51 protein-coding genes and 1 other annotated feature (2 of these 52 running past the window's edge) are annotated in these 57671 nt (G+C 44.8%); of the genes, 42 read left to right on the top strand and 9 right to left on the bottom strand.

Translation table 11 applies throughout. The features are described 5' to 3' along the window. The 3 genes from SporoP37_RS02805 to SporoP37_RS02795 form a co-directional block, all read left to right on the top strand. Nucleotides 1–310, top strand: partial view of a zinc-binding dehydrogenase gene (locus tag SporoP37_RS02805; RefSeq protein WP_085431667.1) — the final stretch only. Its footprint begins 674 nt before the window's first position; the window shows 310 of its 984 coding nt (coding positions 675–984); its start codon lies off the left edge, out of view; it ends in the stop codon at nucleotides 308–310. Between the two features lie 88 nt (nucleotides 311–398). Continuing rightward, nucleotides 399–2024, top strand: coding sequence for a formate--tetrahydrofolate ligase (locus SporoP37_RS02800; RefSeq protein WP_232329834.1), 1626 nt, complete (start codon nucleotides 399–401; stop codon nucleotides 2022–2024). Between the two features lie 203 nt (nucleotides 2025–2227). Further along, a complete protein-coding gene (locus tag SporoP37_RS02795) occupies nucleotides 2228–3709 on the top strand; it encodes a GGDEF domain-containing protein (protein ID WP_085430205.1) in 1482 nt (493 codons plus the stop codon). Nucleotides 3710–3774: 65 nt separating this feature from the next. On the opposite strand, the gene SporoP37_RS02790 is transcribed toward SporoP37_RS02795, so the two are convergent. Then, nucleotides 3775–5466: a M3 family oligoendopeptidase gene (locus tag SporoP37_RS02790; protein ID WP_085430204.1), complete on the bottom strand. Its 1692-nt coding sequence runs from the start codon at nucleotides 5464–5466 to the stop codon at nucleotides 3775–3777. 170 nt (nucleotides 5467–5636) lie between these two features. Here SporoP37_RS02790 and SporoP37_RS02785 point away from each other — a divergent pair, with 170 nt between their 5' ends. Together SporoP37_RS02785 and SporoP37_RS02780 are read left to right on the top strand one after the other, a co-directional pair. After that, nucleotides 5637–5924 (top strand): DUF6509 family protein, encoded by a 288-nt coding sequence (locus SporoP37_RS02785; protein WP_085430203.1) that lies wholly within the window; start codon nucleotides 5637–5639, stop codon nucleotides 5922–5924. A gap of 108 nt (nucleotides 5925–6032) precedes the next feature. Beyond that, nucleotides 6033–7016: an NAD(P)/FAD-dependent oxidoreductase gene (locus SporoP37_RS02780; RefSeq protein WP_081242214.1), complete on the top strand. Its 984-nt coding sequence runs from the start codon at nucleotides 6033–6035 to the stop codon at nucleotides 7014–7016. A gap of 60 nt (nucleotides 7017–7076) precedes the next feature. Here the strand turns inward: SporoP37_RS02780 and SporoP37_RS02775 are convergent, their stop codons facing one another. Then, complete coding sequence (locus SporoP37_RS02775; RefSeq protein WP_085430202.1) at nucleotides 7077–8096, bottom strand: NADP-dependent oxidoreductase; 1020 nt, start codon at nucleotides 8094–8096, stop codon at nucleotides 7077–7079. A 257-nt stretch (nucleotides 8097–8353) separates the two neighbouring features. Between SporoP37_RS02775 and SporoP37_RS02770 the strand changes: the two genes are divergently transcribed. The 6 genes from SporoP37_RS02770 to pstB (SporoP37_RS02745) all read left to right on the top strand — a co-directional run bounded on the left by SporoP37_RS02770 (nucleotide 8354) and on the right by pstB (SporoP37_RS02745) (nucleotide 13633). Beyond that, nucleotides 8354–9058: a response regulator transcription factor gene (locus tag SporoP37_RS02770; RefSeq protein ID WP_085430201.1), complete on the top strand. Its 705-nt coding sequence runs from the start codon at nucleotides 8354–8356 to the stop codon at nucleotides 9056–9058. Nucleotides 9059–9246: 188 nt separating this feature from the next. Then, entirely contained in the window at nucleotides 9247–10143 is an 897-nt protein-coding gene (locus tag SporoP37_RS02765; protein ID WP_085430200.1) for a phosphate ABC transporter substrate-binding protein PstS family protein, read from the top strand. Between the two features lie 40 nt (nucleotides 10144–10183). Next, the gene (gene pstC / locus SporoP37_RS02760; RefSeq protein WP_369922502.1) at nucleotides 10184–11116 is read left to right on the top strand and encodes a phosphate ABC transporter permease subunit PstC; all 933 of its coding nucleotides are present in this window, start codon (nucleotides 10184–10186) and stop codon (nucleotides 11114–11116) included. Continuing rightward, the gene (pstA, locus tag SporoP37_RS02755; RefSeq protein ID WP_085430199.1) at nucleotides 11116–12000 is read left to right on the top strand and encodes a phosphate ABC transporter permease PstA; all 885 of its coding nucleotides are present in this window, start codon (nucleotides 11116–11118) and stop codon (nucleotides 11998–12000) included. The genes pstC and pstA overlap by 1 nt, the downstream gene beginning before the upstream one ends. 43 nt (nucleotides 12001–12043) lie before the next feature. Next, nucleotides 12044–12844: a phosphate ABC transporter ATP-binding protein PstB gene (gene pstB / locus SporoP37_RS02750; protein WP_099662730.1), complete on the top strand. Its 801-nt coding sequence runs from the start codon at nucleotides 12044–12046 to the stop codon at nucleotides 12842–12844. 9 nt (nucleotides 12845–12853) lie between these two features. Further along, nucleotides 12854–13633 carry a phosphate ABC transporter ATP-binding protein PstB gene (gene pstB, locus SporoP37_RS02745; RefSeq protein ID WP_085430197.1) on the top strand — a complete coding sequence of 260 codons (780 nt, stop codon included), beginning with the start codon at nucleotides 12854–12856 and terminating at the stop codon, nucleotides 13631–13633. A gap of 89 nt (nucleotides 13634–13722) precedes the next feature. Here pstB (SporoP37_RS02745) and trhO read toward each other — a convergent pair whose 3' ends face one another. Continuing rightward, nucleotides 13723–14700 carry an oxygen-dependent tRNA uridine(34) hydroxylase TrhO gene (gene trhO / locus SporoP37_RS02740; protein WP_085430196.1) on the bottom strand — a complete coding sequence of 326 codons (978 nt, stop codon included), beginning with the start codon at nucleotides 14698–14700 and terminating at the stop codon, nucleotides 13723–13725. 386 nt (nucleotides 14701–15086) lie between these two features. Between trhO and SporoP37_RS02735 the strand changes: the two genes are divergently transcribed. Next, nucleotides 15087–16469 carry a polysaccharide deacetylase family protein gene (locus tag SporoP37_RS02735; RefSeq protein WP_081242206.1) on the top strand — a complete coding sequence of 461 codons (1383 nt, stop codon included), beginning with the start codon at nucleotides 15087–15089 and terminating at the stop codon, nucleotides 16467–16469. A 190-nt stretch (nucleotides 16470–16659) separates the two neighbouring features. After that, on the top strand, nucleotides 16660–17475 hold the full coding sequence (locus SporoP37_RS02730) for a DUF368 domain-containing protein (protein WP_081242205.1): 816 nt from the start codon (nucleotides 16660–16662) through the stop codon (nucleotides 17473–17475). A 41-nt stretch (nucleotides 17476–17516) separates the two neighbouring features. Here SporoP37_RS02730 and SporoP37_RS02725 read toward each other — a convergent pair whose 3' ends face one another. After that, a complete protein-coding gene (locus SporoP37_RS02725) occupies nucleotides 17517–19019 on the bottom strand; it encodes a catalase (protein ID WP_081242204.1) in 1503 nt (500 codons plus the stop codon). Nucleotides 19020–19273: 254 nt separating this feature from the next. Between SporoP37_RS02725 and SporoP37_RS02720 the strand changes: the two genes are divergently transcribed. The 5 genes from SporoP37_RS02720 (at nucleotide 19274) to cydC (ending at nucleotide 26102) form a co-directional block, all read left to right on the top strand. Beyond that, nucleotides 19274–19768, top strand: coding sequence for a hypothetical protein (locus SporoP37_RS02720; RefSeq protein ID WP_081242203.1), 495 nt, complete (start codon nucleotides 19274–19276; stop codon nucleotides 19766–19768). A gap of 482 nt (nucleotides 19769–20250) precedes the next feature. After that, entirely contained in the window at nucleotides 20251–21654 is a 1404-nt protein-coding gene (locus SporoP37_RS02715) for a cytochrome ubiquinol oxidase subunit I (RefSeq protein ID WP_085431663.1), read from the top strand. Next, on the top strand, nucleotides 21641–22657 hold the full coding sequence (gene cydB, locus SporoP37_RS02710) for a cytochrome d ubiquinol oxidase subunit II (protein WP_085430195.1): 1017 nt from the start codon (nucleotides 21641–21643) through the stop codon (nucleotides 22655–22657). Before SporoP37_RS02715 ends, cydB begins: the two co-directional genes overlap by 14 nt. Beyond that, the gene (gene cydD / locus SporoP37_RS02705; protein ID WP_085430194.1) at nucleotides 22657–24378 is read left to right on the top strand and encodes a thiol reductant ABC exporter subunit CydD; all 1722 of its coding nucleotides are present in this window, start codon (nucleotides 22657–22659) and stop codon (nucleotides 24376–24378) included. The genes cydB and cydD overlap by 1 nt, the downstream gene beginning before the upstream one ends. Next, nucleotides 24375–26102: a thiol reductant ABC exporter subunit CydC gene (gene cydC / locus SporoP37_RS02700; RefSeq protein WP_085430193.1), complete on the top strand. Its 1728-nt coding sequence runs from the start codon at nucleotides 24375–24377 to the stop codon at nucleotides 26100–26102. The genes cydD and cydC overlap by 4 nt, the downstream gene beginning before the upstream one ends. A 321-nt stretch (nucleotides 26103–26423) precedes the next feature. On the opposite strand, the gene SporoP37_RS02695 is transcribed toward cydC, so the two are convergent. Next, nucleotides 26424–26912: a DedA family protein gene (locus tag SporoP37_RS02695; RefSeq protein ID WP_085430192.1), complete on the bottom strand. Its 489-nt coding sequence runs from the start codon at nucleotides 26910–26912 to the stop codon at nucleotides 26424–26426. Between the two features lie 18 nt (nucleotides 26913–26930). Next, a complete protein-coding gene (gene asd, locus SporoP37_RS02690) occupies nucleotides 26931–27710 on the bottom strand; it encodes an archaetidylserine decarboxylase (RefSeq protein WP_158233659.1) in 780 nt (259 codons plus the stop codon). Nucleotides 27711–27766: 56 nt separating this feature from the next. Between asd and pssA the strand changes: the two genes are divergently transcribed. The 3 genes from pssA (at nucleotide 27767) to recQ (ending at nucleotide 30629) form a co-directional block, all read left to right on the top strand. After that, entirely contained in the window at nucleotides 27767–28300 is a 534-nt protein-coding gene (pssA, locus tag SporoP37_RS02685) for a CDP-diacylglycerol--serine O-phosphatidyltransferase (protein ID WP_085430190.1), read from the top strand. Between the two features lie 108 nt (nucleotides 28301–28408). After that, the gene (locus SporoP37_RS02680) at nucleotides 28409–28828 is read left to right on the top strand and encodes a hemerythrin domain-containing protein (RefSeq protein ID WP_081242196.1); all 420 of its coding nucleotides are present in this window, start codon (nucleotides 28409–28411) and stop codon (nucleotides 28826–28828) included. A 43-nt stretch (nucleotides 28829–28871) separates the two neighbouring features. Further along, nucleotides 28872–30629 carry a DNA helicase RecQ gene (gene recQ, locus SporoP37_RS02675; protein WP_335698141.1) on the top strand — a complete coding sequence of 586 codons (1758 nt, stop codon included), beginning with the start codon at nucleotides 28872–28874 and terminating at the stop codon, nucleotides 30627–30629. A gap of 50 nt (nucleotides 30630–30679) precedes the next feature. Here recQ and SporoP37_RS02670 read toward each other — a convergent pair whose 3' ends face one another. Beyond that, nucleotides 30680–31849 (bottom strand): MFS transporter, encoded by a 1170-nt coding sequence (locus SporoP37_RS02670; RefSeq protein ID WP_085430188.1) that lies wholly within the window; start codon nucleotides 31847–31849, stop codon nucleotides 30680–30682. 156 nt (nucleotides 31850–32005) lie between these two features. Here SporoP37_RS02670 and SporoP37_RS02665 point away from each other — a divergent pair, with 156 nt between their 5' ends. From SporoP37_RS02665 to SporoP37_RS02645, 5 genes are all read left to right on the top strand, one after another. Then, nucleotides 32006–32992, top strand: coding sequence for a diaminopimelate dehydrogenase (locus tag SporoP37_RS02665; protein ID WP_081242193.1), 987 nt, complete (start codon nucleotides 32006–32008; stop codon nucleotides 32990–32992). A gap of 46 nt (nucleotides 32993–33038) precedes the next feature. Continuing rightward, on the top strand, nucleotides 33039–34124 hold the full coding sequence (locus tag SporoP37_RS02660) for a M42 family metallopeptidase (protein ID WP_085430187.1): 1086 nt from the start codon (nucleotides 33039–33041) through the stop codon (nucleotides 34122–34124). A gap of 147 nt (nucleotides 34125–34271) precedes the next feature. Further along, a complete protein-coding gene (argF, locus tag SporoP37_RS02655; RefSeq protein ID WP_085430186.1) occupies nucleotides 34272–35237 on the top strand; it encodes an ornithine carbamoyltransferase in 966 nt (321 codons plus the stop codon). Nucleotides 35238–35339: 102 nt separating this feature from the next. Continuing rightward, the gene (locus SporoP37_RS02650; RefSeq protein ID WP_081242190.1) at nucleotides 35340–35798 is read left to right on the top strand and encodes a small multi-drug export protein; all 459 of its coding nucleotides are present in this window, start codon (nucleotides 35340–35342) and stop codon (nucleotides 35796–35798) included. Nucleotides 35799–36012: 214 nt separating this feature from the next. Further along, nucleotides 36013–37635 carry a long-chain fatty acid--CoA ligase gene (locus SporoP37_RS02645; RefSeq protein WP_085430185.1) on the top strand — a complete coding sequence of 541 codons (1623 nt, stop codon included), beginning with the start codon at nucleotides 36013–36015 and terminating at the stop codon, nucleotides 37633–37635. 110 nt (nucleotides 37636–37745) lie between these two features. Here SporoP37_RS02645 and sspI read toward each other — a convergent pair whose 3' ends face one another. Further along, a complete protein-coding gene (sspI, locus tag SporoP37_RS02640; protein WP_081242188.1) occupies nucleotides 37746–37961 on the bottom strand; it encodes a small acid-soluble spore protein SspI in 216 nt (71 codons plus the stop codon). An 83-nt stretch (nucleotides 37962–38044) separates the two neighbouring features. Here sspI and SporoP37_RS02635 point away from each other — a divergent pair, with 83 nt between their 5' ends. From SporoP37_RS02635 to pheT, 3 genes are all read left to right on the top strand, one after another. After that, nucleotides 38045–38812, top strand: a complete 768-nt coding sequence (locus tag SporoP37_RS02635; RefSeq protein WP_081242187.1) for a TrmH family RNA methyltransferase — start codon at nucleotides 38045–38047, stop codon at nucleotides 38810–38812. A gap of 55 nt (nucleotides 38813–38867) precedes the next feature. Further along, nucleotides 38868–39105, top strand: a binding site (T-box leader). Between the two features lie 81 nt (nucleotides 39106–39186). After that, nucleotides 39187–40224: a phenylalanine--tRNA ligase subunit alpha gene (gene pheS, locus SporoP37_RS02630; protein WP_081244722.1), complete on the top strand. Its 1038-nt coding sequence runs from the start codon at nucleotides 39187–39189 to the stop codon at nucleotides 40222–40224. A 12-nt stretch (nucleotides 40225–40236) separates the two neighbouring features. Next, a complete protein-coding gene (gene pheT, locus SporoP37_RS02625; protein ID WP_085430184.1) occupies nucleotides 40237–42648 on the top strand; it encodes a phenylalanine--tRNA ligase subunit beta in 2412 nt (803 codons plus the stop codon). A gap of 71 nt (nucleotides 42649–42719) precedes the next feature. Here the strand turns inward: pheT and rnhC are convergent, their stop codons facing one another. After that, nucleotides 42720–43649, bottom strand: a complete 930-nt coding sequence (gene rnhC / locus SporoP37_RS02620) for a ribonuclease HIII (RefSeq protein WP_085430183.1) — start codon at nucleotides 43647–43649, stop codon at nucleotides 42720–42722. Nucleotides 43650–43821: 172 nt separating this feature from the next. On the opposite strand from rnhC, the gene zapA reads away from it, so the two are divergent. The 13 genes from zapA to SporoP37_RS02555 form a co-directional block, all read left to right on the top strand. After that, the gene (gene zapA / locus SporoP37_RS02615) at nucleotides 43822–44082 is read left to right on the top strand and encodes a cell division protein ZapA (RefSeq protein WP_081242184.1); all 261 of its coding nucleotides are present in this window, start codon (nucleotides 43822–43824) and stop codon (nucleotides 44080–44082) included. A 10-nt stretch (nucleotides 44083–44092) separates the two neighbouring features. Continuing rightward, nucleotides 44093–44632 (top strand): CvpA family protein, encoded by a 540-nt coding sequence (locus tag SporoP37_RS02610; RefSeq protein ID WP_085430182.1) that lies wholly within the window; start codon nucleotides 44093–44095, stop codon nucleotides 44630–44632. Nucleotides 44633–44718: 86 nt separating this feature from the next. Beyond that, nucleotides 44719–46425, top strand: coding sequence for a DNA polymerase/3'-5' exonuclease PolX (gene polX, locus SporoP37_RS02605; protein ID WP_085430181.1), 1707 nt, complete (start codon nucleotides 44719–44721; stop codon nucleotides 46423–46425). A gap of 16 nt (nucleotides 46426–46441) precedes the next feature. Continuing rightward, the gene (locus SporoP37_RS02600) at nucleotides 46442–48799 is read left to right on the top strand and encodes an endonuclease MutS2 (RefSeq protein WP_085430180.1); all 2358 of its coding nucleotides are present in this window, start codon (nucleotides 46442–46444) and stop codon (nucleotides 48797–48799) included. Nucleotides 48800–48862: 63 nt separating this feature from the next. Continuing rightward, nucleotides 48863–49276, top strand: a complete 414-nt coding sequence (locus SporoP37_RS02595; protein WP_081242180.1) for a DUF350 domain-containing protein — start codon at nucleotides 48863–48865, stop codon at nucleotides 49274–49276. A 355-nt stretch (nucleotides 49277–49631) separates the two neighbouring features. Then, nucleotides 49632–51335: a long-chain-fatty-acid--CoA ligase gene (locus SporoP37_RS02590; RefSeq protein WP_085430179.1), complete on the top strand. Its 1704-nt coding sequence runs from the start codon at nucleotides 49632–49634 to the stop codon at nucleotides 51333–51335. An 89-nt stretch (nucleotides 51336–51424) separates the two neighbouring features. After that, nucleotides 51425–52009 carry a fatty acid metabolism transcriptional regulator FadR gene (locus SporoP37_RS02585; protein ID WP_081242178.1) on the top strand — a complete coding sequence of 195 codons (585 nt, stop codon included), beginning with the start codon at nucleotides 51425–51427 and terminating at the stop codon, nucleotides 52007–52009. Nucleotides 52010–52035: 26 nt separating this feature from the next. Next, nucleotides 52036–52809 (top strand): enoyl-CoA hydratase, encoded by a 774-nt coding sequence (locus SporoP37_RS02580; protein ID WP_081242177.1) that lies wholly within the window; start codon nucleotides 52036–52038, stop codon nucleotides 52807–52809. Between the two features lie 23 nt (nucleotides 52810–52832). After that, nucleotides 52833–53606 carry an electron transfer flavoprotein subunit beta/FixA family protein gene (locus SporoP37_RS02575; protein WP_081242176.1) on the top strand — a complete coding sequence of 258 codons (774 nt, stop codon included), beginning with the start codon at nucleotides 52833–52835 and terminating at the stop codon, nucleotides 53604–53606. Between the two features lie 34 nt (nucleotides 53607–53640). After that, nucleotides 53641–54615, top strand: a complete 975-nt coding sequence (locus SporoP37_RS02570; RefSeq protein ID WP_081242175.1) for an electron transfer flavoprotein subunit alpha/FixB family protein — start codon at nucleotides 53641–53643, stop codon at nucleotides 54613–54615. An 86-nt stretch (nucleotides 54616–54701) separates the two neighbouring features. Next, nucleotides 54702–55016, top strand: coding sequence for a thioredoxin (gene trxA / locus SporoP37_RS02565; RefSeq protein WP_081242174.1), 315 nt, complete (start codon nucleotides 54702–54704; stop codon nucleotides 55014–55016). 67 nt (nucleotides 55017–55083) lie between these two features. Beyond that, nucleotides 55084–56886, top strand: a complete 1803-nt coding sequence (gene uvrC / locus SporoP37_RS02560) for an excinuclease ABC subunit UvrC (RefSeq protein WP_085430178.1) — start codon at nucleotides 55084–55086, stop codon at nucleotides 56884–56886. Nucleotides 56887–57299: 413 nt separating this feature from the next. Beyond that, nucleotides 57300–57671, top strand: the 5' portion of a protein-coding gene (locus tag SporoP37_RS02555; protein ID WP_081242172.1) for a succinate dehydrogenase cytochrome b558 subunit. 237 nt of this gene lie beyond the right edge of the window; only the first 372 of its 609 coding nucleotides appear in the window; it begins with the start codon at nucleotides 57300–57302; its stop codon lies beyond the right edge, outside the window.

The raw sequence follows: 57671 nt of genomic DNA, 5'->3' as shown, positions 1-57671 counted from the left end.
CGTGGGAAGAGCCACGTTTAATCGCTCGCTCGAAATTCTGAAGCAAGGCGGCCGCATAGTCGTCTTCGGCGCAACAACAGACGATACTGTTGAACTGAATTTACGGAAATTTTTCTATGGCCAATATACAATGCTCGGCACAACGATGGGAAGCCGTGAAGAATTACGGGATATGCTGGCTTTTATGGATAAACATCAGATTCATCCTGTGATTGATTCTGTGATTCCACTGGAGCAGGCGGACAAAGCATTCGCTAAATTGGGCGACAGTATGCAATTTGGAAAAATCATTTTGAACATTATGAAATAAATAATAGATCCGGAACAGAAAGGCAGTGGGAGCAGTGACAGAACGGGTAAAAACACTGACAGATTTAGAAATTGCTTCAAAAGCGACAATGCAGCCAATCGAGAAAATAGCAGAAAAAGCGGGAATCCCATTGGATGCACTGGAGTTATACGGAAAATATAAAGCAAAAATTAATGTGAATCTCATTCCCAAGCAGTCTGTGCAGGCAAAAGTAATTCTCGTTACCGCGACAAGCCCTACACCGGCTGGAGAAGGGAAATCAACGGTAACTGTAGGTCTTGGAGATGCACTTTCCCGTTTAGGAAAGAAAACGATGGTGGCATTGCGCGAGCCTTCACTCGGGCCGGTAATGGGTATTAAAGGCGGAGCGACAGGCGGCGGATTCTCACAAGTTTTGCCGATGGAAGATATCAATCTGCATTTCACAGGCGATCTGCATGCGATCACTACAGTTAACAACGCGCTGAGTGCGTTAATTGACAATCATCTTCATCAGGGAAATCTATTGAATATTGATCCGCGCAGAATTACATGGAAACGTGTCATGGATATGAATGACCGTGCACTGCGTCATGTAACGGTCGGTTTAGGCGGTCCGTCACAGGGGGTTCCCCGTGAAGACGGTTTCGATATTACCGTAGCGTCAGAGATCATGGCGGTGTTCTGTCTCGCAACCAGTCTGCAAGATTTGAAAGAGCGTCTGTCTGATATTGTGATTGGCTATACGTATGACAAAGAAGCAGTCACTGTCCGTGAGCTTGGCGTAGAAGGCGCGTTAACTCTGTTATTAAAAGATGCATTTATGCCAAACATTGTCCAAACTATTGAAGGCACTCCTGCTTTAATTCATGGCGGTCCCTTTGCGAATATTGCCCACGGCTGCAACTCGCTGATTGCAACAAATACTGCGCGTAATCTGGCAGACTTTGTTGTGACGGAGGCCGGCTTCGGTTCCGATCTGGGCGCTGAGAAGTTTATGGACATTAAAGCGCGCAAAGGCAATTTCAAGCCTGATGCAGTGGTTCTCGTGACGACAATCCGTGCGCTGAAAATGCATGGCGGCGTGGCCAAACAAGATTTGAAAGCAGAGAACAGTGAGGCAACAGAAAAAGGCTTAGTTAATTTGGAGAAACATGTGGAAACGATTCGGGCATTCGGCGTGCAGCCTGTCGTCGCGCTCAATCATTTCGTGGGGGATTCTGAAGCGGAATTGCAGAAAGTCCAAAAATGGTGCGAAGACAATGGAATTAAAATGGCTATGACAGATGTCTGGCAAAACGGCGGTGCAGGCGGGGAAGCGCTGGCTAAAGAAGTATTGAAAGTCATCGATGAGCCGAATAATTTTGCACCGATCTATGAAGTGGAACAATCTGTGGAAGAAAAAGTGACTGCCATTGTTCAAAAAGTATACGGCGGGTCAGGTGTGGTGTTTACTGATCAGGCGAAGAAAGATTTGGCGGAGATCAAAAAGAATGGCTGGGATTTACTTCCCGTCTGTATGGCTAAGACACAATACTCATTCTCGGATGATCCGAAAAAGCTGGGCCGTCCGACAGACTTTTTCATTACAGTCCGAAGCATTCTGCCGAAATTAGGGGCTGGCTTCCTCGTCTGTTTAACCGGAGACATCATGACGATGCCGGGTCTGCCAAAGCAGCCTGCTGCTTTGAAAATGGATGTGGATCAGGATGGGAATGCTCAAGGGCTAATGTGATTTTTCCCGTGACATAACAAGTTGATCAAAAATGAAAATAAAACCAAAAGCAAAGAGTCTTTGAGACTTTTTGCTTTTTCTTATCGGAAAAAGGCATGCGAAAAAGTAAAATATTATCTATAAAACAGGTTCCAATGAACTACTATGTGATATACTTTTAACAGACGTTTTCAATTGATGAAAAGAAGAAGGGGTGCCGTAAAGTGGGCAAAAATTTTCGTATAAAGTTAACTGGCATCCTCATAGGCTTTACGCTCCTTTTATCGCTGATTATCATTACAGCGGATTATGTACGACTAAAAAAGAATGTGGAAACCAATTTAGAAATACAGGTTCAGATGGCAGAAGCCGAGATCATCACCAGTCTGGCCACCATTGATAAAGTATATAATGTCCTTGACGTTGAACGCGCAGCGAGTATGGAAGAATACTCCGAGACATTGATTGCGCTCTACGAAAGACAGCCTGACTTCTCCACATGGGACTTTGCTGCATTGAAAGAGCAAAGCGGCATGGATGTATTTATTATCGATGAAAATAATGAAGTGATCGAAAGCAGCTATACACCGGATATCGGGTTGAATTTTAATGAATGCTGCCGTAAATTCAGCTCGCTGTTGACAGAACGCAGAAAACTAGGCATTTTTTCTCATGATGCACTGGACATTCATCAAGATACCGGGAGCTTTAAGAAATTCAGTTATATGCCGACGCCTGACAAAAAATATCTTATAGAGCTTGGCTACTATCTGGAAGACAAACTAGTATATAAAGAGTTCAACTTCATTGACACGATGCATCGTCTGGAAGAAGAAAACGAGCAGATTAAATCGGTGAATGTATATAACTATTTAGGATTATTGCTTGGAGACAGAGGTGCAGATAAAGAAGAAACGATTAATCCATCAAGAAAACCCATTTTTACGGAAGCATATAAGAAGTTTGAAATTAAAGAAATTACAGCAAAAGAAAACGGCCAAACATTAACATACCGGTACATACCGTATAAAGCAGATGCAGTGCCCGGTCTGTCTGCGAATCGCGTAGTGGAAATTGCGTATTATGATATACCGGTTTCTGATCTGCTGAAATCTTATCGCAGCCAGTTCATTTTTCAAACGGTAAGTATCGTTATTTTCACAATCATTCTGTCTGTCGTCTTGGCAAGAATGATCGCTAGGCCCGTCCATCTGGCTTTCCATGATGTATTGACCGGTTTGAAGAACCGGGCGGCTTTTGAAGATACGGCTGTGCAATGGCTGCGGCAGAAAAAAGGGCCGCTGCAATTCATGATCATTGATTTGGATAATTTCAAATCCGTCAATGATTCATTGGGGCATGGAGAAGGCGATAAATTATTGGTGAAAGCTGCCAAAATTATCGATAAAGAAAGCGGGAAAGATCACCTGGCTGCCAGAATCGGCGGCGATGAATTTGTTGTGCTGTTCTCACGTGTAACTGAAGAACAAGTAATGAAGTGTGCTGACAGTATGCTTGAATCGATGCGAAAGTCTTTTGCCTATTTACAAAAGGAAGAGATTCATTTATCTATCAGTATCGGGATAGCCACTGCAGAAAAGAAAGATACGATTCATACACTGTATCGTAAAGCCGATGTAGCATTGTATCAGTCAAAGAAGAAAGGGAAGGATCAGTATTCTTTCTACGAACCAGTTGAAAGATAAAAAAGGATGTGCAGAAAGTCATGTGATCATGACGATCGTGCACATCCTTTTTTTATTAAATGAAGTCAAAAAATCTTGTTGTCAATCATCCAGTCATGTATAAAGTCTGTAATGGATTCAACTGTGCCTTCTTCAAAAGGGGATTTCAAGTGAGCGGTTTTGATAAGCTCCAAGAATGATTTAGAGCCGCCTAATGCACAAAGCTCTAAGTAATCTTTCCATGCACCTTCTAAATCCTCCAATGAACGCTGCCAAAATTGGAAGGCGCAAATTTGTGCCAATGCATAATCAATATAGTAAAACGGCACTTCATAAATATGACCCTGTCTCTGCCAAAAGCCGCCTTGTTCCAAATACGGGTGGCCATCGTAATCCCGCAGCGGTAAATAAGTAGTCTCAAGCTCTTTCCAGACCGCTTTTCGCTCAGCTGGTGTTAGCTCCGGCTGATCATAAATACGCTGCTGGAACTCATCGACTGCTGTTCCGTACGGCAAAAACAATATTCCTCCCAGCAGGTGGGCGTAGCGGTACCGGTCGGCATCACTGCCGAAAAACAGGTCCATCCAGTGCCAGGTGAAAAATTCCATGCTCATGGAATGTATTTCCGCTGCTTCACTTGTCGGCCAAATATATTCGGGAATCCCGATGGAACGGCTGGAATACACTTGGAACGCGTGGCCCGCCTCATGTGTCAGGACATCGATGTCTCCGGAAGTGCCGTTGAAATTCGAGAAGATGAACGGGGAATCGTAATTCTCGATAAATGTGCAATACCCGCCTGCTTCCTTGCCTTTTTTCGCCACAAGATCCAACAGATTTTTGCGCTTCATATAATCAAAAAAGCGGCCGGTTTCCCGTGACAGTTCCTGATACATTTTCTGCCCGTTTTCTAGAATCCATTCAGGTGATCCTTTTGGCTTTGGATTACCTTCCGGATAATGCAGCGGTTCATCATAGAACTTCATCTGCGCTGCGCCGATTCTCCGGCTTTGCATCGCGCGGATATTCTCGGTCAGCGGAACGACAGACGTCCGGATTTGTCTGCGGAAATTTTCGACCATCTCTGCATCATAACCGATTCGGTTCATCCGCACGTATCCGAGTTCCGTAAAGTTTTTAAATCCAAGAGTCACAGCAATTTTATGGCGGACAGCTACAAGCTGATCGAATATACGGTCGAACTGTTCTTCGTTTGCCGCGAAAAAGTCAGCTGAAGCATTCATCGCTTCCTTTCTGACAGCACGGTTCAAGGATTCTTTATAGGGGCCAAGCTGTGCCAATGTCAGTGTCTCGCCGCGGAAATCAATTTGTGCAGAAGCGACGAGTTTAGCGTATTCGGATATGAGTTTATTCTCTTGCTGCAAGAGCGGCAGAACTTCATCTGAATAGGAACGGATCGCGTTCTCAGCCAGATGAAAGAGCTGCGAGCCCCATTTTTTTTCAAGCTGTGAACGGAATGGTGTGGCAATTAGCGCCTTATAATATGAACTTTGCAGCGCCTGGAATTGCGGGCCTATTTCATCAAAATAATCGCGTTCCTGCTGATAGAACGTATCATTTGTATCAATTGATGAACGGATATACATAATATTTTCCTGTGTGCTGTAATCACTCGTCAGACTATTTAGCTGCTGAATGGCAGCAGATTGTTGTTCATATGAATGTGCTTGTTCAAACTGTGCAAGTGCAGAGGTAAACTCGGCTGTCAGATCTTCGATATTCGGGCGAGTATACTCATAATCTTCAAAAGTAAGCATTGTCCTCCTCCTCGTTTGGATAGATGGTGTGTATTCCTTCATTTTCCGGCAACCTATACCGAAAAGCAAACTATTTACCGAAAATAGCGTTCATAAATTGCCACAATCTTATGAAATGATGTAGGATAGAGAGAGTAAACTCTTAGTGAGCGGGAAGAAGGAGAAGTTGAATGCAAATAGTAAATGGTACAGTAGAGGAGTTAATCGATCCAACAGGCATTATCGAAGGTCAGCGCTACGAAGTTCTTTTGACAGTGAAAGTAGATGAAGAAGATGAACTGTTTAATGAAGAGGGCACTGGCTTACGAATGCTGTATTCTGTGAAAGACGGTCAGCGCAAAATGCTTACATACCAATTTTATGAATTGGCTACGGGAAGTCCGTTTGATGTAGAATGGGACGAAGAAGAGCAGGCGGCCGCAGAGCAGTATTCCACAGGTCTTTTTCCTGCACTGTAAATACAAAATAGATGTAATTCCCTTTCAAATGGTGGATAATATACTAGAGGAACATAAGTGGTACACCCCATAGCTTTGTACTAAAGATTAATTATAGGAGTGTTTTAGATGAATCAAGAAATAGTGGATATTACGATTATCGGCGGAGGTCCAACAGGATTATTTTCTTCGTTCTATGCAGGTATGCGTGAGATGTCTGTAAAAATTATTGATAGCTTACCGCAGCTTGGCGGCCAATTAATCGAGCTATATCCTGATAAATACATTTATGATGTAGGCGGTTTTCCGAAGATTTTGGCGAAGGATTTAGTGGCAAACCTTGTGACGCAAGCACATTATGCAAAACCTGAAATTTGCCTGGGAGAAGCTGCACTTTCTGTTGAAAAGAAAGACGATCATTTCGTTCTGACAACGGACAAAGGACAGCATCTGACCCGCACAATTCTATTGACTGCCGGAATCGGCGCGTTCCAGCCCCGAAAAATTGGTTTGAAAGAAGAACCTGATTTTGAAGGGAAGACATTACACTATGGTATTAAAGACTTGTCACTGTTTAAAGATCAGAACATCCTAGTCTGCGGCGGAGGGGATTCTGCACTGGACTGGGCGCTGATGCTTGAGAATATTGCAAGCCAGGTAACACTTGTACACCGCAGGGAGCGTTTCACTGCACATGAAACAAGCGTCAATCAGTTACACGCTTCGACAGTGAATGTATTGACTTCTCATGCTGTAAGCGAGCTGCGCGGTGATGGAGATGCAATAGAAAAAGTGGTATTGAAAGAAAAAGACGGCAGCGTAAAAGAGCTGGAATTCGATCATGTAGTCGTTAACTATGGTAATATTTCTTCACTTGGACCGTTGAAAGAATGGGGCTTGGACATGGATCGTAATTCGATTGTTGTCAACTCCCGCATGGAAACGAATATTGAAGGAATATATGCAGCAGGCGATGTGACAACATACGACGGCAAAGTGAAGTTGATTGCAGTAGGTATGGGCGAAGCGCCGGTTGCGATCAGCCACGCAAAGGCATATCTTGATCCAAAAGCAAGAGTGCAGCCGCTGCACAGCACGAGTATATTCGGTTAATAGTATACAGAACACCCTGTATGGAATTGATTCTTCCATACAGGGTGTTTTTTGATCAGTTTATTGTTTTGTCGGATCTGCTACTTTTACCAGCAGCTTGCCAAGATTCTTTCCTTCAAACAGTCCGAGGAATGCTTCGGGAATATTTTCAAATCCTTCTACTATTGTCTCTTCATATGTCAGTTTTTCTTCTGCCAGCCATTTGCCCAGGTCAGCTGCGCCTTTCGCAAAGTCTGCAGAATAATCTCCTACTGTAAAGCCCTTCATCAATGCGCTCGTTTTGATCATCTGCGATTGAAGACGCGGGCCGCTGTCTTTCACTTTGTTATAAGAAGAAATAGCCCCGCACAGTGCGATGCGCGCATGTTTGTTCAACAGCGTAAACACCGCATCAGTAACCTCACCGCCTACATTATCAAAGTACACATCTACGCCGTCAGCTGCCGCTTTTTTCAGATCATCTTCAAAACTGTCCAGCTTGTAATTGACAGCTTCATCAAATCCCAGTTCATTTTTCAGATAATCAATTTTCTCCTGTGAGCCTGCAATTCCGATGACGGAGGCGCCTTTCATTTTAGCGATTTGTCCAACTGCTGAACCGACTGCACCCGCGGCACCGGAGACGACGACAGTTTCACCTTTTTGCGGTCTGCCAATATCCAGTAAACCAAAGTAAGCGGTCAGACCTGTCATACCTAAGATACCCAAATGTGCAGTGATTGGAGCAATATTCGGGTCGATTTTACGGACATCCTTTTCGGAAGCCGCAGTATACTCAGCCCAGTTAAGGTTGCCGACGACCAGGTCACCTGCCTGAAACGCCTCTGAATTTGACTCGGTAATTTCACCTACCACACCGCCAGTAATTGCTTCATGAAGTTTGAAAGGCGGAATATAAGACTTTGCGTCCATCATTCTGCCGCGCATATAAGGATCAACTGAAACGTAAAGCGTGCGTACAAGTACCTCATTTTCTTCAATAACAGGAATTGGTTTCTCAACAAAATCAAACGTTTCCATTGTCGGCAATCCTACAGGCCGGCTGGCTAAATGAATTTCTCTCTGTGTTTTTTCTGTCATGTAAATTCCTCCTGTTTTACTATAGTGCAAGACCTAGCGAACTAACTAAAAGTAAGCTTATGAATAAGAGTACTAGCAGGAAGTATTGATGTCAATTAATTGCACCGAAGGATACGTCATTTCACATGTAAAGGTATAACTGATCATAATAAAATTATTCAAAATATGATTTATGTGGACATTTTCTTTACATCACCGTACAGTAGATACGTAGACTTTCAGGAAATCAATAACTTATCCGTAAAGGAGCTAACCAGATGAAAAAGGTTTTGGTTGTGGAAGACGAACAGTCAATTGCTACTCTTTTGCAATACAACTTGGAGCAGGCAGGATATACCGTATACATAGCACGGGATGGTAATACTGCGGTTTCGATGACACGTTCTGAAAAACCGGATGTACTGCTCCTCGATATTATGCTGCCGGGGCTTGATGGTATGGATGTATGCAAGACACTGCGTCAAGAAAAAATCCATACGCCAATTTTAATGTTGACTGCGAAAGGTGATGAATTCGACAAAGTTCTTGGACTGGAACTTGGCGCGGATGATTATCTGACAAAGCCGTTTAGTCCAAGGGAAGTGCTTGCCCGAGTGAAAGCTCTCTTACGCAGGATGGAGCTGCAAGATTCCGTTTCAGAAATAGAACCAGAAACAGAATTGCGGGCTGGTAATCTAGTACTCCATCCCGATCGAATCGAAGCCTTTCTGGACGGAGAGCTTTTAGAACTGACACCGAAAGAGTTTGAGCTGCTGTTCTACCTGATGCGGCACTCGGGTAAAGTTCTTCACCGTGAGCAATTATTGAATGCGATATGGAATTATGACTACACAGGGGATTCACGTATTGTAGACGTTCATATCAGTCATTTGCGGGAAAAGATTGAACCCGACACAAAACGGCCTGTTTATATTAAGACGGTCAGAGGTTTCGGTTATAAATTTGAAGATGTGATCAACTGAATACATCGAATACATACTACGGCGGCAGACGAATCCAATAATGGATCCGATCGGCAGCCTTTTTTCTATACACCCTCTTTACATAACCTTTACGTTTCCTCTATCAGCCCTTAATATTCATTGATTATAGTAAAGGAGCAAGAGGACGAGAGTTACTACTAAAAATAGAAAACCTAGGGGGCGCAGTGATGAAAAAGCGTAAACGTATTACTTTATTGGCATTTGCTTTACTATCTGCAGGGGTGATTGCAGCTTGCAGCAGTACGAATGCAGATGAAAGTGAGAAAGAAGAAACGAGTCAGGCCGCAGAGCCGATCATGGCAGTAGGTTCAAGTGCAATGCAGCCATTGGTCGAAGCTGCTGCCCAACAATATACGAAAGAGAATCCAGGTTCAGTGATCAGCGTACAAGGCGGAGGCAGCGGCACTGGATTAAGTAAGATCAGCGAAGACGCAGTGGATATCGGGAACTCAGACATTTTCGCTGAAGAAAAAGAAGGTGTGGATGCCGGAAGTTTAGTGGACCACAAAGTTGCTGTTGTGGGTATGGGACCTGTAAGTCATCCGGAGACGGGAGTAGATGATATCACAACTGAAGAATTAATTGGTATCTTTACAGGAAAAATTAAAAACTGGAAAGAGCTTGGCGGAATTGATCAGGAAATCATTGTCATCAATCGTGCAAAAGGGTCCGGGACACGCGCAACTTTTGAAGCAATTGCTTTGCAGGGGAAAGAACCAATCGATGCGCAGGAGCAAGATTCATCTGGCACGGTACGCAAGATTGTCAGTGAGACGCCGGGGGCGATCAGCTACTTAGCATTCTCCTATTTCAACGATACCATAACCGCTTTACAAGTTAACGGTGTTGCACCGAACCGTAAAAATGTCGAAACGAACAAATGGGAAATATGGGCTTATCAGCATATGTATACCAACGGTGAAGCAACAGGTCTGGCTAAGGAATTAATTGACTATATGCTATCGGAAGAAATACAGGAAACATTGCTTGTTGAAATGGACTACTTGCCAGTAACAGGTATGAAGGTGGAACGGGACGCGGAAGGATCCATTACGAAAAAATGATGACATCCAACCAATTCCTGCGAATTCGGAAGGGGTGCAGATGATGGCCAAGATGATGAAAGAGATGGAACATCCATTGTATAAAAAAAGCGGTAAAATACGCATGGGACGAATAGGGAAATGGATAACATTCCTCTCTGTTGCCCTTACGGCAGCCATCACAGCAGCGATACTGTTTCTGGTGCTTTCAAAAGGATTGGCAACATTCCTTACGAATGACGGCAGTGTGACAGATTTTTTTACTGGCACAGCTTGGAACCCGGCGGAAGTAAATTCCCTCGGTAAGCCAATTATTGGGGCATTACCTTTTTTAATAGGTTCACTGGCCGTCACTGGGCTATCTGCTCTGATTGCCGGACCAATGGCAATCGGCGCTGCGATATTTATGAGCGAGATTGCACCGCGCGGCGGAAAAAGAATTATGCAGCCGGTGATTGAGCTGTTAGTAGGTATACCTTCTGTTGTCTATGGATTCATAGGATTAAGCGTGGTTGTTCCATTTTTACGTGAAATGTTTCCAGGCAGCGGCTTCGGAATTGCAGCGGGGACTATCGTATTGTCTGTCATGATTTTACCGACAGTCACCAGTCTAGCGCTGGATGCTATTCAATCGGTTCCCCGCTCGTTACGGGAAGCATCGTTGGCACTAGGTTCAACCAGATGGCAGATGATCTGCAAAGTCGTCTTGAAAACAGCGAAGCCTGGTCTGATGATGGCTGTAATTTTTGGAATGGCGCGCGCATTCGGTGAAGCACTGGCTGTACAGATGGTCATTGGGAACGCCTCTGTGATTCCGCATTCCCTGTTTGAACCGGCATCTACTGTAACCAGTATATTAACGATGGGAATGGGCTATACCGTGATGGGGCAAGTGGAAAATAATGCACTCTGGTCCTTAGCTCTCGTGCTGTTAATTATGTCCCTGCTCTTTACAATCACTGTCCGCGTGGCAGGAAAGGGGAGAGTGCGATAATGTCCGCCAAGATGAAAGATCGACTCGCAACGGCAGGGTTATATAGTATAGTGGGCATCATTATCATCATGTTAGCAGGGCTGCTCGGATTTGTTTTTGTAAGAGGGATTCCGCAGCTAAGCTGGCATTTCATTACCTCTCCTCCGCAAGTTTTTAAAGAGGGCGGCGGAGTGGGGCCTCAACTATTTAATTCCTTTTATTTACTTGTATTGACACTGATCATTTCTGTACCCATTGCGATCGGTGCGGGGATTTATCTAGCGGAATATGCGAAAGATCATTGGATAATCCGCTGTATTCGTGTACTGATTGAAGTACTATCATCACTGCCTTCCATAGTCGTGGGATTGTTCGGGTTTTTATTTTTCGTCTTGTATATGGGCTGGGGTTTTTCCATTTTATCAGGTGCCTTAACACTCTCGGTATTTAATCTGCCATTACTTGTACGGGTTGTGGAACAGTCGATCCAGAACGTGCCGAAATCACAACGTGAGGCAGGCTGGGCGCTCGGTTTTTCAAGATGGGAAACAATTACGACCATCGTACTTCCTGCCGCTCTGCCTGGCATCGTAACTGGCGTTATTCTGGCATCCGGCCGTGTATTTGGTGAGGCGGCTGCACTGATTTATACAGCTGGAATGAGTACACCGATTATAGACTTCACCAATTGGAACCCACTGTCGTCTACTTCTCCACTGAATCCATTCAGACCGGCCGAAACAATGGCTGTTCACATTTGGAAAATTAATGGAGAAGGTATTATGCCGGACGCAGCTGCTGTCTCTGATGGCGCAGCGGCCTTGCTGATCATTTCAATTTTATTTTTTAACATCACATCACGTATAATCGGTAAGTTATTGTTTAAAAAAATGAGTGCTAATTAAGAGGAGGATTCCTATGCAATCAGTTGCTTTGCAGCCAGCCGGAATGAAAACCAACTCGACGAAAACGGCGGACGGTCACACTATTCAACCCGGCTCTGTACTCCAAACAAATAAGCTGTCCGTCTATTATGGTAAACATCGGGCTGTAGATCAAGTGAGTCTGGCATTCCCTCAACAATCCGTCACTGCATTGATCGGTCCATCGGGATGTGGAAAATCAACGTTTTTGCGTTCTATTAATCGCATGAATGAGGGCATTGATGATTGCTGTACAGAAGGGGAAATTTATTATAAAGGCGCAGAACTTCATTCTCCATATGTCAACTTACTTGAAGTCCGCAAACAGATTGGCATGGTATTTCAGCGGCCGGTACCGTTCGCCAAATCCATATTTAAGAATGTGGCATCTGGACCTATGCGGCATGGTGTGAAAAAACAGACGGAACTGCAGGAGATTGTGGAAGACAGTTTGAAGAAAGCCGCTCTATGGGATGAAGTGAAAGATCATTTACATACATCCGCCTTGCGTTTATCAGGCGGTCAGCAACAGCGCCTTTGTATCGCAAGAGCGCTTGCAATGAAACCGAGCGTATTATTATTGGACGAACCTGCGTCCGCACTCGATCCAGTATCTACAGCGAAAATTGAGGAATTGATATCCCAATTGAAAAATGACTATACAATAATCATCGTGACGCATAATATGCAGCAGGCAGCAAGGATTTCGGATGAAACGGCGTTCTTTTATATGGGGCGTGTGATTGAACATGGACAGACCGAACAGATATTCAATCATCCGCGTTATGAACAAACCTCCCATTATATAAATGGACGAATCGGATAGGAGAGAGCGATGATGAAGCAAACGAAAACGATGAAGCGGTCAGTGATTCAAACGGAAGATCTGCAATTCTACTATGATTCCCATCATGCATTGAAAAATATTAACCTTCAGTTTGAAGAGAAACAAATCACAGCGCTCATTGGACCGTCTGGCTGCGGCAAATCGACCTTTTTACGGATCATCAACCGCATGAATGACCTAATTCCCGGAGTACGGGCAGAAGGAGCTGTTTGGATCGGAAAGGAAAATATATTGGATTCTTCTATTGATCCCGTGGAGCTGCGTAAGAAAGTAGGGATGGTCTTCCAGCATGCTTCCGTATTTCCGCTTTCGATTTATGAAAACATTGCCTACGGACCGCGAATTCAAGGTGAGAACAATAAAAAAGTGTTGGATGAGATGGTAGAAACGAATCTGCGTGCTGCAGCTCTATGGGATGAAGTGAAAGATCAGCTGGATAAACCTGCCGGAGGTCTATCAGGCGGACAGCAGCAGCGGCTGACCATTGCAAGAACACTTGCGACGAAACCCGAAATATTATTGATGGATGAACCTACCTCTGCATTAGACCCAATCTCTACCGGAAAAGTTGAAGAGTTGATCAAAAATCTTAAAGAACAGTACACAATTATTATTGTCACGCATAATATGCAGCAGGCAGCCAGAATTTCTGATTTCACCGCATTTTTCCTTAACGGAGAAGTAAAAGAATATGGTCCAACAGCTGCTTTTTTTACTTCACCGGCATTCCCTGAAACGAAAGATTATATTGCAGGGAAGTTTGGGTGAGCGGGTGTTAACAATACGATTCACTTAAAAACACAAGAAAAAGGATGCCCTTGAAGTATGATGTACACTTCAAAGAGCATCCTCTTGTTTTATTGTGAAATGGTTTCATTTTCACGCAACGCTTCAATTTTAGGAAGACGTTCATCATACTCAGCAACTGTCATATCGTGCTCAACGAAATAGCGGTTGCGGGGATGGGTGCGGCAATCGTCTGAACAGCTGCGCATATAGAGGTGCTCGTTCTCTTCAGAACATAAGATCTTCGCATTGCACTCCGGATTCGCGCAGTTTACATAACGCTCACAAGGTGTGCCGTCGAAATGATCACGGCCTACGATTACATGCTCCACCTGATTGATGGGAACCGCGATGCGCTCATCAAACACGTAGCACTGGCCATCCCATAACTGACCTTTTGCTTTTGGATCTTTACCGTACGAAACAATTCCGCCGTGTAAATGTGCCACATCTTCAAAACCTTCGCGCTTCAGCCAGCCTGTGAATTTTTCACAGCGAATACCGCCTGTGCAGTAAGCCAAAATTTTCTTGCCTTCGAGCTTATCTTTGTTTTCAGTTACCCATTGCGGAAGATCACGGAAGTTTTCAATATCCGGACGAATTGCCCCCCGGAAATGTCCTAAATCATATTCATAATCATTCCGTGCGTCTAATATGACAGTATTCTCCTCTTGCATTTGCTGTAAAAACTGTTCAGGCTCCAAATATTCGCCCGTCAGTTCCAAAGGATTCACGTCTTCAGCCAGGCTGAGGTTGACGATTTCCGGACGGTGACGAACGTGCATTTTTTTGAAGGCATGTCCATCTGTTTCGTCAATCTTAAACCAAATGTCAGCGAAGCGGGGATCTGCTTTCATATGTTCCATGTAGGCATCAGTTTGTTCAATCGTACCTGAACAAGTTCCGTTAATACCTTCTTCTCCCACAAGAATTCGTCCTTTTAATCCTGTTTCTTTACAAAATGCCAAGTGTGAAGCTGCGAACTCTTCGGGCTCCTCAATCGTGACATATTTGTAAAACAATAATACTCGATAGTTCTTCTGTTCCATGTAAATTACCGCCTTCTGTTTAATCTTTGCAGTAGACAACAGCCGAGATCGGTGTGTACAAAAGGAAAATGATTCCCTTCAGCTCGAAGTTGCAAAATTCGGGCCCAAAATAGTATAGCATATTTTCATTTTCCAGAAAAGGATAACTGTGCTGTATTGATTCATCTTAAAGAAAAAAAGAAGAAGGAAGAATTGGCCATATTGTTGTGAAAGCTTGATTTTGTTGTATACTAGTAGATAGAAAAATGTCCATTGTTTGGGAAGCCATGCATTGTATGGATAGATATGCACCATAAAAACTGCATATCATAAACAAGGCAAAAGGACATAAGAATGGTAAAACGTGCAGAGCTTATTCGAGCGGTGTGCACTAAAGGAGTCTTTCCATGAACGTTAAAGATAAAAAACGCCGTTCACAATGGATTGATCGCGCATTGTTAATTACAATCATCACGATGACCGCGGTCACTCTATTCTTAATCGTGAACGTCATGAAAAATAATGCAAGTACCGAAACTGAGCAGCACGCAACAGAGGAAATCATACCTGCACCAACACAGGAAGTGTCAGTGGAATCCAGTACATCTGCATTTCCTGGCATTAAAATCGTAACCGAAAAACAAAATGATTCAGCAGGTCCGTTTATTATCGAATATCCTGAGACAGAGTATGAAACATTCAATAAGCGTGTAATGGATCATATTGAAAAAGTAAAAACGCGTTATTCGGACGAAGTGCAGAACAGCGAACACAAAGTCACTAAATTGGCTGTTTCTTTTGAGACACTTCAGCATCTGTCCGGAAATTATTCATTTGTCATGCAGGCCACCACCTATTTTGCAGACAAAGAAAGCCATACAGAGATCAAAACATTCCACATTAATCCGGAAACAGGGAAGGAACTAATGATGCGTGATATAGCGGATCAGAACTTGGAGAAATTGAAGCGGATAGCCCATGTAGTGCGCGAAGAAATTTATCACAGTCCTGCACTTAAAGACGATTTGATAAGAGACAGTGTATGGCAGCCAACTGAACCGATGTGGGTAAACTATCGTAATTTTGCTTTAACAGATGATGCATTGGTAGTGTATTTCGGAACGGGTGAATTCACGAAAAGACAGGCGGGGCCTGCGACAGTGGAAATTCCGCTTGAAAAATTAAACCCATTTTTAGCGAAAGAGTTCCAAGTATCTTCAACGCAAGAGAACAAAGATAAAAAGATTGCTTTGACGTTTGACGATGGCCCAGATCCAAACTATACAATGAAAATCTTGAATATACTCGAAAAATATGATGCTAAAGCAACTTTCTTCATGCTCGGTAATCGTGTTAATCTATATCCGTCCATTGCGAAAGAAGTAGCTGATGCAGGCCATGAAATCGGTAACCACTCTTGGAACCATCCATCATTGACTGACGTTACGGATGATGAATTACAATCGGAAGTTCATGATACATCAGAGATAATATGGGAAGTGATAGGAAAACCTGCCACGGTTTTCAGACCGCCTTATGGCGCAGTCGATAATCGGGTGAGAGAGAGCACAAAATTGCCTGTCGTCTTATGGAATCTCGATACACTGGATTGGGATCACCATGACCCCGAATTAATGCTTGAACACGTCCAAAAGGACAGCAGAAACGGCAGTATCATCTTAATGCATGACATTCATAAGTCAACAGCGGATGGTCTGGAAGCTATACTTGAATCATTGAAATCACAGGGATATAAATTTGTGACGGTATCTGAATTAGAGAGTTATTAAAGTGAAGTTGTTTCATTGTTTCAGCGAACAATGGAACAACTTTTGTTTTGCGCAGTCCTATTTATATGGAGCTGTTCATATACTGTTCAAACAGATGGAGCAAGCAGTAAAAGGAAAGGTTATACACTGTCAGCAGCAGAGGGCAGCGTGATATACTATACGGAATGAAATCATTGGAGGAACAACAGGCATGGAATGGAGAAATTTATATCGCGGTTTTTTAATGGGAATCAGTGATCTGATCCCGGGCGTAAGTGGCGGAACAATTGCTTTTATTTTAGGGATATACGATCAGCTGCTCAGTTCAATCAGCGGATTTTTCAGTAAAGACTGGAAGAAACACATTGGCTTCCTTATTCCCTTGGCGATCGGGATGGGGGCAACGATTATTTTATTCAGTAAAGTCATTTCGTATTTGCTGAAGCATTATCATGAACCTACACAATTTTTCTTTTTAGGATTAATTATCGGTGTGATTCCGTTTGTATCCAAACAGGCAGGATTAAGGACGAACTTTGCATTTCGTCATTTTGTGCTGATTCTCATAGTGGCGGCTGCTTTAGCTTCGACTGTTTTCATTAAGCCGGCTGACCCGCTTACGATCACGCATCTGACGGCTAAAACAGCTGTTATCTTATTCTTTTCCGGATGGGCCGGCAGTATGGCAATGCTGCTGCCGGGTGTCAGCGGGTCATTTGTATTGCTGCTGCTAGGGGTGTATACAACTGTCATCACCGCTATTTCTAACTTTAATATCCCCATTATTATCGCAACAGGTGCAGGAATTGCAGTTGGTTTTGTAGTCAGCAGTAAAGTGATCCGCTATTTGCTGTCACATTTCCGTACGGGAATGTTTGCCGTCATCATCGGGCTGATTCTTGGTTCCGTTTTCGTTATTTTTCCTGGAATCCCGGAAAGCGGCACGCCGTATGTAATGAGTATTATCGCGATTATTTTAGGATTGATCATTGCCAACATATTGAATGCCGTTGGGGATCAGGCATAACGAAAAAGCCGCTTGGGAAATTTTCCAAGCGGCTTTTGAGTTTATTCGATAATGGTCGTTGTATTTTCAATATCTACTTCTTCCATCGGGATATCCAGTGCTTTCGCTACGCCTTCACCGTATTTTGGATCAGCAAGGTAGCAGTGGCGGATATGTTTGATTTTGATTTCTCTTGGTGCATCGCCCATATTACGTGCCGTATTATCAAACAGACGCTGCTGTTCATCACTGCTGAGTATATTGAACAGTTTACCCGGCTGTGTAAAGTAATCATCATCGTCTTCACGGAAGTTCCAGTTGTCCGCGTCGCCGTGTATTTTTAGTGGCGGCTCTTTGAAGTCTGGCTGTTCCTGCCATTCGCCGTAGCTGTTTGGCTCGTAGTGTGTCGTAGCGCCCAAATTGCCGTCTACACGCATTGCGCCGTCACGGTGGAAACTATGGAACGGACATTTTGGTGCGTTGACCGGAATTTGGTGATGATTGACGCCTAAACGATAACGCTGTGCATCACCGTAAGAGAATAAACGTCCTTGCAGCATTTTGTCAGGAGAGAATCCGATCCCCGGTACGATAGCTGCCGGCGTGAATGCGGCCTGCTCCACTTCTGCAAAATAGTTTTCAGGATTGCGGTTTAATTCAAATTCGCCGACTTCAATTAATGGGAAATCTTTTTTATACCAGACTTTTGTTAAATCAAATGGATTATACGGCATTTCCATCGCCTGTTCTTCTGTCATTACCTGGATATACATTTTCCATTTAGGGAAATTGCCATCATCGATATTCGACAGAAGATCGCGCTGTGAACTTTCACGGTCTGTCGCAATCGTTGCTGCAGATTCTTCATCTGTTAAATTATGAATCCCTTGTTGGGAACGGAAGTGAAACTTGACCCAGTGACGTTCATTATTTTCATTGATCATACTGAACGTATGGCTGCCGAAACCATGCATTTCGCGGTAAGATCTTGGAATACCGCGGTCACTCATCAGAATCGTGATTTGGTGAAGTGCTTCAGGAAGAGATGTCCAGAAATCCCAGTTGTTTTTCGGGCTCCGCAAGTTTGTGCGGGGATCTCGTTTTACTGCGTGATTCAAGTCAGGGAACTGGAGCGGATCACGGAAGAAGAATACAGGTGTGTTGTTGCCGACTAAATCCCAGTTACCTTCCTCAGTATAGAATTTTAAAGCAAATCCGCGGATATCACGTTCTGCATCAGCAGCGCCGCGTTCGCCGGCAACTGTGGAGAATCGTGCAAACATCTCGGTCTTTTTGCCAATCTCTGAAAATAGCTTTGCTTTCGTATACTTCGTAATATCATGCGTAACAGTGAATGTGCCGTAAGCACCTGAACCTTTTGCGTGCATTCTGCGTTCAGGAATAACTTCACGGTCAAAATGTGCCAACTTTTCCAGCAGCCACACGTCTTGCAGCAGCAAAGGACCTCTTGGACCGGCAGACATAGAGTTTTGATTATCAACTACAGGAGCACCGGCAGCGGTTGTTAATTTTCTCTTTTGAGAATTGTTCTCATTAATAGTCATTGAAAATTCCTCCTTCTTCGTTCGATTGTTAACTACAAATACAATTATACCAGACGCTAACAGAAATTAAAAGTGTTATTTATAATGATTATTAAATAGTAATTAATACATTTAAATAAAGTTTATTAATTACTGTAATCATATCGTAATTTGTCGAAGTGGATTTGTCTAGAAATAGGTTCTGCATCGCGCTAAAATATAAAAATCATGTATAATAATGATAGAATTTGTTTTACCGGAAAGGATATCAATCAATGAGAGTTATGAAAAAATGGTTTTTATATGCAGCTGTACTTACTTGTCTGTCGCTGGCATTGGCTGCGTGTAATAAGGATGAAGAAACACCAGCGCCAGAAAAGTCGCAGGATAAAGTGCAGGAAATGCCTGAAGAAGAATCCGTGCAAATTCCTTCCGTTACAGATGAAGTGCTGTATCAGAAGGCAGTGGAAAATCTCAAGGCAAAAGGGTTTACTGTCGGCGAACCTGAAGAAGCAGCAATTGATATGTTTCGTGCGGAAAGCGGCATGGCGTTAACTATAAACGGGGAACCTTTACTTCCGCTGCACTTGTACAAACTGGACGCGTCTGATCAGCGTCTTCAGGAACTGGATGAGACTGGTGAACTTACGGTTTATGTCGGCAGTAAAGTTGAAAAGCTTGCTGTAAAAAGAATAGATCACTTCATTATATATCTTCATAAAGCACATCCTGATTATGTGGAGATTATGAAAGTGATCGATGAAATCTAAATGCTTCGGCCTGCTTCTGTTTACTAGAAGCAGGCCGTTTATTTGTTTTGCGTTCTTTTTCTGCCTTATGTGAAAGACATGCGACTTCTAGTAATGATAGGGCGGGCGGTCAGCATGGTCCTTCTCCTCACACATCTTCTCCAAAACCTTCCGGCAAAAATACTCTGTAAACGTAAGAACTTCACACTATATGATTTGCAAACTCTGAAAATCACCCATACCCCCTAGCCGCACCTAAAAGAAGAGTAGCCTGACAGCGAGAAAGCGCCAGTACATGGCTGCATAATTCCCCCCAATACCCAACAAAATCCAGCCAATTTGTATTTTCTGAGCATTGTTACAAAGCCGCCATAACTTATAGACAATTTTGACATAAGTTCGCAGGTTTGTAACAGGAATATCGTACATAGTTCACGAACTATTTTTTGCTGTGCGCTATCCTAGATGTAGAAGCAAAGATCGAAAGGAGATCATCAAAAATGCTGGAAGAAGTCTTATTAGCTAGAATCCAATTCGCATCTACCACCTTATTTCATTTCATTTTTGTTCCGCTGTCGATCGGATTGGCATTGATCATTGCAATTATGCAGACGATGTATGTCGTCAAAAAAGATGAAATGTACCTTAAAATGACGAAATTCTGGAGTGTGTTCTTTCTTATTAACTTCGCAATTGGCGTAGTGACCGGTATTATTCAAGAGTTTCAATTCGGAATGAACTGGTCAGCTTACTCCAGATTCGTAGGGGATATATTTGGCGCCCCTTTGGCTGTGGAAGCGTTGCTTGCGTTTTTCCTCGAATCTACGTTTATCGGAATCTGGATTTTCGGATGGAATAAACTGCCGAAAAAACTGCACTTAGCCTGTATATGGTTAGTCTCTATCGGAACGATAATGTCTGCATTTTGGATATTGGCTGCCAACTCCTTCATGCAAAATCCGACAGGCTATGTGTTACAAAAGGGCCGTGCCGAAATGAATGACTTTATAGCAGTTCTGACAAATGAAAAGCTATGGGTTGCATTCCCGCACACTGTGTTCGGAAGTTTCGCAACGGGCGCATTTTTCGTAGTGGGTGTCAGCGCTTGGTATTTGATTAAGAAACGAAAAGTTGAATTCTTTAAGAAGTCCCTGGCGATTTCATTGGTTGTCGGTATGCTGTCAGGGTTAGGAATTGCATTTTCAGGTCACTCCCAAGCTCAATACTTAATGCACGAACAGCCAATGAAAATGGCGGCGGCAGAAGGGCTGTGGGAAGACAGCGGTGATCCGGCTGCCTGGACACTGTTTGCGAAGATTGACGTGGAAAATCGTGAAACAACAGGGCGTATCGATATTCCTTACATGCTGAGCTATTTAACATACAGCGAGTTCAAAGGGAAAGTACAGGGGATGAACGCGCTTGAACAGCAAATGATAGAAAAACACGGGGAAGGCAGTTATATACCGCCAGTTAAAACAACATTCTGGAGTTTCCGCATCATGGTGGTAACAGGCGGCACATTGCTTGGGCTGGCAGCGCTCGGTCTGCTGCTTATGTACCGCAAGAAAATCACAGAATCCGTTTGGTTCCTCCGTCTCCTGATAGCCGGAATCTTCCTGCCGTTCATCGGGAATTCATTCGGATGGATTATGTCGGAAATGGGACGTCAGCCTTGGGTGGTAAACGGTTTGATGAAGACAGCAGACGGCATATCGCCGAACGTATCGGCCGGTCAGATTCTGTTTTCACTTATTTCCTTCTCTGCGATTTATACGATCCTCGGTATTATCATGGTCGTATTGTTTGTGAAATTCATCCAGCGCGGTCCGGAAGAGCGGCCTGTAAAGGATGTATCGGCAACAGATCCGTTTGAAACAGGAGGTGCGGGACATGCCGTTAAGTGATATTTGGTTTATATTAATCGCAGTCCTATTTACGGGATTCATCTTTCTGGAAGGCTTCGACTTTGGTGTCGGAATGAGCACGAAGTTTTTAGCAAGAAATGATTTGGAAAAACGGGTCATCATCAATACGATCGGACCTGTTTGGGATGCCAATGAAGTATGGCTGATAACTGCGGGCGGTGCGATGTTTGCCGCATTCCCGCACTGGTATGCGACGGTGTTCAGCGGATATTATCTGCCGTTTGTCGTGCTGCTGCTGGCGTTCATCATCAGAGGGGGGGCATTTGAATTTCGCGGGAAAGGTGACTCGGAAACATGGGTTAAGACGTGGGATTGGGCGATTTTCATCGGAAGCATCTTGCCGCCATTTTTGTTTGGTGTATTTTTCACCAGTTTAATTCAAGGTCTGCCGATTGACGCGGATATGAATATGTACGCAGGCTTTACTGATTTCGTCAATGTATATACAGTAATCGGCGGCCTGGCGTTCGTCGTGTTAACGTACTTGCATGGTCTGCTGTTCATCGGTCTGAAAACAGAAGGGGAGTTACGCAGCCGGGCAAATGCTGCTGCACGTAAAGTGTATGCTTTGGCAGGTAGTTTCCTCATCCTGTTTATGGTATTTACGTATGCGGATACAAATGCATTCGCAGATCACGGAGCTATTCTGGTTCCATTATACAGTTTGGCAATTGTGCTGTATGGTTTGCTATTCTTCTTCTTAAAGAAAAAGCGGGAAGGATTCAGCTTTACGATGACTGGGTTAGTGCTGATTATTATTATGGCAAGCTTTTTCATCGCTTTATTCCCAAATGTGATGATCAGTACTATAGATCCTGCATTTAATATGTCAATTGCCGATGCAGCTTCGGGTGATTATTCATTGAAAATCATGACGATCGTAGCATTTACTATGGTGCCAATCGTTTTGGCGTATACAATCTGGAGTTATTATGTGTTCCGTAAACGGTTGACAGGTGATAAGGAGCATCTAGAATACTAATGGATAAATACTTGCTTCAATACAAAGGAAGTAAACGAGTGATGGCATTGATTGGACTGCTTACTGCAGTTCAGTCAATCGCTATTGTTTTTCAGGCAATCTACTTAGCAAAAGCGATTACACAGTTGTTCCAAGGCGCAGACTGGAGTCAAGCACTTCGGTCATTTGTGGTTTTTATCGCAGCGAATAGTCTGCGTCATTTCTTCCAATGGGCAAAAGAACGAATGGCCTATCGCTTCGCGGATCAGACAGCAAAAGAATATGAACAGCAATTACTGAAGAAAATCTTTGATCTGGGGCCGCGGGCTGTCGGGAAATACGGTTCGGGCCATTTGGTGACACTTGGCCTGGAAGGGGTGCCGAAGTTCAGAAAGTACCTGGAATTGCTTATACCGCGCACGCTGTCGATGGCTATCGTGCCATTCGTCATTGTCCTGTATGTATTTACATTGGATATCATGTCCGCTGTTACACTGATTGTGGTCTTGCCGATTCTGATTGTATTTCTCATTTTGATCGGATTGGTTTCCCAAAAGAAAATCGATGAACAGATGAATACGTACCGATTATTGTCGCGGCATTTTGTGGACTCTCTGCGCGGGATTGTCACGTTGAAATATCTCGGCCGCAGCCGTGCCCATGAGCAATCTATAGCAACAGTCAGTGATAAATACCGGATCGCCACCAACCGTTCTTTGCGCTATGCGTTTCTGTCCTCGTTTTCACTTGACTTTTTTGCCAGTTTATCCGTGGCAGTGGTGGCGGTAGAGCTTGGATTACGCTTAATTAATGGACAGATGCTGCTGGAACCTTCGCTCGCTATATTAATTTTGGCGCCTGAATATTTCTCGCCTGTCCGGGAGCTCGGGAATGATTTCCACGCAACTGCGGACGGCAAGGATGCCAGTATGCAAATTCACAAAATACTGGAAGAACCATCGCCTGATCAGCCGGCAGTTGATTCACCGGCGGCAGCTTGGAATTCCGGCTCTACTTTGGAATTGCGAGGCGTTGAAGTCAAGACAGATGAGCAAACGATCTTTGAAGGGTTGAATCTGCAATTACATGGTTTCAGTAAAATAGGCGTCATCGGCCACTCGGGTGCAGGCAAGTCCACGCTGATCGATGTCTTGTCGGGCTTTACATTGCCGACTGACGGACACTGTGTGCTTGACGGGCAAAAGCTGCCGCATCTGGCCGCTGCCGGCTGGCAAAATCAAATTGCCTACATACCGCAGCATCCGACGATTTTCCCGGATACGGTACTGGAAAACATCCGATTTTACGAACCGGATGCGTCTGAAAGTGAAGTGCGCGAAGCTGCGGAACGGGTTGGATTGGATGAATTAATCAAGACATTCCCTGCTGGCTATGAAGAACGGATCGGCGCCGGTGGCCGTGTATTGAGCGGAGGAGAAGAGCAGCGGGTAGCCCTGGCACGCTCATTGCTTCAGCGCCGTCAAGTTTTATTATTTGATGAACCGACTGCCCATTTGGATATTGAAACGGAGCATGAATTAAAACAGATGATCATACCGCTGCTGGAAGATAAGCTGGTTGTCTTCGCCACGCACCGTATCCACTGGATGCAGGAAATGGATACAATTATCGTGCTGGACAGCGGCAAGGTAGTGGAAACAGGGACCCATGAAGAGCTGCTTCACTCAGATGGCGCCTACTGCCGTTTACTTGAAGCACGAGGGAGGGGGCACGCTGTATGAACTTGTACAAGCAATATATACTTCCTTATGCCCGGAAATATAATCGGACTGTCCTGTCGACCATACTGCTGGGAACGTTGACTATCCTTTCAGCTGCGATGCTGACGTTCACATCCGGTTATTTAATTTCACGCACATCTGAACGGCCCGAAACCATTTTGCTCGTCTATATTCCGGTCGTTGCGGTACGCACATTTGGGATATCGAGAGCCGTTCTGCGTTACGTAGAGCGTTTGCTTGGTCATAATGCCGTTTTGAAAATTATTGCAGATATGCGGGTCGGACTCTATCACGTGCTGGAGCCGCAGGCATTATTCATACGCTCACGTTTTCAGACAGGAGATCTGCTCGGAACACTGGCTGACGACATTGAACATTTACAGGACGTCTATATAAGGACGCTGTTTCCAACGGTCATCGGACTGTTTCTGTACAGTTTTTCTGTCATTGTCCTCGCGGTGTATGACTGGAAATTTGCGCTCTTGATGGCGGTGTTATTGGCTGTTGTGACGTTGGTTTATCCGATGGTCTCACTTTATATAATGAAGAAAAATCAGCAGCAGTCAAAAAAGTTGCACAGTCAGCTGTATAATACGCTGACAGAAGGCATTTTCGGTTTGCGCGACTGGATGATCAGCGGCCGGAAGGAGCAATTTCTTTCTTCATTTCAGCAAGAAAGTCACGCCAGCCATGAAATTGATAAAAAACTGGCTTACTGGCAGCAGTCCCGCACCTTGCAGCTGCAGCTCTTTTCTGGTCTGCTTGTAATCATCGTCGGTATGTGGGCAGGTCAGCAGGCAGCGGCAGGTTCGCTGATGCCAACGTATATCGCAGCATTCACATTGGTGACTTTGCCGATTTTGGAAGGGCTGCTGCCTGTTTCGCACGCTATTGAGCGGCTGCCGGCTTATGAAGCTTCTTTGCAGCGAATCGACAAGATTCATCAGTACCGCGCAGAACACGAGGAAAAGACGGCGGAATACAAAGCAAACGATCCCGTATATATTGAACTGGATCGTGTCAGTTACCGTTATGAAGGACAAGAGAACAACGCTGTGCAGAATCTCTCATTAACTGTACGGCCGGGTGAAAAAGTGGCGGTGCTTGGCAAGAGCGGGGCAGGTAAGTCCACGCTGATTCAATTATTGCTCGGTACGATTACTCCTTCAAGCGGTCAGGTCCGAGTGAATCATCAGCCGTCTGACCGGTATGGGGATACTATTTATGAGATCATGAGTGTATTGAATCAAAAGCCGTATCTCTTTGCCACGTCCGTTGAAAATAATGTAAAGCTCGGCAATGCGTCCGCCACAGCAGAAGACGTGGAGCGCGCTGCGGAGCAAGTAGGTTTATATGAATATCTCGAAACATTGCCTGAAGGTTTGAAGACGCAAATGGAGGAAACTGGCCAGCGTTTTTCAGGCGGTGAGCGCCAGCGAATCGCATTGGCAAGAATTTTATTGAAACAAACGCCTGTTGTGATTTTAGATGAACCGACTGTAGGGCTCGATCCGGTAACAGAGTATTCACTGGTTGAAACGCTCCATCAGTCACTGCAGAACAACACAGTGATCTGGATTACACACCATTTGATGGGGATGGAAAAAATGGATCGCATCATTTTTATGGATAATGGGGAAATCGTAATGGAGGGAACCCATGAAGAATTACTGGCTGAGAATGAGCGGTATCGTCAGCTGTACGCGTTGGATCAAGGAATGTAACTGTCTGAAAGGCGAAGAGGCTGGGACAAAACTAAAAATAAAGTCCGTTCCCCTGCGCTCCAAAAGGCACGCTTTCCGCGGGGCGCGCTTGAGCCTCCTCGTCGCTGGCGCTCCTGCGGGGTCTCAACATTCGCGCTAAATCCCGCAGGAGTCGGCCTTTTTCCGCTCCGGTCCACTCAAATGCTTTGCAAAGTATTTATTAAAAAATAGACATAAAAAAGCGTAAGGGAACTCCTTTACGCTTTTTTCATATTATGTCCCAGTATGTTTAATTTGTCATGATGGCAGGTGTGGAAGCCGGCATGCCTGTTTTACTTTTATTTAGAAAAAAGGAAACTTGATGAAATAGCCGAGCAATACGCAGGCTGTAGTAGAGACAATTACGCCTGGAATCGCAAACAATATATAGCGCCGGATGGTCATGCCGCTCATGCCTGAAACATAGCAGATCAGATGACGCATGCCGGGAAGAAAATAGCCGAATGTTACCGTCCACGAACCATATGTCATAAACCAGCGTTCGATTTTTTGCATGCGCATAGGTGTAAGGAATAAATAATTGCCGAAGCGATGAATCAGCGGCTTGCCAATTTTTCTTCCGAGCATATATGTGAACAAAGTACCGACCATGACGCCGGAAATTGTGAAAAGTATGGTAAACACAAACTGAAATGTACCTGCTGAGGCCAGATATCCGGCAAATGCGACAAGTAATTCATCGGGCATAGGCAAGCCGAAAATACCAAGCGCCAAAAAGAAAAATATAGAAAGATAGCCGTACTGCGCGATATATAGCTGCATGTGCTCCATATTCAAAACCTCATTTGCTTAAGATTGCCACTCTCCGATCTTATCACCAACTTGAACATCTGTAAAAGGCAATTCTATTGGTTTGAATGAGTTTTTCGGTTCGATAAATAAAATAACGGTCGATCCAAAGGCGAAATGACCGAAATCCTGTCCTTTTACGCAATCCGTTGCAGAATCTGCAATGCGTATACTATTCACATTCAATGCGCCCACTTTCACAATTGCAACTTTTCCAAAATCAGTCGAAAGTTCAGAAATGATCCGGTGATTGGAAGAAAACAAATCGCTCTTCAAACGGATCCCTAGGTCGTTGACAGGATAAGAAGTGGAACCAAGCGCATAGCGGTTCGTTAATGTTCCTGAAACGGGGTAGTGAAAGTGATGATAATGCATAGGGGAAAGGTAAAATAAATAATAATAACCGTTTACGTAGGGCGCAGCTTTTTCCGGAGTGCCAAGCAGTGAAGTCAAACTATAAGTCTTGCCTTTTACGGTGAATTTCTGATGCTCATCTATTATTCCGGCATCGCTTAATACACCGTCTACCGGTGAAGTTAATACATTTGCACTTGTTTCGACAGGACGGCTCCCCGCTTTTAATGAACGGGTAAAGAATTCATTCAAACTATTGTAGTGACTGATCGGGTATTCTGCTTCCTGCAGTTGAATACGATAGAAGGACGCAAAGGGTTTGATTAACGGTTTACTGGCACGTGATGTGGTCAGCCGTTTCAATAAGGAAGAACAGATCGGTGAACCGGTCAATTCAACAAATGATCTAAAAATACGTGTTTTCATCTTTTCTTCCTTCCGCTTTAAGACTATAATAGAATAATACATGAGGGGGCCATAATTTGTTTTCATTCAGATATTTTGATTATACTAAACTGAAATTACAATTGGCGAATATTATTACAGTCTTTAATTTAAGTTTGGGGATTATCGCGATCATGCTCGTGTTCAAGGGACACGGCCATATGAGTTTAATGTTTATTTTTTTCGCGGCGTTATTTGATCGTTTTGACGGTATGGTTGCGAGACATTATGACGCGGAATCAGCGTTCGGTAAAGAGCTCGACTCGCTCAGCGATCTAATATCATTTGGTGCAGCGCCTGCTATATTACTTTATGATACCGCGCTGTCGGATACGATGTGGATCGGCGTGTCCGCTGTAATATTTTATATTGTAGCAGGTGCTGTCCGTTTAGCCCGTTATAATGTAGAAGAATTTGATGGCACGTTCTATGGTTTGCCGATTACCGCTGCAGGTGTGCTGCTGACACTGAGCTATTTTGCTGCGCCGTATATTATTGCACCGTATTTTGTGATCTATATGTGTGTTCTTGCATGGCTGATGATCAGTCATATTCGTATAGCAAAAGTATGAAGAATGTCTTGCAGTGAAGTTTTCTGCGGGGCTTTTTTTCATTGTAGGAAACTATCACTGTTTCACGAATTCTGTTATGCTTAAGAAAAACAACAAGGAGTGGTCAGTATGTCAGGACCAGCATTAAGACAGCTTCATTCACATAAAGCGATCCATGAAGGCGGTCTGTCCGGCGCCGTGATGAAAACAGAAGATTTGGTTGCGTGTTTAGAACAGGGTGAAACAGACATGATTCTGCAGGCATGTGATCATTTACTGGATTATTGGAAAACACGAGTCATCAGTCATGCAGACGCAGAGGAAGAAGGCTTTTACAAGCAAGTGTTAGAAGAAAAACCTGAACTGGAGAAGGAAATCATCCAGCTGACACGTGATCATGATGTAATGCGGTTACTGGTTCAGGATATTGAAGAATTGCGTGAAGAAGATCCGAAAGTAACCCCGGAAATTATGCAGAAGTTTTATGGGCTCATTGTTGTGAATGAATTACACAGCCGGGAAGAAGAACGATTATTATTCCAATCTTAAAAAACAAAACTAACGAAAGGCGGTGGCGGTCATTCAAAACCCGTTGGACATTTTGGATAAGTATTTTGGCTATTCAGCGTTTCGGGAAGGGCAGCAGCGTGTAATCGATCAGGTGCTGCAGGGGGATGATACTCTGTGTGTGATGCCGACCGGCGGCGGTAAATCCGTCTGTTATCAAGTGCCGGCGCTGGCGATGGAAGGAACGGTCCTGGTCATTTCGCCTTTAATTTCATTAATGAAGGATCAGGTGGATGCATTGCACCAGCTCGGTATTCCTGCGGCTTATATTAACAGTACGCTGTCATCTGAAGAGTATTTCGGTACGATGGACAATGCACTGGAAGGGAAGTACAAGCTGTTGTATGTAGCGCCCGAGCGGCTGGATTCAGAATCATTCCTGAATCAATTACAGCGAATGACGATTCCGTTGATTGCGATTGACGAAGCGCACTGTATTTCGCAATGGGGCCATGATTTCCGGCCGAGCTACCGTAATATCCACCGTATTTTAGATTACTTAGACAAACGGCCGATCATCCTTGCACTGACGGCAACAGCCACACCTGAAGTTCAGGATGACATTTGCCAGCAGCTGCATATCCCGCCTGTCAGCCGCGTCGTGACAGGATTTGAACGTGACAATCTGGTGTTTTCTGTTGTCAAAGCGCAGGACCGCAATCAATTCGTGAAAGACTATGTAAAGAAAAACAGCAATGAATCCGGAATTATTTACGCAGCTACCCGTAAAGCGGTGGAACAAGTGTATTTGATGCTGAAGAAAAGCGGTATACCAGCCGCGAAGTATCATGCGGGATTACCCGATTACGAACGCCAGCAGCAGCAGGACCGTTTTATTATGGAAGATGCGCGTGTAATGGTTGCGACGAACGCATTTGGAATGGGAATTGATAAATCCAATATCCGTTACGTCATCCATTATCAGATGCCTAAAAATATGGAAAGTTATTATCAAGAGGCCGGAAGAGCGGGGCGTGACGGACTGGACAGTGACTGTTACCTGCTGTTTTCTTCACAGGATGTATTGACACAGCGTTTCCTCATCGAACAGTCTCCCGATCCTTCGCGTATATCCAATGAAATCAAAAAGATGCAAGTGATGGTTGATTACTGCCACACAGAAGGCTGTCTGCAAAAGCATATTATTACGTATTTTGGTGAGCATGACGCGAAAGAATGCTGCCGCTGCGGAAATTGCACCGATACACGCGAGCAGTTTGATGTGACCGTGGATACGCAAAAAGTGCTTTCCTGTGTCATCCGGATGGGACAGCGTTTCGGTAAAACCATGGTAGCACAGGTTCTCACCGGCTCAAAAAATAAAAAATTGCTGGAATTTAACTTTGATCAGCTTTCGACTTACGGGCTGATGAAAGGGCGCAATGCAAAAGACGTGGCAGATTTTATCGAATTTTTAATATCTGAGAACTATCTGCAAGTCGAAAGCGGACCGTTCCCTACAATATACGTCGGTGAGGATGGAAAAGACGTCCTGCTTGGTAAAGTGAAAGTCTGGCGCAAAGGTGAAATGGTCACTACTGTCGTCGCGAAAGACGATCCGATATTCAATGAATTACGGGCAATGCGCCTAAAATTAGCGCAAGAAGCCGGAGTGCCGCCGTTTGTCATTTTCTCGGACAAGACATTGCGGGACATGGTGGCAAAAATGCCGCTGTCCAATGATGAACTGCTGACTGTTCAAGGTGTAGGAGAAACTAAGCTTGAGCGTTATGGTGAAGCATTTCTGAATATTATTCAGTCATTTTCTGCACAGCAGGCATAAAAGAGCCGATTTCATCACACAGGATGAAATCGGCTCTTTTTTATCGTATATTATGAAACAGAACGCGTGGGTCCTGCTGGGCGTGTATCTTTCCGAAGCCCAATTATTGTAAAAAGTGCCGCGATCAATAAAATTGCACTCGCCAGCATAAAGGCATGATGGAATTCCAGATCCAGAACGCCAATGGCACTTGATCCAATTACAACCCCAAATGAGAAGAACGCATAGAAAAAACCGTAAGCTTTCCCTCTTGTTTCAGGTTCTGTCGAATCAATAAGCAGCGAGTTAATGGAAGGAAATATTAAAGCAAACCCAATTCCATAGACAATCATTGCGAGCATCATCATCGATAACTCATCTACCTGTGACAGGAACAGCATACTGCCGCTCATCAGCAGCAGACCGAGCGCTAGTGTCAGCATCGGACGGGCGAAGTCAAATATCCGGTTGACGGGCAGGACGAAGATAAGCACAGCCACCAGACCGAAGACGCTTAAGAGCATGCCCGTCGTTTTTGCGTCAAACTGCAGATGCTCTACTTTGAGCGGAAGCACCAGCGCCAATACTCCCTGAGAGAACATCAGGAAAAACGCGCCGAGAAACGCGCGGATAATTCCGGGATGACGGAAGAATGCAAGTGGATTTGCCGCTTTTTGTTCAGCTGTTTTGACTTTTCTTACGTAGGTGAATGTGCGTAAAAACAAAATAGCTCCAACTGTCAGCACTAGCATGAAGACCCCGTTAATCGCCATGATCGTCACGACACTCGTTTTAACAGAAACAATCCCGCTGTATGCAGGACCGAAAATAGCAGCCAGTCCGACAAATGCGCCTGAAACTGCAGCGCTCCGTCCGCGTTTGGAACGTTCAGAACCATTCGCAAGAAACGTAAACGCAGCAGGTACGATCAATCCTTCTGTCAAACCGTGTAAAAAGCGAATCCCGATCAATGAAGCTGAACCTGAAATCAGCCCGTACGCAAACAGTGACAGGGCGGAAGTGAACAGGCCGAATAAAAGAATGTAAAATGGCCCTTTCCGGTCTGTCAGAATGCCGGAAATGATATTGCCGAAAATATTTGCGAATGAATAAATACCGACGGACAGCCCGACAATGAAAGCGGAGGACCCGAGTCCGGTTGCAAACGGACTAATGACAGGCAACTGGGAAAATAAATCAAAAAACGAGAAGAAAACAATCAAATAGACAAAGAAACGCATAAAGGATCCCTACTTTACAAATAATTCAACTGCTTTCTATTTTACCATGAATATTTACGAATTGTACGGAACTGCTCAGAGAGAAATGTTCGCAATCTGAGAGTCTACACGGTAAAATGAGAATCGGATATAAAAAGCAAAAGGGGATGAGCCATCTTGACAAAAGAAATTCGGGTAGGAATCGCAGGATACGGAAATTTAGGACGCGGAGTAGAATCCGCCATCAGCCAAAACGAAGATATGAAACTGGTCGGTGTATTCACACGCAGAGAGCCGCAAGACGTGCAATTACTTTCGGAGCAAGTGCCTGTTCATAAGCTGGACGACATCGAATCATTTAAAGATGAAATAGATGTGTTGATTTTATGCGGCGGATCGAAAAATGATCTTCCTGAACAAGGACCGGCACTGGCAAAGCACTTTACGACAGTGGACAGCTACGACACGCACGCTAAAATACCTGAATATTTCGCCGCAGTAGACGAAGCGGCACAGACAGCAGGGACAACAGCGATCATTTCTGTCGGCTGGGATCCTGGTTTATTTTCAATCAATCGTCTGATGGGCGAATCCATTTTGCCTGAAGGGGAAACATATACGTTCTGGGGTAAAGGACTGAGTCAGGGACACTCTGACGCTGTGCGGCGTGTGGACGGCGTAAAAGCGGGCGTGCAATACACATTGCCGTCAGAAAAAGCGATAAACCGTGTACGCAATGGAGAGCATCCGGAACTTTCAACAAAAGACAAACATACCCGCGAATGTTACGTAGTCCTTGAAGAAGGTGCGAGTGAAGATCAGGTTCGTGAAACGATCGTCACAATGCCGGATTACTTTGCGGACTATGATACCACAGTGCATTTCATTACAGAAGAAGAGCTGCGCCGGGATCATGCGAAAATGCCTCACGGCGGATTTGTAATCCGCAGCGGGAATACAGGAAAGCATACCGATCAGGTGATCGAATTTTCACTAAAACTGGACAGCAATCCGGAATTCACGTCCAGCGTCCTTGTCGCTTATGCAAGAGCTGCCTATAAGCTGCAGCAAAAAGGCGATACTGGCGCGAAAACAGTCTACGATATTGCACCTGGACTGCTGTCGCCCAAATCACCGGCTGACATTCGTAAAGAATTGCTGTAAAACACAATGGTTACGTTGAAATGCAGAATGAGGAGGCGGAATTTTTATGAAACTGGATGAAACATTGGAAATGCTGAAGGAATTAACGGACGCACGGGGAATCCCGGGCAATGAACGTGAAGCGCGTGATGTTATGACAAAGCACATCAAACCATACGCAGATGAAATAGATCACGACGGACTCGGCTCACTGATTGCCAGCAAAAATGGCGACGAAAACGGACCAAAGATTATGATTGCCGGTCACTTGGACGAAGTCGGCTTCATGCTGACACGAATAGATGACAAGGGCTTCATTTACTTCCAGACCGTGGGCGGCTGGTGGTCACAGGTCATGCTTGCGCAGCGCGTGTCCATCGTTACACGTTCAGGTGAGACGATTACAGGAGTCATCGGTTCAAAGCCGCCGCATATCCTGACATCGGAAGCGCGCAAAAAGCCTGTCGATATAAAAGATATGTTCATCGACGCAGGCGCTCAGTCAAAAGAAGAAGTGCTTTCATGGGGCGTTGCGCCGGGTGATATGATTGTGCCGTATTTCGAATTCACCGTGATGAAGAACGAAAATTATCTGCTGGCAAAAGCATGGGATAACCGTATTGGCTGTGCCATTGCAATTGAAGTAATGAAGCGGCTGAAAGAGGAAAAACACCCGAACCGCCTGTACAGTGTAGGAGCAATTCAGGAAGAAGTCGGCCTGCGCGGTGCAAAAACAGCTACGAATAAAATTCAGCCGGATATCGGTTTTGCGGTGGATGTCGGCATTGCAGGAGATACACCGGGCGTCACGGCTAAAGAATCAGTCGGAACAATGGGGGAAGGACCGCAAATCCTGCTATACGATGCATCGATGGTGTCGCATAGAGGATTGCGCAATTTTGTTGTAGACACAGCCGAAGAGCTGAACATCCCTTATCAATTCGCAACGATGTCAGGCGGAGGAACGGATGCGGGATCCATTCACTTAAGCGGAACGGGAATTCCCACACTCGCTATCTGTATTCCGACTCGCTACATTCACAGCCACGCGGCGATGCTTCACCGGGAGGACTTCGAGAATACAGTCAAACTGCTTGTCGAAATCGTAAAGCGCCTGGATGCGGACACTGTAAAAACGATCACATTTGAATAAAATTTATTCCTTGCAGCGGTGCTTGACAGGCATCGCTGTTTTTTTAATGTAATAATGCAAAAAGTTATAAAAATTCATTTGACTTCATAAATATACATATGTATACTAATGCATACATACTTTAAATGGATGGCAGGGGAATATAAAATGGTAGAGACTAATCAAGCAAATACGTTACTAGAAAAAGACAGCTTAAAAGGACGCGACTTTTTAACTTTACTGGATTATTCAAGTGAAGAAATCGCATATTTGCTGCAACTGGCTTATGATATGAAACAAGATACACTGGCTGGGAAAACTTCAGATATTTTAGCAGGCAAAACATTAGGAATGATTTTCGAGAAAAATTCGACCCGTACACGAATTTCATTTGAAGTAGGAATGATTCAATTAGGCGGGCACGGTCTGTTTATGAATGCGCGTGACCTGCAGATCGGGCGCGGCGAATCTGTTTCAGATACAGGAAAAGTTTTTTCTGAGTTCCTGGACGGCGTTATGATCCGTGCGAAGTCACATAAAATGGTGGAAGAGCTGGCGGAACATACTTCCGTGCCGGTGATTAATGGATTGACGGATATTTTCCACCCTTGTCAGGCGATGGCAGATCTGCTGACGATTAAAGAAGTGAAAGGCGATCTGAAAGGTTTGAAACTTTCTTATATTGGAGACGGCAACAATGTTGCGCATTCATTAGTTATTGCGGGCGCGCACATGGGCATGCACGTTTCTGTCGCTACACCAAAAGGGTATGAATACAATGCGGACTTGCTTGAAAAAGCGAAGAACATCGCGGATTCAACTGGCGGAAGTGTGACAACAACATATGATCCTGTGGAATCTGCCGCTGATGCAGATGCAATCTATACCGATGTATGGACGAGTATGGGACAGGAAGAGGAAACTGCAAAACGCCTGACAGACTTTAAAGATTTCCAAATTAATGATCAGCTGGTTGGTCATGCGAAAAAAGATTACATGTTCTTGCACTGTCTGCCGGCACATCGTGAAGAAGAAGTCTCGGCTTCTGTAATTGACGGAAACAATTCTTACGTATTCCAGCAGGCAGGCAACCGTCTGCATGCACAAAAAGCGATTCTCGCTTCTCTATTATAATGGATCCGCTGCTTTCCCTTCTGATGGGAAAGCAGTTTTTTTATGCGCAGCCATTCATTCATTTGCTATACTTTAGAATACAAATGCGAAGGAGGGAACTATTTGATTACATATCTGCTGGTTTTTCTTGCGGGCGCAGCACCGGGATTTGAGGTGCTGGTGGCGGTGCCGTTCGGGATTTTGCGCGGCATGAATCCTGTAGCCGCTGTCCTAACAGGTTTTGCAGGAAATGCTCTGACGATACTGCTGGAGATTATGATTTTCCAAAAGTTAAAAGAATGGTGGGAAAGCAGAAAGAAAACGGATGTGAAGACACGATCAAAACGCACTGCCCGTGCAGAACGTATTTGGCAGCGATACGGCATTCCCGGACTTGCGCTGTTGGGTCCTGTGCTGATCGGCTCTCATCTCGCGGCCTTTCTCGCACTTGCATTAGGCACATCTAAATCTCGGACAGCGTTTTGGCTGCTGATCAGTCTTGTTATCTGGTCTGTCGTCTTTGCTGTACTGACCGTCATAGGGGTAGATGCATTCTTTTGGACCCGTCAAAAATTAGCATAAATGATCAGCCAATATTTTGTGTAGACAGAATAGTTTGAAAACGTGTATACTATATTCAGAAAGTAACTTGCAGATTCATATAGTCAGATAACCGCGCATAGAGTACACCCTGAGAACCAGTCCTGCTGCGCAAAGATTTCATTGAAACGTTTCGTACAAGCCGTGGATTACGCACAATGGATTGATGATTTCACTTACAAGGGAGCGGATGGATATGATGCAAACACCACTGATTCTATCTACATTTATTACTAGGGCGGAACGGTTTTTCCCAGATAAGATGATCATTTCCCGGACAGGGGAGCAGACGATACAGCGCTTTACGTATCGTGAATGGGCAAAGCGGACACGCAAGCTGTCAAACGCACTGACGCAATTAGGAATGGAGCATGGAACGAAAGTAGGCACATTCGCCTGGAATCATCACCGCCATCTCGAAGCGTATTTTGCAGTGCCTTGTACAGGTGCCGTCCTGCATATGATCAATATCCGGCTGTCACCTGAACATATCGTCTATATTATCAATCATGCAGAAGATGAAATTTTGCTGGTTGATGAAGAGTTTTTCCCGCATCTGGAGAAGATGGCGCCGATGTTACAGACGGTGAAGCATTTCGTCATTATGAGTGACAGTAAAACGCTTCCGGAGACTTCGCTTGAAAACGTCCATTCCTATGAAGCGCTGCTTGAAAATGCATCGGATGAATACGACTACCCTAATGATCTGGATGAAAATACTCCGGCCGGATTATGTTATACATCCGCTACGACAGGCCTGCCTAAAGGAGTCATCTATACACACCGCGGATTAGTTCTGCATAGTTACGCTCTTGGGTTAGCAGACGCCATGGGGCTATGCGAACGTGATGTTGCGATGGCTGTTGTACCGATGTTTCACGTCAATGCATGGGGGATCCCATTTGCGGGTGTGTTTTACGGTACTACACAAGTATTGCCGGGCCCAGGATTTAATCCCGCTGTGCTGCTCGATTTGATTGAGAGTGAGAAAGTGACAATCACAGCAGGCGTACCCACGATCTGGCTTGCGGTTCTGAAAGAGCTGCAGCAAAATCCAAGGGATATTTCGTCATTGCGTGTCATCGTCTGCGGCGGCTCTGCATCACCTAAAGGGCTGATTCATGCGTTTGAGGAGAAGTACAATATTCCATTCGTCGTGGGCTACGGTATGACAGAAACAACACCGCTCGTCAGTTTATCCGTACTGACTTCCTCGATGGACAATTTGACGGCGGACGAGCGGATCGATATGCGTTCGCTGCAGGGTCTTGTGATGCCAGGCCTTGATATCCGTGTGATCAATGAGAACGGCGAAGTGCCGTGGGACGGACAGACAATGGGCGAATTGACTGTCAGGGGCCCTTGGATTGCGAGCGAATATTACAAGGATGAGCGAACGGAAGAGGCGTTTAAAGACGGCTGGCTATACACAGGCGATATTGCAGTTATGACCGAAGACGGCTATCTGAAACTGACAGACCGTACGAAGGATTTGATTAAGAGCGGCGGAGAATGGATCTCTTCTGTTGATTTGGAGAATGCTTTGATGTCACATGAGGATGTCTATGAGGCGGCCGTAATAGCGGTACCCCATGAGAAATGGATGGAACGCCCGCTTGCCTGCGTAGTTCTGAATGAAAATGTGGCGGAAGATGAAGCGAAGAAGCAGGAGCTGAAAGACTCGCTGAAAGGGCAGTTTGCCAGCTGGTGGATTCCGGATGAAATTTTATTCGTCAAGGAGATTCCGAAGACGTCTGTGGGGAAATTTCTGAAAGCTGCTTTACGCGATCAGCTGAAGGAACATTACAGCCGAAACTGACCGAACGGTAAAAGAGGAATCAATATCGGAAAGCTTACAGCCCATACGCAAGAAAATCAAAATCCCTTCACTGGAATTTACAGTTGAAGGGATTTTTTGGATCTGTACATTTATTGTGCCTTGGCGAATGCCTGTGACAGTTCATTAGTCATTACTTCTTTTTCTTTTTCGTCTGCACGCTTCCAAAGCTGTTCGAAAAAGACACCCAGTCCCGGCAATAAGTGCTCTTCACCGCGCTGTATGGCATCGTCAATGACACCTCGTACGTCAGCAGCGCTATTATTTGTCATGTTTGCTGAAATTGCATCACGTATTTGAAAATCCATTGTAATCAGCCTCCTCTAGTCGCATCTTTTCCACAAAAGTCGCTAAATATACGCTGATTTGGTACACTAAAAAGAAAAAAAGGATGTACAGCCTCTTGAATAAACGAATTGAATCGACTCAAAACTCTTTAGTAAAACATTGGAAAAAACTTGTGACGGCAAGGAAAGAACGGGATCAGACGAAAGAGTTTCTCGTCGAAGGTTTTCACCTCGTAGAAGAAGCAATCAAACAGTCCGATCTGGTCATTCAATTGCTGGTTCGCGAAGATATCGATATTCCGCCGCACTGGGACGCGCCAATTATTGAATTAACAGCCGCTGTCGCAAAGGAAATTTCAGAAACTGAACAAACACAAGGAGTGTTTGCCTATTGCAGACAGCCTCAATATGATGAAGCGGATCAAAGCCAGTGGAAGCGCCTTTTATTAATTGATGCGGTGCAGGATCCCGGAAACATCGGGACGATGATCCGCACAGCAGACGCGGCAGGACTTGATGCGGTAATTTTAGGAAAAGGCTGTGCAGATCCGTTCAATCCAAAAACAGTCCGTTCCGCGCAAGGCTCTCATTTCCATATACCTGTCGTGCGCGAAGAACTGGCTGTGTGGGTGGAGCGTGCAAAAAGCAATGACACGCCGATTATCGGTACGGGTTTACAGGAAGCAGTCTCTTTAAAGGAGCTGCCGGCACAATCTTCATTTGCGCTGCTCGTTGGAAACGAAGGAAGCGGGGTAGATCCGCAGTTATTGTCTCAGGCGGATCATGTAGTAAAAATTCCTTTATACGGCCAGGCAGAATCGCTGAATGTAGCTGTTGCAGCAGGCATTTTGCTGTACACACTGCGCGGGTGATCAGATCACTATTGAAGGCATAATCGTTTTACGGTATACTAGAAAGCGAATCAAAGAAACAGCGATGACCGGGAAAAGTAGATGGCAAGACACGTTATCAGGGATTTTACACCACGACTGAAAGTGTGAAAAACGCTGCTCCATCGAAGTTCACCCCGCGAGCTGCACGCTTGGACCAAACATGTAAAGGCGTGCCGGCAAAGGACCGTTATTCCAATTCAAGTGATTTTGCATCTTCTTTGTTGATGCAAACTAATCAGGGTGGTACCGCGAAATTCAACCTCGTCCCTTTTATAGGGGCGAGTTTTTTGTTTTTCAGAAACTTTATGACTGAAAAGCGGCCGCTGCTGAAATGGAGAGAGGAGCTAGTAAAGATGAAAGAACAGCTGCATGAACTGAAAGAACAAGTACTGCTGAAAATCAAAGAATCCAATACGGTTAAAGAGCTGAATGATGTACGCGTAGCCTACCTTGGAAAAAAAGGGCCGATTACCGATTTATTAAAAGGAATGGGTAAACTGCCGGCTGAAGAACGTCCGAAAATGGGTGCGCTCGTCAATGAAATCCGTGAAAGTGTAACGGCTTTCTTGGAAGAACGCAAAGAAACTCTCGAACAGCAGGCAATCAAAGAACAGCTGGAGAAAGAATCAATCGATGTTACTTTACCGGGCCGCCCCGTAGAACTTGGCAATCATCACCCGCTGACACGCGTCGTCGAGGAAATCGAAGACTTCTTTATCAGCATGGGCTATGAAATTGCGGAAGGTCCTGAAGTGGAAAAAGATTATTACAACTTTGAAGCATTGAACTTGCCAAAAGGTCATCCGGCGCGGGATATGCAGGATTCTTTCTATATTACAGAGGATATTCTTTTGCGCACTCATACTTCACCTGTTCAGGCGCGGACGATGGAAGCAAAAGACGGTGCTGCGATCAAGATCATTTGCCCGGGTAAAGTGTATCGGCGTGATTCGGATGACGCGACACACTCCCATCAGTTCACACAAATTGAAGGGCTTGTCGTTGGCGAAAATATCCGCATGAGTGACTTGAAAGGAACGCTTGATCTGTTGGCGAAGAAGTTATTCGGAGCAGAGCGTGAAATTCGTTTGCGTCCAAGTTTCTTCCCATTTACGGAGCCTTCCGTTGAGATGGATATTTCCTGCTTCAAATGCGGCGGCTCAGGCTGTAACGTTTGTAAGAAAACAGGCTGGATCGAAATTTTAGGCGCAGGAATGGTGCACCCGAACGTACTGAAAATGGCTGGATACAATCCGGAAGAAGTTACCGGTTTTGCGTTCGGCATGGGTCCTGAGCGTATTGCGATGTTAAAATACGGAGTGGAAGATATTCGTCATTTCTATACAAATGACATTCGGTTTATTTCACAATTCCACCGGTCAGAGGCATAAGGAGGAATACTGATGTTAGTATCAACAAATTGGTTAAGCAGCTATGTAGATTGGAATGAACTTTCCGTAGAGGATTTGGCGGAAAAGATTACGCGTGCCGGCATCGAAGTAGACGGTATTATTGACCGCTCATTTGAGATGGACAATATTGTCATCGGACACGTAACGGATTGTGTGAAACATCCGGAAGCGGATAAACTTCACATTTGTCAGGTGGATGTAGGCGGCGAAATTACACAGATCATCTGTGGAGCGCCGAATATTGCGGAAGGCCAAAAAGTAATTGTAGCACGCCCTGGAGCAGTGCTGCCGGGCGGAATGAAAATCAAAAAAGCAAAATTGCGCGGCGAAGAATCAAACGGGATGATCTGTTCATTGCAGGAACTTGGCATAGAAGGAAAACTCGTTCCGAAAGCGTATGCGGAAGGCATTTATGTGCTGCCGAATGATGTGCGTGCGGGAGACAGCGCATTGACTCACCTCGGACTGTATGACCGCATCCTGGAATTTGATTTAACGCCAAACCGTTCTGATGCATTAAGTATGCTCGGTGTTGCGTACGAGGTAGGGGCTATTTTGTCAAAAGACATCAAGCTGCCTGAGATTTCTTACGAAGCATCTGCAGAAAAAGCGCAGGATTGGCTGAAGCTTTCTGTAGAGGCGCCTGAAGATAATCCGATGTATGCAGCGAAAGTAGTGAAGAATGTCAAAGTCGCGGAATCCCCGCAGTGGCTGCAAAACACCCTGATGTCAGCAGGCATTCGTCCGCATAACAACATTGTTGACATTACGAACTTTGTATTGATGGAATATGGCCAGCCGCTTCATGCTTTTGACTATGACCGCTTGGAAACAAAAGAAATTGTTGTCCGTCATGCAAAAAAAGATGAAAAAATGATCACGCTTGATCAGACTGAGCGCACTTTGAATGAACGTCAGCTGGTCATTACAAATGGCAAAGAGCCGGTAGCACTTGCGGGTGTTATGGGCGGAGCGAATTCAGAAGTGTACGAAGGCACAACAACAGTCGTCATCGAATCGGCATACTTTGCGCCTGGTTCTGTTCGCCAGACATCCAAAGAAGTGGGCTTGCGAAGCGATGCGAGTACACGCTTTGAAAAAGGTGTGGATCCTAATCGGGTGGAAGCGGCAGCGGAGCGTGCTGCACAATTAATGGCAGAGCTCGCAGGCGGGGAAGTGCTTGCCGGTTCAGTTGTATTTGACGAGCTGGATAAGTCATCAGAAAAAATTATCCTGTCACCGGATTACGTAAATAATCGTCTTGGCATGAAAATTCCGATGGATGAAATGAAATCGATTATGGAACGTCTGCAAATTCCCACTGAAGCAATCAACGGTCAGCTCGTAATGGATATTCCGACCAGACGTCAGGATCTGAAAATTAAAGAAGATATGATTGAAGAAATTGCACGCCTGTATGGATATGATGAAATCCCGAAAACTTTGCCGGTAGCAGAAAGCAGACCGGGCGGCTTGACACCTTACCAGTCTAAGCGCCGCATAGTCCGCAGATACCTTGAAGCAGCGGGTCTTTCTCAGGCATTGACTTACTCACTTTCTTCACCGAAAGATGCACAAGCTTTCGCGCTCGAGACAGCGCCGGTTACAAAATTGCTTATGCCGATGAGCGAAGAGCGCAGTGTTCTTCGTCAAAGTCTGATTCCTCATCTTTTGGATGCAGCGACGTATAACGTGGCACGCCGTAATGAATCGGTTGCGCTGTACGAAACGGGATCTGTATTCTTAGGGATCGAAGAAGACGGCCTGCCAAAAGAAGTGGAGCATGTGGCTGCAGTGCTGACAGGGAAATGGGTTCAGCATGCTTGGCAAGGTGAAACGAAAAAAGTTGATTTCTTCGTGATGAAAGGAATCGTTGAAGGACTGTTTAAACAGTTAGGACTGCTTGAACGTATTCAATTCACAAAAGCTGCGGTGGAGCAAATGCATCCGGGCCGTACTGCAACAGTCTGGCTTGATGATACCGCTGTCGGAATCATTGGTCAGGTTCACCCGACTGTACAGAACCAGCGGGACTTGCAGGAAACGTACGTAATGGAATTGAATTTGCGGGTGATCATGGAAACTGCCACAGAAGAACTTTTATATGAAGCGGTGCCGCGCTATCCGTCTATTTCACGTGATATTGCGTTAGTTGTCAACCGTGATACAACGTCCGCAAATCTTGAGAAAATTATTCGACGAGCGGGCGGAAAACTATTGAAACAAGTTCAGCTGTTTGACTTGTATGAAGGAAAGAATGTGGAAGAAGGAACGAAATCTCTTGCATTCTCGTTAACCTACTTCGATCCGGAACGTACGCTGACGGATGAAGAAGTTGTCAATGCTCACAATAAAGTGCTGGATGCGCTGACTGTACAAGCTAACGCTCAACTGCGGTCATAAGTAAATAAGCAGCCTGCAAATTTAGTTTTCACTGAATTTGCAGGCTGCTTTTGCGCTTTTTTCGATGAATATTATTTTTTATATGCCAGTTTCAGCGCTTTTTGCGTATTGGCAAAATGAACTTTCGTAATGGAATGCAAGAACGGTTCTCCTTTTTTACGGATAATCTGGCATGCCGTCTGATCAACTTTGGGACCGGCGCCTTTAGGGAGTGTCACACCTGCTTTAGCACTTAACTGGTCCATTGCATCGAGGAACGCTACCCGCGCCAGGATGGAAGCCGTCGCTACCGATACGTGGAGATTTTCAGCTTTTGTAGAGAACAGAACTTTATCGCGGATAATCTGTGACTCATTTTTTAAATGATTATAATAGACCCGGCGTTCCGCGAATTGGTCGATGAGAATGTGGTCCGGCAGTTCAGGTTGCATCTGTCCGAGTACATCCTGAATGGCCTGATTGTGAAGTACAGCTTTAATCTTACCTTGCGACCAGCCCTGACTTTGAATGTCATTATATTTTGCATTATCCAGCGTCAGCACAGAATGCTTTACAACTTGCTTCAAATCTTCCGCTATTTGCCGCATATACTGATCGGTCAGCTGCTTAGAGTCTTTCACACCTAATTCTTTAACCAGTTCAATCTGCGCGCTGCTGACAAAACAGGCGGCAACCGTGACTGGGCCGAAGAAATCTCCTGTTCCTGTTTCATCCGAACCAAGAACGGATAATGATGCGAAGTTTGCAGGCAGGACATCCCCTTTTGCTTCCGCAGATTTCACTTTCGCCGATGCTGAAACCGTGCCCCAGCGAGCCGCTTCCCTGTCTGCGCCTGCACCTTGAAACAGCACTTTACCTGAACGGTATGCCGTGATGGACGTATCTGAGATTTTTGCTGCAAATACAACGCCCGGTGCATTTCGCGTCACTTTATTTCTTTCATAGAAGCGGACGACTTCCGGCATTTCTTTTTCTGACAGAACAATTACCTGATTGCTCATTTCCTCACTCACTTCCTGGAATACTTTATTCATTAGTATACCTGAAATAAAAAATCTGTTGAATAATATTGGTGAAATATCAAACCCTTTGTAGATATGAGGCATAATTGATTCACAATCAATTGTTTTTCATGGTATGATTATATAAGGGTTTTAGGGGGAGGGCGGAACAATGGCGGACAAACAAAAAGCCAGAGTGACAGTTGATATTTACGGACAAACATATACGGTTGTTGGTACGGAACCTTCTTCACATGTGCGTTATGTGGCCTCGCTCGTTGACGAAAGAATGCGGGAAATCAGTAAACATAATCGTCACCTGGACAGCAAGAGAATTGCGGTGCTGACGGCAGTAAATAGCGTGCATGATTATTTGAAATTGCAGGAAAAGGTTAAAGAATTGGAAGAAGAAGTGAGAAATTTGAAGGGTTGAGGGGCAAAACATGATAGATTTACTCATCATTTTACTGTTAGTAAGCGGTCTGATTGCAGGATTTAGACGCGGATTAATCGTACAGCTGATCCACATGTTTGGATTGATTCTGGCGTTGATCGTGGCGTATAAATACTATAAGCCGCTGGCGGAAAAACTAATTTTATGGATTCCATATCCGGGTGCCACAGCAGCAGACAGTTTGAGCTGGAAATTTGAGCACTTGGATTTGGACATGACGTTTTACCATCTGATAGCATTTATTTTACTATTCGTTGGCGTGAAGCTGGTATTACAGTTAATTGGCTCAATGCTGGACTTCTTAAAGCATATTCCGGTATTTGGATTCGCGGCACGCTTAGTAGGGGCTGGATTAGGATTTGTAGAGTTCTATATTATTATCTTTTTCCTATTATCTGTACTCGCGATGCTTCCGGTAGAAGTAATTCAAAATTCTTTGGGGCATTCATTGCTGGCCAAAGCGATGTTCGAACATACACCGATTATTTCCTCGGCAATAAAAAATTGGTGGTTCGTTTATATGGGCTAGTGCCCGAAAATCATGTAATGTACATATGAACGAAAAGCTTCCCGATTGCGTGGAAGCTTTTTTATCAGAGTGAGGAGGACACTGACTTGAATAAAAAGACGATAATCCGCACGTTTGAAAAGATTGCATTATATATGGAATTACTTGGAGAAAATCATTTTAAAGTGGCGGCGTTCCGCAAAGCTGCATCTGTTTTGGAGCTGGATCCAAGAAGTTTGTCTGAGATGGATGATATTCTAACGCTAAAAGGAATCGGCAAAGGAACCGGCGCCGTCATTACAGACTTGATGGAAAACGGGACATCCGAAGTGCTGAAAGAGCTGGAAGACAAAGTTCCGAAAGGTTTAATTCCGCTGTTGAATATTCCAGGGCTAGGCGGCAAGAAAATAGCTAAATTGCGAGAAGCACTGAATATTGATTCGGTGGAATCGCTGCAGGCGGCCTGTGAAAAACAGGAAGTAAGCAAAGTGCCGGGCTTCGGGAAAAAGACAGAAGAAAATCTATTGCGGGAAATTGAAATACTTGCACAGCGTTCCGGTAAGACGCCGATCTGGCAAGTGGCAAAAATTGCGGACGCCGTTGAGGCTGAGCTGCAGCTGATTGATGAAATCCAGAAGTATCAGGTGGCGGGGAGTTTTCGCAGACGGGAAGAAGAGAGTTCTGATGTAGATTGGATTGTTGTAACAGAACAGCCAAAAGCCGTCAGGGAAAAAATATTAGCAGCGCTGCCGATTGAAAAAATTATTGCTGCAGGAGATGCTAAACTGTCGATTTCACTGGATACAGAACATCCGATTGATGCAGACTTCCGTTTTGTAACAGAAGATCAATTTGCCACTGCTCTGCATCACTTCACAGGTTCAGCTGCTCATAATGTCCGGATTCGCCAGCTGGCAAAAAGCCGCAAGCAGAAAATCAGTGAATACGGTGTAGAAAATGAATCCGGACAAGTACAGACGTTTTCGAGTGAAAAAGAATTTTTCGCACATTTTGATCTGCCGTTTATTCCGCCGAGCATTCGTAAAGACGGAACGGAACTTGATCGTGCAGACGAAATCGCTCAGCTCGTTACCCCTGAACAGATCCGTTCTGATCTTCATATGCATACGACATGGTCAGATGGAGGTTACTCCGTGGAGGAGATGGTGGAAGCCTGCCGCGCGAAAGGATATTCCCATATGGTCATCACCGACCACTCGCACTATTTAAAAGTCGCAAACGGCCTGACTCCCGAGCGTTTGCTGAAACAGATAGAAGAAATTCGCGCGGTCAATGAAAAATACGACGACATTGAAGTGTTCTGCGGCACCGAGATGGATATTCTCCCTGATGGCCGGCTGGATTTTGATGATGAGATTTTAAAACAGCTGGACTTTGTCATAGCATCCATCCATTCCAGTTTTAATCAGCCGCAGGAGCAAATCATGGAGCGTCTGCATGCCGCGTGCAAAAATCCGTACGTGCATATGATCGCGCACCCGACTGGACGAATTATCGGTCAGCGCGAAGGGTATAATCCGGATATCGATCAGCTGATCACGTGGGCGGGTGAGTACGGCAAAATACTGGAAGTTAACGCAAGCCCTTACCGTTTGGATTTGCGTACGGAACATTTAATTCAGGCTAAAAATGCAGGAGTTCTGATCGCAATCAACACAGATGCACACGCAACAGAACAGCTCGATATTATGCCGATTGGCGTGGAATATGCCCAAAAAGCGTGGCTTCCTGCTGAACAGGTCATTAACACGTGGCCGCTAGAAACATTCATTGAGAAAGTGATTCGCAGATGAAAGGAAGTGTGAGACATTGGAAAAGCGTGTCTTAAAAACACTTGAATTTGATAAAATCATTCAACAGGTCTCTGCGCAGTGTACGTCCAAAGCTGGCCGTACACATGTAGAGCAGCTGGTGCCTTCGAAAAGTCTTGAAGATGTCAGCCGTTTACTTGAAGAAACAGATGAAGGACTGGCTTTATTACGAATACGCGGTAATGTGCCGATGGGCGGAATCCACGATATTCGTCCCCACGCGAAACGGGCACAGATCGGCGGTATGCTGAGTGCTATGGAACTTGTGGAAATTGCCGATACAATTCGCGCAAGCAGAATTCTGCGGCAGTTCCTTGAGGGGGTTAAAGAAGAAGGCGAAATCTCCATCCCCCATTTACTGGCCCGCAAAGATGCTATGCCGATTTTAACGGCGATTGAGCATGAAATCAATGCGGCAATCGATGATAATGGACGGGTGGTGGACAGTGCTTCTTCCGCTTTACGTTCTATCCGCCAAAGTTTGCGGATTCAGGAAAGCCGGGTGCGCGAACGGCTGGAGAGTTATACGAGAGGAAAGAATGCCTCCAAAATGCTGTCAGATGCAATCGTCACGATGCGTAACGACCGGTATGTTATTCCTGTAAAAGCAGAATACCGTTCACATTATGGCGGTGTCATCCACGACATGTCATCTTCAGGACAAACATTATTTATTGAGCCAGACGCAGTCGTCCAGGCAAATAATGAAATTCGCGAATTGAAAGTGAAAGAACAGGAAGAAATTGAAAAGATTCTGCTCGCACTGTCCGCCAGTGTGCAGGAAATCGCTCACGATCTGTTCACGCTGGTGCAGCTGCTGGCGGAAATAGACGTCATATTGGCAAAAGCAAAATATGGGACAGCCAATAAATGCACCAAACCGGCTGTTAATGCAGATGGCTACATGCGCCTGACAAAAGCGCGTCATCCGCTGCTTCCAATTGAAGAAGCGGTGGCCAACACGATTGAATTCGGAGAAGATATTACCACAATCGTCATCACCGGTCCGAACACGGGCGGTAAAACAGTCACTCTGAAAACGGTGGGGCTCTGTACATTGATGGCACAGGCAGGATTGCCGATCCCTGTACTCGACGGCTCTGAAATCGCTGTCTTTGATTCCATCTATGCAGATATCGGAGACGAGCAGTCGATTGAGCAAAGCCTGAGTACATTTTCATCCCATATGGTCAACATCGTCAATATTTTGAAGAAGTTCGATGACCGTTCTCTTCTTTTATTTGATGAATTGGGCTCTGGAACCGACCCGCAGGAAGGAGCGGCACTCGCTATTTCCATTCTTGATGAAGTACACGGCAGCGGGGCGCGTGTCATGGCAACCACTCACTATCCTGAATTGAAAGCGTACGGCTTTAACAGGCCTGGTGTGGCAAATGCCAGCGTAGAATTCGACATCGACACTTTGAGTCCGACGTACCGCTTGCTGATTGGAGTGCCGGGGCGGAGTAATGCCTTTGAAATCTCGAAGCGGCTGGGTCTTCACCATCATATAATTGACCGCGCAAAGAGTTTTACCGGCGAAAACCGCGGGGAAGTGGACAGCATGATTGCGTCTCTTGAAACGAGCCGTGTCCAATCTGAAAAGGATGCTGAACGTACGCATAATGTACTATTGGAAACGGAAAAGTTGAAGCAGGAATTGAATGAAAAACTTCAGGAATTTGAAGAGCAGAAAGAACGCTTGACGGAAGCCGCGAAAGAAAAAGCAAAAAAAATCGTCGAGCAGGCCAAAATCGAATCCGAAGCCGTGATTTCAGATTTACGCGCTCTGCGCATGAATGCAGGAGCCAACGTCAAAGAGCATGAATTGATCGAAGCGCGGAAACGGCTGGAAGGCGCCGCGCCAGAAGAGAAGAAAAAGAAAGCAGTCAAGGCACAGGCAGGTCCGCGTCCGCTGAAGCAAGGCGATGAAGTGAAAGTGCTGGCCTATGGACAAAAAGGGACTCTAATCGAAAAAGTCTCCGACAAAGAGTGGGTTGTGCAAATCGGTATATTGAAAATGAAATTACCGGAATCAGGTCTTCAATATACGAAGCCTGAAAAAGAAAAGAAACCAGTCACTGCAGCCGCAGTAAGGGGCCGTTCGGAGCATGTGAAAATGGAACTCGACTTGCGCGGCGAACGTTATGAAGATGCGATTGCGCGAACGGAGAAGTATATAGATGATGCATTGCTGTCCAATTATCATCAGGTGAATATAATTCACGGCAAAGGCACAGGTGCCCTGCGCCAAGGTGTGCAACAGTACTTAAAGAAACATTCGCGCGTGAAATCTTACCGGTTTGGTGAAGCCGGAGAAGGCGGCAGCGGTGTTACAGTCGTCGAATTAAAATAAATGAAACCTTTTGTCTGCCTGAACCGTATGACAGGCAATAGAACATAAAGAAGGTGCCGCATTATGAATCATACGGGGTTTTGGAGTCATCCATTAGTTGAGAGCGCTGGCTACTTCAGTGTCGTCACACTATGTTTGATCGTATCCATGGTGTTATTTGAAATCGTGACAAAATATAGAAACTGGGAAGAGATCCGTAAAGGGAATTTGTCGGTAGCGATGGCGACGGGCGGAAAAATCTTTGGCGTCGCCAACATTTTCCGCTATTCCATCGAGCAGCATAACAGCCTGCCGCAAATGATGGGCTGGGGCCTGTATGGATTTACATTGCTCATATTCGCTTATTTACTGTTCGAGTTCCTGACACCGAAATTTAAAGTGGATGAAGAAATTCAGGCGGATAACCGTTCCGTCGGCTTTATATCGCTTTGCATTTCGGTCGGTCTGTCGTTCGTCATAGGCGCCAGTATTGCATAGGAGATCGTAATTTATGGAAAGACTGATCAAAATACTTATTGTAGTCTGTGTACTCTTTGTCCTCATCGGAGTATACTGGCTCGTCACCAATACACCCTGACCTGCGTCCGGGTGTATTTTCTATTTTGTTTCCATAAAAGACCGCTTACTTGTAACTGACAACGCATCAGCATTGGCATAGATAGAACTTTCTTATGTCACAGGTATAACGATGCCAGCTCTCTCATAGAATGAGAGGTGTTTATATAAAGAGATAAAGCGCTTTCATATTTACCTTGTAAACTAAATAGTTTATCGATATACTAATGAACAAGGAATGTTCAAACTATTACATTAATGTAAAGGAGTTGTGAAGATGACGCAAAAACCTTGGCTTGCTGCTTACCCAAAAGAAATTCCGACCACTTTGGACTATGAGAAAATTCCGCTGCAGGATTATTTAACGAGATCCAGCAAAAAATATCCTGATAAAACCGCTATTCACTTTCTTGGGAAGGATATCACATTTAAGGAATTTCATGAATCTGCACTGAAGTTTGCGGCTTACTTGCAAAAACTCGGCGTAGTAAAGGGCGACCGCGTAGCAATTATGCTGCCGAACTGTCCGCAAGGCGCTATTGCTTATTACGGCATTCTCTATGCTGGGGGAATTGTCGTACAGACAAACCCGCTTTATACTGAACGCGAACTGAACTATCAGCTTTCCGACTCAGGTGCAAAAGTAATTATTTCGCTTGATATTCTGTTTCCGCGTGTAACGAAAGCGATGAAAGGAACTGCTCTGGAGCACATCGTAATTACTGGCATCAAAGATTACCTGCCGTTTCCAAAAAATCTTTTGTACCCATTCCTGCAGAAGAAAGAGCATAAGCTGACCGTAAAAGTCGAGCATCGCGGCATTCATCATTTATATACTGAAATAATGAAATCTGCGAAACCTGATCCGGTACACGTAGCGTATGAAGACGGCGATATCGCATTACTGCAATATACGGGAGGAACGACTGGTCCGCCGAAAGGTGTGGAGCTGACCCATTCGAATTTAATCAGCAATACGGAAATGTGCAGCGCGTGGCTGTACAAAACGACTGATGGTGAAGAAACAATTATGGGGATTCTGCCTTTCTTCCATGTGTACGGCATGACAACAGTACTGATATTTGCAGTCATGAAAGGTCACAAAATGGTATTGATTCCGAAATTTGACTTCAAGACAGCTTTAAAAGATATCGATAAACAAAAGCCGACATTATTTCCCGGCGCACCGACTATTTATATCGGATTATTGAATCACCCTGACTTGGGAAAGTATGATCTTTCTTCTATTAAAGCTTGTATCAGCGGATCTGCTGCTTTGCCGATTGAAGTAAAAGAGAAGTTTGAAGAGGTAACTGGCGGTAAACTGGTGGAAGGATACGGACTGACTGAAACGTCACCGGTTGCGATGGCGAACTTTGTATGGGATGGGATTGAAAAGCGCGGTTCTGTCGGCGTGCCTTGGCCTGATACAGACGGCTGCATACTGGGCCCCGGATCAAGTGAACCATTGCCGGCGGGAGAAATTGGCGAAATTGCGGTAAAAGGACCTCAAGTAATGACGGGTTATTGGAACAGACCAGATGACACGCAGGAAACATTCCGTGACGGATGGTTTTTAACGGGAGATCTGGGGTATATGGATGAAGACGGGTACTTCTATATTGTAGACCGTAAAAAGGATATGATAATTGCCAGCGGTTTCAATGTGTATCCGCGTGAAATTGAAGAAGTGCTGTATGAACATCCGGCTATTCAAGAATGCATCGTCGCAGGTGTACCGGATCCGTACCGCGGAGAAACAGTGAAAGCATATATTGTATTAAAAGAAGGATATTCCGTTACAGAAAAAGAATTAGATAAATATTGCAGAAAACACCTTGCTGCATTTAAAGTTCCAAGACAGTACGATTTCCGTGATGACCTTCCAAAAACAGCAGTAGGTAAAATTCTGCGCAGGACGCTTGTGGAAGAAGAACGAAAGAAATTGACTGAAGAAACGGACACGTTAAAAAGTTCATAACAAAATACTTGACTCCAACTGAAAAGTTTATTAATATGAAAATATGAATGAATCGTCATTCATATTTTCTTTTTTGGTGGTGAAACATAATGAAGCGTACAAAACCTAAATATAAACAAATTGTAGACGCTGCAGTCATTGTTATTGCAGAAAATGGTTACCACCAGGCGCAAGTCTCTAAAATCGCTAAGGAGGCAGGAGTTGCGGATGGCACGATTTATTTATATTTTAAAAATAAAGAAGACATCCTAATCTCCGTATTCAGAGAAAAAATGGCGATATTCGTAGAGAATATAAAAGAGATACTAGAGAAGGATCTTCCCATCTCAGATAAATTACAGCTGGTTGTAGAAAATCATTTCAGAGTCTTACAAGAAGATCCGCATCTGGCAATCGTCACACAATTGGAGCTCAGACAGTCAAACAAAGATCTGCGTTTCCAAATTAATAATGTGTTAAAAGAATATATGGTTTTGCTGGATACTTTGCTTGAAGAAGGAGTAGAGAAAGGAGAACTGTCTTCTGAACTTGACCTCAGACTCGCGAGGCAGATGTTATTCGGCACGATGGATGAGACGATTACTTCTTGGGTGATGAACGAACAGAAATTTAATTTAATCAATTTAGCGCCTAAGGTCAGCAATATGCTGCTTCATGGCTACAAACAGCAGTAATTGTTGCAGTAAAGGAGAGATGGAAAATGACATTAATTAACTTGGAGAAGGACGGTCATGTCGCATTAGCGAAAATTGACCATCCGCCAGCAAATGCCCTATCCTCGAAATTGATTGAAGAAGTCAATCAGCTGTTAACGAGCGTGGAGAACGATGATGAAGTCCGCGTAGTCGTCCTGTACGGCGAAGGACGATTTTTCTCGGCTGGTGCAGACATTAAAGAATTTACAACCGTTGATACGGGGGATGCGTTCACGAAGCTTTCAGCCAAAGGCCAGGAAGTTTTTGAACGATTAGAAAACTTTGAGAAACCTGTAATCGCTTCCATTCACGGTGCAGCACTTGGCGGAGGCCTGGAGCTTGCGATGGCCTGCCATATCCGCCTCGTAACAAAAACTGCGAAACTTGGTTTGCCGGAGCTGCAGCTTGGACTCATTCCGGGCTTTGCAGGAACACAGCGCTTGCCGCGTCTGGTCGGCCCGGCAAAAGCTGCAGAAATTATGCTGACGAGTGATCCGGTATCGGGAGAAGAAGCTGTGCAATGGGGACTCGCAAACCATGCATACTCTGATGAAGAACTATTGTCGGAAACATTGAAACTCGCAAAAAAGATTTCTGCTAAGAGTCCGATAGCGGTAAAACATGCACTAAACATGCTTTCTTATTCTAAAGACCAGTCATTTTATGATGGTGTAGAAGCGGAAGCAAAATCGTTCGGCGAAGTGTTCGTGTCTGAAGATGCAAAAGAAGGAATTCAGGCATTTATTGAAAAGCGTCAGCCTACATTTACCGGAAAGTAATTATCGAATAGGAGGTTCTAATAATGAACATTTATGCATTAGTAAAAAGAACATTTGATACGGAAGAAAAAATTTCGATCTCAAACGGTGCCATTGCAGAAGACGGTGCTGAATTCATCATCAACCCATACGATGAGTATGCAGTGGAAGAAGCGATTAAACTGCGCGACGAACACGGCGGAGAAGTTACGGTATTGTCTATCGGAGATGAAGAAACCGAGAAACAGCTGCGCACAGCATTGGCGATGGGCGCAGATAAAGCTGTACTGATCAATATTGAAGATGATATTGACGAGATCGATGAATATACTGCAGCAAAAGTCATTGCAGACTATCTGAAGGATAAAGACGCAGATCTGATTCTTGCGGGTAACGTGGCAATTGACGGCGGTTCAGGACAAGTCGGGCCGCGTGTGGCAGAACTGTTAGGGATCAACTATGTAACGACTATTACTGAGTTAACTGTAGACGGAACGAACGCAACAATTGTACGTGATGTAGAAGGAGATGCAGAGACAATCGAAACATCTTTGCCGCTTCTTGTCACTGCACAGCAGGGCTTAAACGAGCCGCGTTATCCTTCATTGCCGGGTATTATGAAAGCGAAGAAGAAGCCGCTGGAAGACTTAGAGTTTGATGATCTGGATCTGGATGAAGATGATGTGGAAGCGAAAACAAAGACAGTGGAAGTTTTCCTGCCGCCTGCTAAAGAAGCGGGACGCGTCCTCGAAGGGGAGCCGGCAGAGCAGGCCGCTGAACTTGTAAAATTATTGCATTCCGAAGCGAAAGTAATTTAATTCTTATAGAACCGTAATTAGGAGGGACTACATTATGTCAAAGAAAATGTTAGTTTTAGGTGAAGCACGTGATGGAGAACTGCGTAACGTATCATTTGAAACGATTGCAGCGGCAAAGAAAATTTCAGACGGCGGGGAAGTGGTCGCTGTTCTCATCGGGGACCAAGTCCAGTCGCTGGGTGAAGAAATGGTTCATTACGGAGCGGACCGTGTAGTAACAGTCGAGCATCCTCACTTGAAGCACTATACACCGGACGGCTTCGGACAGGCATTCATGGCTGTCTACGAAGATGAATCTCCGGACGGCGTTGTGTTCGGCCATACTGCAATGGGGAAAGACCTGTCACCTAAAGTTGCAAGCAAGCTTGGAACGGGATTAATTTCAGATGTAACAAAAATTGAGGGAGAAGGCGATGCAGCGGAATTCATTCGTCCGATTTACTCAGGTAAAGCATTTGAAAAAGTAGAAGTGAAAGAAGGACTATTATTCATTACGATCCGTCCGAACAATATTGAGCCTTTAGCACATGATGCAAGCCGCACGGGTGACGTGGCTTCGAAAGACGTCGAAATCAAAAATCTGCGTTCCGTAATTAAAGATGTCGTGCGCAAATCAACTGAAGGTGTGGATCTGTCTGAAGCGAAAGTTATCGTAGCCGGCGGACGCGGAGTGAAAGGTGCTGAAGGATTCGAGCCGTTAAAAGAATTGGCTAATCTTCTCGGCGGAGCAGTCGGCGCCTCACGCGGGGCATGTGACGCAGATTACTGTGACTATTCACTGCAAATTGGACAGACAGGAAAAGTGGTCACACCAGACTTGTATATCGCAGCAGGGATTTCCGGCGCGATTCAGCACGTGGCAGGTATGTCCAACTCCAAAGTCATCGTCGCAATTAACAAAGATCCTGAAGCAAACATCTTTAAAATTGCAGATTACGGCATCGTAGGCGACATTTTTGAGATCATCCCAATCATGATTGAAGAGATTAAAAAAATCAAAGCGAGCTAATTTACCGGTACAAGCATTTTTTTAGCCCCTCGCATACCTCCATGATATAATACAAACATAGTTGTAGACTAAAGGAGGAAATAGTAATGGCAATTATTAATGCAACCGATTCTAACTTTGCTGAAAATATTAAAGAAGGCGTAGTACTCGTGGACTTCTGGGCACCTTGGTGCGGTCCTTGTAAAATGATCGCTCCTGTACTTGAAGAACTTTCAGGTGAAATCGAAGGAAAAGCGAACATCGTAAAAGTGAACGTTGATGATAACCAGGCAACTGCAAGCCAGTTCGGTATCATGTCCATTCCGACACTTCTTCTATTTAAAGACGGAGAAGTGGCTGAAAAAGTAGTGGGCTTCCAGCCGAAAGAAGCACTTGCTCAATTAGTTGAAAAACACGCGTAAAAAATACGTGTAAATACAAGAGACCGGGAGCTGCTTCAGCCGCCCGGTCTTTTAGTAGGTGAAAATAATGAATGAAATCATTGAACATAAACTGTCAATCCTTCCGGAACTGCCCGGCTGCTACTTAATGAAGGATCGCCAAGGAACGGTCATTTATGTCGGGAAGGCGAAAGTACTGAAGAACCGTGTGCGCAGCTATTTCACCGGCTCCCATGACGGCAAGACGCAGCGGCTCGTCGGGGAAATAGAGGATTTTGAATATATAGTCACCAATTCGGAAATCGAGGCATTGATTCTCGAATTGAACATGATCAAGAAATACGATCCGAAGTATAATATTATGCTTAAAGATGATAAAACGTATCCGTATCTGAAGATCACCAATGAACGGCATCCAAAACTGATCATCACGCGGAAAGTTAATAAGAAGTCGGGCAAATACTTCGGTCCGTATCCGAATGCCACGGCAGCCCATGAAACAAAAAAACTGCTGGACCGGCTGTATCCGTACCGAAAATGTCAAAGCATCCCGGCGCGCGCGTGTTTGTATTACCATATAGGCCAATGTCTGGCACCCTGTATAAAAGAGGTGCCTGCTGAAGCTTATACGGAAATGATCGCGGACATTACACGCTTTCTGAACGGCGGTTATAAAGAAGTAAAAAAAGAACTGCAGCAAAAGATGAATGAAGCCGCTGAAGAACTGGAATTTGAGCGTGCAAAAGAATATCGTGATCAAATTACGAATATTGAAACCGTCATGGAAAAACAGAACATGACAGCTAATGACTTCACAGACCGCGATATATTCGGTTACGCAGTGGACAAAGGCTGGATGTGTGTGCAAGTGTTTTTTGTGCGCCAAGGTAAATTGATAGAACGGGATGTATCGATTTTCCCTGCTTATCAAGATCCTGAGGAAGAATTACTGACATTTCTCGGCCGTTTCTACGGGGAAGCGCAGCATTTACTGCCAAAGGAAGTGCATCTTCCTGAAACGGTAGACCTTGCTCTTGCGGAACAATTGCTCGATACAAATGTTTTTATCCCGCAGCGGGGCAAGAAGAAAGAACTTGTAAAATTGGCTGATAAAAATGCATCCATCGCACTGAACGCCAAGTTTCAAATTATTGAGCGGCAGGAAGAACGGACGATCGGGGCTTGTGAAGAACTTGGGGAAGCGATGAATATCAGCACACCGCTTCGTATTGAGGCATTTGATAACTCCCACACTCATGGTGTAGAACCTGTCTCCGCTATGATTTCCTTTATAGACGGCAGACCGAATCGCAAAGATTACCGGAAATACAAAACAAAGACAGCAGCGGCGCATGATGACTACGGAGCCATGCGCGAAGTGATCAGACGGCGTTATACGCGGGTATTGAAAGACCGCCTGCCGCTGCCGGATTTAATTGTAATTGACGGCGGTAAAGGACAGATGGAAATTGCGCGTGAAGTGCTTGAAGATGAACTCGGCCTGTCAATTCCGATTGCCGGACTGGCAAAAGACGATAAGCATAACACTGCGCAGTTACTGTATGGACACCCGCCTGAAATCGTACCATTAAAGAAAACAAGCGAAGCCTTTTACTTATTGCAGCGTGTTCAGGATGAAGTTCACCGATTCGCGATCACATTCCACAGACAGCGAAGAGGGGCATCTTCTCTGACCTCTTCACTGGACGGGATTGAAGGCATAGGACCGAAACGAAAACAGCAGCTTCTCAAGCACTTCAAAACCGTCAAAGCCATCCGTGAAGCAACATCTGAACAACTGAAAGAAGCAGGTATGCCTAAAAAGGTAGCTGATGACCTGCTTGCTCACTTTCAGCAGCCCGAATCAGAAAAAAAGCCCCTGATGGAATAGAGTCGAGGGGCTTTATCAAACGAGTGGTTACTGGCCAGCCAGGTTAAAACTATATTTTCCACCTTACACTTTGAGAATAATTGAAATTTTTAAATAAATTAAATCCGCTGACTTTCCGTGCATCCGACCGGATTGAAGAGAGGAATCAAAACTTTAGGAAACAGCCGGCGCGAAAGCGTTTATGCTTGTCGGCTGCTGTCGTCTGCTGCTGAAAAAACAAGGGGTCAGGCGATGAATTTTGAAAAATCATAATATAGTATAAAAAGTAGACAGCATCTTGACCTGTCCTAAACAGAGGAGTACAATGTACATGTTATCATATTGTACCACGAAGAGAGATACTGGTGAAAGCGAACCAAATAGAGAAACGCGTCATTACAGTATAATCTCAGAAATAAGGGAGGGTAAAAGACTTGTCGAAAGAAACAGATTTTTTCTTGCGCCGTCTACATTCGTTGCTTGGTGTAATTCCCGTTGGACTCTTTGTTGCCCAACACTTAGTTATTAACCATTTTGCAACGCGCGGTGAGGAAGCATTCAACACAGCATCTAATTTTATGGGGAACTTGCCGTTTGTGCTATTCTTGGAATGGTTTATTATCTACATTCCACTTATGTTCCACGCTTTTTACGGAGTGTACATAGCTTTCTCAGCAAAATACAACGTGAGCAATTACGGTACTTTCCGCAACTGGATGTTCACGCTCCAGCGTTTCACGGGCGTATTCCTAGTCATCTTCATTGCATGGCACGTGTATGAGACTCGTATCCAAAAAGCGCTAGGT

It is taken from the genome of Sporosarcina sp. P37 (assembly GCF_002109365.1).
Taxonomy (GTDB): Bacteria; Bacillota; Bacilli; order Bacillales_A; family Planococcaceae; genus Sporosarcina.
This window is presented reverse-complemented; position numbering and strand designations above follow the sequence as displayed.

Coding starts and splice junctions, on each gene's coding strand:
- SporoP37_RS02800 (WP_232329834.1), top strand. CDS start 399: ATGCAGCCAATCGAGAAAATAGCAGAAAAAGCGGGAATCCCATTGGAT.
- SporoP37_RS02790 (WP_085430204.1), bottom strand. CDS start 5,466: ATGCTTACTTTTGAAGATTATGAGTATACTCGCCCGAATATCGAAGAT.
- SporoP37_RS02785 (WP_085430203.1), top strand. CDS start 5,637: ATGCAAATAGTAAATGGTACAGTAGAGGAGTTAATCGATCCAACAGGC.
- SporoP37_RS02780 (WP_081242214.1), top strand. CDS start 6,033: ATGAATCAAGAAATAGTGGATATTACGATTATCGGCGGAGGTCCAACA.
- SporoP37_RS02775 (WP_085430202.1), bottom strand. CDS start 8,096: ATGACAGAAAAAACACAGAGAGAAATTCATTTAGCCAGCCGGCCTGTA.
- SporoP37_RS02770 (WP_085430201.1), top strand. CDS start 8,354: ATGAAAAAGGTTTTGGTTGTGGAAGACGAACAGTCAATTGCTACTCTT.
- SporoP37_RS02765 (WP_085430200.1), top strand. CDS start 9,247: ATGAAAAAGCGTAAACGTATTACTTTATTGGCATTTGCTTTACTATCT.
- pstC (WP_369922502.1), top strand. CDS start 10,184: ATGATGGCCAAGATGATGAAAGAGATGGAACATCCATTGTATAAAAAA.
- pstA (WP_085430199.1), top strand. CDS start 11,116: ATGTCCGCCAAGATGAAAGATCGACTCGCAACGGCAGGGTTATATAGT.
- pstB (WP_099662730.1), top strand. CDS start 12,044: ATGAAAACCAACTCGACGAAAACGGCGGACGGTCACACTATTCAACCC.
- pstB (WP_085430197.1), top strand. CDS start 12,854: ATGATGAAGCAAACGAAAACGATGAAGCGGTCAGTGATTCAAACGGAA.
- trhO (WP_085430196.1), bottom strand. CDS start 14,700: ATGGAACAGAAGAACTATCGAGTATTATTGTTTTACAAATATGTCACG.
- SporoP37_RS02735 (WP_081242206.1), top strand. CDS start 15,087: ATGAACGTTAAAGATAAAAAACGCCGTTCACAATGGATTGATCGCGCA.
- SporoP37_RS02730 (WP_081242205.1), top strand. CDS start 16,660: ATGGAATGGAGAAATTTATATCGCGGTTTTTTAATGGGAATCAGTGAT.
- SporoP37_RS02725 (WP_081242204.1), bottom strand. CDS start 19,019: ATGACTATTAATGAGAACAATTCTCAAAAGAGAAAATTAACAACCGCT.
- SporoP37_RS02720 (WP_081242203.1), top strand. CDS start 19,274: ATGAGAGTTATGAAAAAATGGTTTTTATATGCAGCTGTACTTACTTGT.
- cydB (WP_085430195.1), top strand. CDS start 21,641: ATGCCGTTAAGTGATATTTGGTTTATATTAATCGCAGTCCTATTTACG.
- cydD (WP_085430194.1), top strand. CDS start 22,657: ATGGATAAATACTTGCTTCAATACAAAGGAAGTAAACGAGTGATGGCA.
- cydC (WP_085430193.1), top strand. CDS start 24,375: ATGAACTTGTACAAGCAATATATACTTCCTTATGCCCGGAAATATAAT.
- SporoP37_RS02695 (WP_085430192.1), bottom strand. CDS start 26,912: ATGGAGCACATGCAGCTATATATCGCGCAGTACGGCTATCTTTCTATA.
- asd (WP_158233659.1), bottom strand. CDS start 27,710: ATGAAAACACGTATTTTTAGATCATTTGTTGAATTGACCGGTTCACCG.
- SporoP37_RS02680 (WP_081242196.1), top strand. CDS start 28,409: ATGTCAGGACCAGCATTAAGACAGCTTCATTCACATAAAGCGATCCAT.
- SporoP37_RS02670 (WP_085430188.1), bottom strand. CDS start 31,849: ATGCGTTTCTTTGTCTATTTGATTGTTTTCTTCTCGTTTTTTGATTTA.
- SporoP37_RS02660 (WP_085430187.1), top strand. CDS start 33,039: ATGAAACTGGATGAAACATTGGAAATGCTGAAGGAATTAACGGACGCA.
- argF (WP_085430186.1), top strand. CDS start 34,272: ATGGTAGAGACTAATCAAGCAAATACGTTACTAGAAAAAGACAGCTTA.
- SporoP37_RS02645 (WP_085430185.1), top strand. CDS start 36,013: ATGATGCAAACACCACTGATTCTATCTACATTTATTACTAGGGCGGAA.
- sspI (WP_081242188.1), bottom strand. CDS start 37,961: ATGGATTTTCAAATACGTGATGCAATTTCAGCAAACATGACAAATAAT.
- SporoP37_RS02635 (WP_081242187.1), top strand. CDS start 38,045: ATGTACAGCCTCTTGAATAAACGAATTGAATCGACTCAAAACTCTTTA.
- pheS (WP_081244722.1), top strand. CDS start 39,187: ATGAAAGAACAGCTGCATGAACTGAAAGAACAAGTACTGCTGAAAATC.
- pheT (WP_085430184.1), top strand. CDS start 40,237: ATGTTAGTATCAACAAATTGGTTAAGCAGCTATGTAGATTGGAATGAA.
- rnhC (WP_085430183.1), bottom strand. CDS start 43,649: ATGAGCAATCAGGTAATTGTTCTGTCAGAAAAAGAAATGCCGGAAGTC.
- zapA (WP_081242184.1), top strand. CDS start 43,822: ATGGCGGACAAACAAAAAGCCAGAGTGACAGTTGATATTTACGGACAA.
- SporoP37_RS02610 (WP_085430182.1), top strand. CDS start 44,093: ATGATAGATTTACTCATCATTTTACTGTTAGTAAGCGGTCTGATTGCA.
- SporoP37_RS02595 (WP_081242180.1), top strand. CDS start 48,863: ATGAATCATACGGGGTTTTGGAGTCATCCATTAGTTGAGAGCGCTGGC.
- SporoP37_RS02590 (WP_085430179.1), top strand. CDS start 49,632: ATGACGCAAAAACCTTGGCTTGCTGCTTACCCAAAAGAAATTCCGACC.
- SporoP37_RS02585 (WP_081242178.1), top strand. CDS start 51,425: ATGAAGCGTACAAAACCTAAATATAAACAAATTGTAGACGCTGCAGTC.
- SporoP37_RS02580 (WP_081242177.1), top strand. CDS start 52,036: ATGACATTAATTAACTTGGAGAAGGACGGTCATGTCGCATTAGCGAAA.
- SporoP37_RS02575 (WP_081242176.1), top strand. CDS start 52,833: ATGAACATTTATGCATTAGTAAAAAGAACATTTGATACGGAAGAAAAA.
- SporoP37_RS02570 (WP_081242175.1), top strand. CDS start 53,641: ATGTCAAAGAAAATGTTAGTTTTAGGTGAAGCACGTGATGGAGAACTG.
- trxA (WP_081242174.1), top strand. CDS start 54,702: ATGGCAATTATTAATGCAACCGATTCTAACTTTGCTGAAAATATTAAA.
- uvrC (WP_085430178.1), top strand. CDS start 55,084: ATGAATGAAATCATTGAACATAAACTGTCAATCCTTCCGGAACTGCCC.